The 55112-nt window shown below is 64.3% G+C and carries 56 protein-coding genes, 1 tRNA gene and 1 pseudogene (2 of these 58 cut by a window edge); 29 read left to right on the top strand and 29 right to left on the bottom strand.

Annotated features, from left to right (window positions below):
- Positions 1 to 648, top strand: the 3' portion of a protein-coding gene (locus M5C96_RS19745; protein ID WP_272564861.1) for a DUF4198 domain-containing protein. The gene continues 102 nt to the left of window position 1, outside the view; 648 of the gene's 750 nt are visible here — the last part of the coding sequence; its start codon lies off the left edge, out of view; the stop codon is at positions 646 to 648.
- Between the two features lie 250 nt (positions 649 to 898).
- Here the strand turns inward: M5C96_RS19745 and M5C96_RS19740 are convergent, their stop codons facing one another.
- Positions 899 to 1747 carry a ChbG/HpnK family deacetylase gene (locus M5C96_RS19740; RefSeq protein ID WP_272564860.1) on the bottom strand — a complete coding sequence of 283 codons (849 nt, stop codon included), beginning with the start codon at positions 1745 to 1747 and terminating at the stop codon, positions 899 to 901.
- A 30-nt stretch (positions 1748 to 1777) separates the two neighbouring features.
- Here M5C96_RS19740 and M5C96_RS19735 point away from each other — a divergent pair, with 30 nt between their 5' ends.
- A complete protein-coding gene (locus tag M5C96_RS19735; RefSeq protein ID WP_272564859.1) occupies positions 1778 to 2209 on the top strand; it encodes a GtrA family protein in 432 nt (143 codons plus the stop codon).
- Here M5C96_RS19735 and M5C96_RS19730 read toward each other — a convergent pair.
- The 9 genes from M5C96_RS19730 to M5C96_RS19690 all read right to left on the bottom strand — a co-directional run bounded on the left by M5C96_RS19730 (position 2169) and on the right by M5C96_RS19690 (position 13169).
- Positions 2169 to 3743 (bottom strand): ArnT family glycosyltransferase, encoded by a 1575-nt coding sequence (locus tag M5C96_RS19730; RefSeq protein WP_272564858.1) that lies wholly within the window; start codon positions 3741 to 3743, stop codon positions 2169 to 2171. The genes M5C96_RS19735 and M5C96_RS19730 overlap by 41 nt on opposite strands.
- Positions 3740 to 4816, bottom strand: a complete 1077-nt coding sequence (locus M5C96_RS19725) for a glycosyltransferase family 2 protein (RefSeq protein ID WP_272564857.1) — start codon at positions 4814 to 4816, stop codon at positions 3740 to 3742. The genes M5C96_RS19730 and M5C96_RS19725 overlap by 4 nt, the downstream gene beginning before the upstream one ends.
- Before the next feature lie 114 nt (positions 4817 to 4930).
- A complete protein-coding gene (locus tag M5C96_RS19720; RefSeq protein WP_272564856.1) occupies positions 4931 to 5728 on the bottom strand; it encodes an ABC transporter permease in 798 nt (265 codons plus the stop codon).
- The gene (locus tag M5C96_RS19715; RefSeq protein WP_272564855.1) at positions 5725 to 6396 is read right to left on the bottom strand and encodes an ABC transporter ATP-binding protein; all 672 of its coding nucleotides are present in this window, start codon (positions 6394 to 6396) and stop codon (positions 5725 to 5727) included. The genes M5C96_RS19720 and M5C96_RS19715 overlap by 4 nt, the downstream gene beginning before the upstream one ends.
- Positions 6393 to 6557: a hypothetical protein gene (locus tag M5C96_RS19710; protein WP_272564853.1), complete on the bottom strand. Its 165-nt coding sequence runs from the start codon at positions 6555 to 6557 to the stop codon at positions 6393 to 6395. The genes M5C96_RS19715 and M5C96_RS19710 overlap by 4 nt, the downstream gene beginning before the upstream one ends.
- A 39-nt stretch (positions 6558 to 6596) precedes the next feature.
- Positions 6597 to 9722 (bottom strand): efflux RND transporter permease subunit, encoded by a 3126-nt coding sequence (locus M5C96_RS19705; RefSeq protein ID WP_272564851.1) that lies wholly within the window; start codon positions 9720 to 9722, stop codon positions 6597 to 6599.
- Entirely contained in the window at positions 9722 to 10897 is a 1176-nt protein-coding gene (locus M5C96_RS19700) for an efflux RND transporter periplasmic adaptor subunit (RefSeq protein WP_272564849.1), read from the bottom strand. The genes M5C96_RS19705 and M5C96_RS19700 overlap by 1 nt, the downstream gene beginning before the upstream one ends.
- 7 nt (positions 10898 to 10904) lie before the next feature.
- Positions 10905 to 12293, bottom strand: coding sequence for an efflux transporter outer membrane subunit (locus M5C96_RS19695; RefSeq protein WP_272564847.1), 1389 nt, complete (start codon positions 12291 to 12293; stop codon positions 10905 to 10907).
- A 180-nt stretch (positions 12294 to 12473) separates the two neighbouring features.
- The gene (locus M5C96_RS19690; protein ID WP_272564846.1) at positions 12474 to 13169 is read right to left on the bottom strand and encodes a response regulator transcription factor; all 696 of its coding nucleotides are present in this window, start codon (positions 13167 to 13169) and stop codon (positions 12474 to 12476) included.
- Positions 13170 to 13195: 26 nt separating this feature from the next.
- Between M5C96_RS19690 and M5C96_RS19685 the strand changes: the two genes are divergently transcribed.
- The gene (locus M5C96_RS19685) at positions 13196 to 13885 is read left to right on the top strand and encodes a response regulator transcription factor (protein ID WP_272564844.1); all 690 of its coding nucleotides are present in this window, start codon (positions 13196 to 13198) and stop codon (positions 13883 to 13885) included.
- On the top strand, positions 13872 to 15230 hold the full coding sequence (locus M5C96_RS19680; protein WP_272564843.1) for a HAMP domain-containing sensor histidine kinase: 1359 nt from the start codon (positions 13872 to 13874) through the stop codon (positions 15228 to 15230). The genes M5C96_RS19685 and M5C96_RS19680 overlap by 14 nt, the downstream gene beginning before the upstream one ends.
- Positions 15231 to 15454: 224 nt before the next feature.
- On the opposite strand, the gene M5C96_RS19675 is transcribed toward M5C96_RS19680, so the two are convergent.
- The 3 genes from M5C96_RS19675 to M5C96_RS19665 all read right to left on the bottom strand — a co-directional run bounded on the left by M5C96_RS19675 (position 15455) and on the right by M5C96_RS19665 (position 18709).
- Positions 15455 to 16153 carry a phosphatase PAP2 family protein gene (locus tag M5C96_RS19675; protein ID WP_272564841.1) on the bottom strand — a complete coding sequence of 233 codons (699 nt, stop codon included), beginning with the start codon at positions 16151 to 16153 and terminating at the stop codon, positions 15455 to 15457.
- A 232-nt stretch (positions 16154 to 16385) separates the two neighbouring features.
- Positions 16386 to 18026, bottom strand: coding sequence for a phosphoethanolamine transferase (locus tag M5C96_RS19670; protein ID WP_272564838.1), 1641 nt, complete (start codon positions 18024 to 18026; stop codon positions 16386 to 16388).
- Positions 18023 to 18709: a phosphatase PAP2 family protein gene (locus tag M5C96_RS19665; RefSeq protein WP_272564836.1), complete on the bottom strand. Its 687-nt coding sequence runs from the start codon at positions 18707 to 18709 to the stop codon at positions 18023 to 18025. Before M5C96_RS19665 ends, M5C96_RS19670 begins: the two co-directional genes overlap by 4 nt.
- Before the next feature lie 61 nt (positions 18710 to 18770).
- Between M5C96_RS19665 and M5C96_RS19660 the strand changes: the two genes are divergently transcribed.
- Positions 18771 to 19457, top strand: a complete 687-nt coding sequence (locus M5C96_RS19660) for a response regulator transcription factor (RefSeq protein WP_272564835.1) — start codon at positions 18771 to 18773, stop codon at positions 19455 to 19457.
- Positions 19454 to 20800, top strand: coding sequence for a histidine kinase dimerization/phospho-acceptor domain-containing protein (locus M5C96_RS19655; RefSeq protein ID WP_272564834.1), 1347 nt, complete (start codon positions 19454 to 19456; stop codon positions 20798 to 20800). The genes M5C96_RS19660 and M5C96_RS19655 overlap by 4 nt, the downstream gene beginning before the upstream one ends.
- 51 nt (positions 20801 to 20851) lie before the next feature.
- On the opposite strand, the gene M5C96_RS19650 is transcribed toward M5C96_RS19655, so the two are convergent.
- A complete protein-coding gene (locus M5C96_RS19650) occupies positions 20852 to 21532 on the bottom strand; it encodes a hypothetical protein (RefSeq protein ID WP_272569786.1) in 681 nt (226 codons plus the stop codon).
- A gap of 201 nt (positions 21533 to 21733) precedes the next feature.
- Between M5C96_RS19650 and M5C96_RS19645 the strand changes: the two genes are divergently transcribed.
- The 5 genes and pseudogenes from M5C96_RS19645 (at position 21734) to M5C96_RS19625 (ending at position 25709) form a co-directional block, all read left to right on the top strand.
- Complete coding sequence (locus M5C96_RS19645; protein WP_272564833.1) at positions 21734 to 22063, top strand: hypothetical protein; 330 nt, start codon at positions 21734 to 21736, stop codon at positions 22061 to 22063.
- Between the two features lie 346 nt (positions 22064 to 22409).
- Positions 22410 to 23567 (top strand): TonB-dependent receptor, encoded by a 1158-nt coding sequence (locus tag M5C96_RS19640; RefSeq protein ID WP_272564832.1) that lies wholly within the window; start codon positions 22410 to 22412, stop codon positions 23565 to 23567.
- Positions 23564 to 24514, top strand: coding sequence for an IS5 family transposase (locus M5C96_RS19635; RefSeq protein WP_272563652.1), 951 nt, complete (start codon positions 23564 to 23566; stop codon positions 24512 to 24514). The genes M5C96_RS19640 and M5C96_RS19635 overlap by 4 nt, the downstream gene beginning before the upstream one ends.
- 48 nt (positions 24515 to 24562) lie before the next feature.
- A pseudogene (locus tag M5C96_RS19630) lies at positions 24563 to 25123 on the top strand (extracellular solute-binding protein); the annotation flags it as partial.
- Between the two features lie 67 nt (positions 25124 to 25190).
- A complete protein-coding gene (locus tag M5C96_RS19625) occupies positions 25191 to 25709 on the top strand; it encodes a Fur family transcriptional regulator (protein WP_272564831.1) in 519 nt (172 codons plus the stop codon).
- Positions 25710 to 26379: 670 nt separating this feature from the next.
- On the opposite strand, the gene M5C96_RS19620 is transcribed toward M5C96_RS19625, so the two are convergent.
- The 5 genes from M5C96_RS19620 to tnpA (M5C96_RS19600) all read right to left on the bottom strand — a co-directional run bounded on the left by M5C96_RS19620 (position 26380) and on the right by tnpA (M5C96_RS19600) (position 29604).
- A complete protein-coding gene (locus M5C96_RS19620) occupies positions 26380 to 26625 on the bottom strand; it encodes a hypothetical protein (RefSeq protein ID WP_272563685.1) in 246 nt (81 codons plus the stop codon).
- Between the two features lie 6 nt (positions 26626 to 26631).
- Entirely contained in the window at positions 26632 to 27213 is a 582-nt protein-coding gene (locus M5C96_RS19615; RefSeq protein ID WP_272563684.1) for a plasmid pRiA4b ORF-3 family protein, read from the bottom strand.
- Positions 27214 to 27215: 2 nt separating this feature from the next.
- Positions 27216 to 28781: an IS66 family transposase gene (gene tnpC, locus M5C96_RS19610; protein WP_272564826.1), complete on the bottom strand. Its 1566-nt coding sequence runs from the start codon at positions 28779 to 28781 to the stop codon at positions 27216 to 27218.
- Positions 28782 to 28858: 77 nt separating this feature from the next.
- Positions 28859 to 29206, bottom strand: coding sequence for an IS66 family insertion sequence element accessory protein TnpB (tnpB, locus tag M5C96_RS19605; protein WP_272563683.1), 348 nt, complete (start codon positions 29204 to 29206; stop codon positions 28859 to 28861).
- On the bottom strand, positions 29203 to 29604 hold the full coding sequence (gene tnpA, locus M5C96_RS19600) for an IS66-like element accessory protein TnpA (protein WP_272563682.1): 402 nt from the start codon (positions 29602 to 29604) through the stop codon (positions 29203 to 29205). Before tnpA (M5C96_RS19600) ends, tnpB (M5C96_RS19605) begins: the two co-directional genes overlap by 4 nt.
- 269 nt (positions 29605 to 29873) lie before the next feature.
- Here tnpA (M5C96_RS19600) and M5C96_RS19595 point away from each other — a divergent pair, with 269 nt between their 5' ends.
- Entirely contained in the window at positions 29874 to 30968 is a 1095-nt protein-coding gene (locus M5C96_RS19595) for an IS630 family transposase (RefSeq protein WP_272563777.1), read from the top strand.
- Here M5C96_RS19595 and M5C96_RS19590 read toward each other — a convergent pair.
- Positions 30965 to 31852 carry a LysR family transcriptional regulator gene (locus M5C96_RS19590; RefSeq protein WP_272564830.1) on the bottom strand — a complete coding sequence of 296 codons (888 nt, stop codon included), beginning with the start codon at positions 31850 to 31852 and terminating at the stop codon, positions 30965 to 30967. The genes M5C96_RS19595 and M5C96_RS19590 overlap by 4 nt on opposite strands.
- Before the next feature lie 207 nt (positions 31853 to 32059).
- On the opposite strand from M5C96_RS19590, the gene M5C96_RS19585 reads away from it, so the two are divergent.
- From M5C96_RS19585 to greB, 10 genes are all read left to right on the top strand, one after another.
- Positions 32060 to 32893 carry an SDR family oxidoreductase gene (locus tag M5C96_RS19585; RefSeq protein WP_272564829.1) on the top strand — a complete coding sequence of 278 codons (834 nt, stop codon included), beginning with the start codon at positions 32060 to 32062 and terminating at the stop codon, positions 32891 to 32893.
- A gap of 31 nt (positions 32894 to 32924) precedes the next feature.
- On the top strand, positions 32925 to 33821 hold the full coding sequence (locus tag M5C96_RS19580) for an MFS transporter (RefSeq protein ID WP_272564828.1): 897 nt from the start codon (positions 32925 to 32927) through the stop codon (positions 33819 to 33821).
- Positions 33818 to 34210 carry a nuclear transport factor 2 family protein gene (locus M5C96_RS19575; protein ID WP_272564827.1) on the top strand — a complete coding sequence of 131 codons (393 nt, stop codon included), beginning with the start codon at positions 33818 to 33820 and terminating at the stop codon, positions 34208 to 34210. The genes M5C96_RS19580 and M5C96_RS19575 overlap by 4 nt, the downstream gene beginning before the upstream one ends.
- A gap of 630 nt (positions 34211 to 34840) precedes the next feature.
- Complete coding sequence (tnpA, locus tag M5C96_RS19570; RefSeq protein ID WP_272563682.1) at positions 34841 to 35242, top strand: IS66-like element accessory protein TnpA; 402 nt, start codon at positions 34841 to 34843, stop codon at positions 35240 to 35242.
- Positions 35239 to 35586 carry an IS66 family insertion sequence element accessory protein TnpB gene (gene tnpB / locus M5C96_RS19565; protein WP_272563683.1) on the top strand — a complete coding sequence of 116 codons (348 nt, stop codon included), beginning with the start codon at positions 35239 to 35241 and terminating at the stop codon, positions 35584 to 35586. Before tnpA (M5C96_RS19570) ends, tnpB (M5C96_RS19565) begins: the two co-directional genes overlap by 4 nt.
- Positions 35587 to 35663: 77 nt before the next feature.
- Complete coding sequence (gene tnpC, locus M5C96_RS19560) at positions 35664 to 37229, top strand: IS66 family transposase (protein ID WP_272564826.1); 1566 nt, start codon at positions 35664 to 35666, stop codon at positions 37227 to 37229.
- Between the two features lie 2 nt (positions 37230 to 37231).
- Complete coding sequence (locus M5C96_RS19555; protein ID WP_272563684.1) at positions 37232 to 37813, top strand: plasmid pRiA4b ORF-3 family protein; 582 nt, start codon at positions 37232 to 37234, stop codon at positions 37811 to 37813.
- Between the two features lie 6 nt (positions 37814 to 37819).
- A complete protein-coding gene (locus M5C96_RS19550; protein WP_272564825.1) occupies positions 37820 to 37975 on the top strand; it encodes a hypothetical protein in 156 nt (51 codons plus the stop codon).
- A gap of 512 nt (positions 37976 to 38487) precedes the next feature.
- Positions 38488 to 38564: transfer RNA gene (locus M5C96_RS19545), tRNA-Arg, on the top strand.
- Positions 38565 to 38643: 79 nt separating this feature from the next.
- Positions 38644 to 39201 carry a transcription elongation factor GreB gene (gene greB, locus M5C96_RS19540; protein WP_272564824.1) on the top strand — a complete coding sequence of 186 codons (558 nt, stop codon included), beginning with the start codon at positions 38644 to 38646 and terminating at the stop codon, positions 39199 to 39201.
- A gap of 18 nt (positions 39202 to 39219) precedes the next feature.
- Here the strand turns inward: greB and M5C96_RS19535 are convergent, their stop codons facing one another.
- From M5C96_RS19535 to M5C96_RS19520, 4 genes are all read right to left on the bottom strand, one after another.
- Positions 39220 to 41490 (bottom strand): RelA/SpoT family protein, encoded by a 2271-nt coding sequence (locus tag M5C96_RS19535; RefSeq protein WP_272564823.1) that lies wholly within the window; start codon positions 41488 to 41490, stop codon positions 39220 to 39222.
- A gap of 95 nt (positions 41491 to 41585) precedes the next feature.
- Complete coding sequence (rpoZ, locus tag M5C96_RS19530) at positions 41586 to 41789, bottom strand: DNA-directed RNA polymerase subunit omega (protein WP_272564822.1); 204 nt, start codon at positions 41787 to 41789, stop codon at positions 41586 to 41588.
- Positions 41790 to 41807: 18 nt separating this feature from the next.
- On the bottom strand, positions 41808 to 42428 hold the full coding sequence (gmk, locus tag M5C96_RS19525; RefSeq protein ID WP_272564821.1) for a guanylate kinase: 621 nt from the start codon (positions 42426 to 42428) through the stop codon (positions 41808 to 41810).
- Between the two features lie 40 nt (positions 42429 to 42468).
- Entirely contained in the window at positions 42469 to 43362 is an 894-nt protein-coding gene (locus M5C96_RS19520; protein WP_272569785.1) for a YicC/YloC family endoribonuclease, read from the bottom strand.
- A gap of 90 nt (positions 43363 to 43452) precedes the next feature.
- Between M5C96_RS19520 and M5C96_RS19515 the strand changes: the two genes are divergently transcribed.
- From M5C96_RS19515 to hemW, 5 genes are all read left to right on the top strand, one after another.
- Entirely contained in the window at positions 43453 to 44469 is a 1017-nt protein-coding gene (locus tag M5C96_RS19515; RefSeq protein ID WP_272548837.1) for a serine/threonine protein kinase, read from the top strand.
- On the top strand, positions 44466 to 45368 hold the full coding sequence (locus M5C96_RS19510; RefSeq protein WP_272564820.1) for a PP2C family protein-serine/threonine phosphatase: 903 nt from the start codon (positions 44466 to 44468) through the stop codon (positions 45366 to 45368). The genes M5C96_RS19515 and M5C96_RS19510 overlap by 4 nt, the downstream gene beginning before the upstream one ends.
- 97 nt (positions 45369 to 45465) lie before the next feature.
- Positions 45466 to 46197, top strand: a complete 732-nt coding sequence (gene rph, locus M5C96_RS19505) for a ribonuclease PH (RefSeq protein WP_272564819.1) — start codon at positions 45466 to 45468, stop codon at positions 46195 to 46197.
- Between the two features lie 124 nt (positions 46198 to 46321).
- A complete protein-coding gene (rdgB, locus tag M5C96_RS19500; protein ID WP_272564818.1) occupies positions 46322 to 46921 on the top strand; it encodes an RdgB/HAM1 family non-canonical purine NTP pyrophosphatase in 600 nt (199 codons plus the stop codon).
- A gap of 30 nt (positions 46922 to 46951) precedes the next feature.
- A complete protein-coding gene (gene hemW / locus M5C96_RS19495) occupies positions 46952 to 48208 on the top strand; it encodes a radical SAM family heme chaperone HemW (protein ID WP_272564817.1) in 1257 nt (418 codons plus the stop codon).
- Positions 48209 to 48268: 60 nt separating this feature from the next.
- Here hemW and M5C96_RS19490 read toward each other — a convergent pair whose 3' ends face one another.
- The 5 genes from M5C96_RS19490 to M5C96_RS19470 all read right to left on the bottom strand — a co-directional run bounded on the left by M5C96_RS19490 (position 48269) and on the right by M5C96_RS19470 (position 53729).
- Positions 48269 to 48601, bottom strand: a complete 333-nt coding sequence (locus M5C96_RS19490) for an I78 family peptidase inhibitor (RefSeq protein WP_272564816.1) — start codon at positions 48599 to 48601, stop codon at positions 48269 to 48271.
- 126 nt (positions 48602 to 48727) lie between these two features.
- Entirely contained in the window at positions 48728 to 50194 is a 1467-nt protein-coding gene (locus M5C96_RS19485; protein ID WP_272564815.1) for an SPOR domain-containing protein, read from the bottom strand.
- Between the two features lie 51 nt (positions 50195 to 50245).
- Positions 50246 to 51547, bottom strand: coding sequence for an SAM-dependent methyltransferase (locus M5C96_RS19480; protein ID WP_272564814.1), 1302 nt, complete (start codon positions 51545 to 51547; stop codon positions 50246 to 50248).
- On the bottom strand, positions 51544 to 52338 hold the full coding sequence (locus M5C96_RS19475) for a DUF1365 domain-containing protein (RefSeq protein WP_272564813.1): 795 nt from the start codon (positions 52336 to 52338) through the stop codon (positions 51544 to 51546). The genes M5C96_RS19480 and M5C96_RS19475 overlap by 4 nt, the downstream gene beginning before the upstream one ends.
- Complete coding sequence (locus tag M5C96_RS19470) at positions 52335 to 53729, bottom strand: NAD(P)/FAD-dependent oxidoreductase (RefSeq protein WP_272564812.1); 1395 nt, start codon at positions 53727 to 53729, stop codon at positions 52335 to 52337. Before M5C96_RS19470 ends, M5C96_RS19475 begins: the two co-directional genes overlap by 4 nt.
- A gap of 233 nt (positions 53730 to 53962) precedes the next feature.
- On the opposite strand from M5C96_RS19470, the gene M5C96_RS19465 reads away from it, so the two are divergent.
- Complete coding sequence (locus M5C96_RS19465; RefSeq protein WP_272564811.1) at positions 53963 to 54505, top strand: sigma-70 family RNA polymerase sigma factor; 543 nt, start codon at positions 53963 to 53965, stop codon at positions 54503 to 54505.
- A protein-coding gene (locus tag M5C96_RS19460) for a ChrR family anti-sigma-E factor (protein WP_272564810.1) crosses the window boundary here: on the top strand, positions 54502 to 55112 show its 5' portion. The gene runs 49 nt beyond the window's last position; the window shows 611 of its 660 coding nt (coding positions 1-611); it begins with the start codon at positions 54502 to 54504; its stop codon lies off the right edge, out of view. The genes M5C96_RS19465 and M5C96_RS19460 overlap by 4 nt, the downstream gene beginning before the upstream one ends.

The raw sequence follows: 55112 nt of genomic DNA, 5'->3' as shown, positions 1-55112 counted from the left end.
GCGCAGCGGACGGGTCAGTGGGCCCTGGTGCTCGGCGAGGGGCCTGTGGACGACGAGTACCAGGCGCAGGCTGTCAAAAGCGTACAAGGCCGGGCAGCCGACGGCTCGTCCTTGACCGTTGCGCTCAAGCCCCAGTCTCGCAACGTACTGGTTGATGCGAGCCCGGATGTGGCCGCCGTAGCCCTGGCTTTTGAAGACGGGTATTGGAGCCGGGGAACTGACGGCAAATGGGTGTCGGGGCCACGTTCACAGGTGCCAGCGGCCAAGAAGTCGGGCTACTACATGATGTACACCACCACCGTACTGAGGCCCATAGCCGGTGGGCCCGCGCAGCCATTCGGACTGCCGCTGGAAATAGTGCCGCTGGCGGATCCTCTGTCCGTCAAGCGGGGCGAGCGGCTCGCGGTGCAAGTGTTGTTTGAGGGACGCCCACTGGTGGGCGCCATGGTGCGGGCGGACTATATTGGGGATACCCATGGAAAGGTACTCAAGACGGACGCGAATGGACGCGTACAAGTGCGCCTGGGAAGCAGCGGTTTGAACGTGATCAAGGCCAACCATACTCGTGAACGCACCGACCGCACTGAGGCTGACGAGGACGGCTTCTCTGCGACGCTGGCATTCACCTTGCCGCAGCCCAAGGATTGAGCTTTTTCCTCAGACGCACCAGTTTTGGGGCAGCCTACAAGGCTTGATTTGAACCCTACGGCATGCAAGAAGGGCGCCGTATCCCGTCAAGGCTGCAGGCAACGGGCTCGAAACCTCGGCATGGTTACCGTGGGCCCCGCAGGGCTGCGCCTGTGGGGTGCGATTCTGCTCGGGACGTCCATGGAAAGTGTGGAAACGAGGGATAGGTCGCCCTGTGCGTGGCGACTCCGGCATGGGTAGCGAAAGCCGGTCAGTCCGGCGCACGGCCGCGTGCCAGTATCCGCCTCATGGGCTGCAGGCAAACACCGGACTCCGCCAGGAGTCGCCCCATCTGCGGCCCATGCAGCACTTCGAATTCAATCCGACGTGCAGCTCCGATCGCGTCGAACGCATCGTGGCTGCGACTGGGATGGCACATGAGCAGGGTGGCGTCGCGACTGGTCGAGAGCCCAGCGGCCAACAGTGAAAAATAGCCAAGTGCATCTGCATCGAAGCCATAGACGCCCAAAAGCCCTGCGTTCTGCGAAAAACCGTGGGCGCGAGCCAGTGAGCGCATGCCTCGATGGCCCAGGCCTGCAATGACCTGTGCCTTGGCCCAACTGCGCCAGCCACCGTGGGATGCGGGATGCAAGCCCGCGGCCGCGGTGGTGGCCCGTAGCCACGGCCGCGGGCTTGAACACCCTCCATAGCGGGCGAGCAATTCGTCGACCAGTTCCCGGCGCACGCCGGGCAGCTGGTGCACATGCTGGTGGCCATCGACATACGCCGGCGGCCGCCCCACGGCGTCTTCGAACACACCGAGTTGCGCCCGGATCTCCGCGCGCACCGCACCCGTGTCGAGCTGGCCGAGGTAGCTGCGCACGATCCATTGCGGCAAATCCATGCGCGTCGCAGGCTGCAGTGTGAACTCGGTCAGGTCCAGGTGCAGGCCCACGTCAACGGCCCCTGCGTCGAGCCGGCGGGCCTGGCCGCTCCAGACGCTCCATGCGGGGGCGCCGACCATGCACCCGATGGCCTGCACGCGCTGCATGTCGATGAGTTGCAGCGCGGCATCGCCGATGCCGTCCGTCAGTCCAAAATCATCCACGCAGACGCACACGCGGCTATGCTCGGGCGCACGATGAGGACGATGCCCACCGATAGCCTGCTCAAGCGTGCGCTCGCCCGCCTCCATCGGGTCCATCACGTCCTGCTCTTCGTTGCGGTGGGCAGTTGCGCTGCAGCCTTGCACTGGAGCGTGGTGGTTGGCCTCGTGGAGTCGTTTGGATGGCAGCCCCTGGCGTCCAACCTGGCAGGCTGGATCGTCGCCATGGTCGTCTCCTTTGTTGGCCACTACCGGCTGACCTTTCGCGGCCACCGCGCTCCTCTCTTGCGATCCGCGCTTCGCTTCGTGCTCGTTTCGGGTCTCGGCTTCGCCATCAACCAGACCGCCTACGCACTGCTGCTTGCAGGGAATGCGAGGTGGTATTCGCTGAAGCTTGCGGCTGTTCTGATCGGCGTGGCCTTGATCACCTACGTGCTCAGCCGGCATTGGACATTCCTTCGCAGCGCAGGGAATTGACCGCCTGGGCCTGGCTGCGCTCGACGCGCCACAGCACCACCTCCTTCGCGCGGTAGACCACCTTGGCATGGGCCAGGAACGGCAGGCTATCGGCCCGGCCGGGTGGCCCCATCACCCAGCTGACGGGCGCCAAGCAGAGGGCGCTGGGCAGGCGTTCGGGCAGCAACAGGAGGTTCTTCGCTGCCTCCGGCGCGAAGCGTGATGCATCCGCCAGCTCCTTGCGCCAGTTGTCCGTGCGCGGGATGCCAGGGTCGTTCCAGGCGTCGACGACCACGGGCGGTTGCAGCAGGCGCGCATACAGCGCCACGTCATAGTGGTAGCGCTCGAGCATGAACACCGGCTCCCCAGCCGCATGCTCGCTGCGCAGTACCTGCGCGAGGGCGCGATTGGAATTGTCCGGGTTCAACGATAGATAGGCGATGGCCCCCAAAGACATAAGCGCGGCCACGATCGAAGCGCCATACCACCAGTGCACCATTGTTTTTCTGGGGGACTGCCCCGCATTGGCGAAGGCCTCGCACAGCAAGTACGCCAGTGGTGCCAGAGCCGGCAGGATGTAGCCCACGAGCTTGGAATGGGGAAGGGAGAAGAAGCCCACGATCAAAAACGCCCACACCCCCATCAAAAGCCGTATTGAATCGGCCCGCAAAGTGGCCAGGCGCGAGGGCATGAGTGTGCGGACGATCCAGGGGAGCCAAAGGCTGTGAAACAGCAGCAAGAGCGCTGGGTAAAACCACCATGGCTGGGCGTTGTTGAATTGGGTGCCGGTAAACCGCCGAAAATGCTGCTCCAGGAAGAAGTAGTCGAAAAACTCAGGGAATCGCATCTGCATCGCCACGAACCAGGGCGCGGCGATGGCCAGGAAAGCCGCCAGGCCCGGAAGCGACAGCATGCCCAGCAAGCCTCGCATGCGCCCCCTGAGCACCATCCAGACCACGATGACCATTCCCGGGAGAACCATGCCGATCAGTCCTTTGGACAGCACGCCCAGGGCCGCGAAAGCATAGGCAGCAACCAGCGCCAGGCGCCCATGCAGTCCGGCCTCTCGGCACAACACCGAATGAGCCGCCAGAAGGATCGTGGCCGTGATGCATCCGGCCACCAACATGTCCAGGTTGGCAAACTGGCCGCCGATGTAGAACAGCGGCTGCGCCAGGAGCACCATGGCGACGAGCCGCGCCTGGCGCCTGCCGGCCCAGCGCCAGACGAAGGCGAACATGCCGAAGCCGGCGAGCCACGCTCCCGCCAATGGGGCTGCGCGCGCCGACCACTCTCCCACGCCAAAGACCGACATCGCCGCTGCCGTGATCCAGTAGAACAGCGGCGGCTTGTGGAAGAAAGGCATGCCATCCAGCGTGGGCGTCGCCCAATCGCCGGAGCGCAGCATCTCCCATGCCACCCCTGCATAGCGCCCTTCGTCGGGCAGCATGAGCGGCCGAGCCCATGCGGTCAACGCAAGCAGGGCGAACAGGACAAGGCCTGCCGTCAGCAGTTCGCGGGGATGGGGACGGCTCTCGGGAATACTGTCGCTCATTTGCTGCTGGCCTTCAAACCACGGCCCAAACGGCTGCGCACCACGAACAGCGGGCGCGCCTTCACCTCTTCGAAGACACGGCCGACGTACTCGCCCACCAGCCCCAGGGAAACCATCTGTATTCCGGCGAAAAGCATCAGGCTCACGACGATGGTGGTCCAGCCACTCACCGCGTGGCCATTGAGCAGGTAGTCGATGCTCAGGTACACGCCATAGAGGAAGGCCAGAACGGCCAGGACGGTTCCGACGATGCTGACGGCACGCAACGGCCACTTGGTGAAGGCTGTGAGGCCGTCCATGGAGAGTCCGATGAGCTTGAGCAGATTGAACCGGCTGCTGCCATGCACGCGCGCGGCCGGCACATAGGGCACGGCGACGGCCTGGAAACCCACCCAGGCGTAGAGACCTTTCATGAAGCGGGTGCGTTCCGGCATCGCCAGCAAGGCGGCCACCGCAGCCCGATCCATGAGCCGGAAGTCGCCAGCACCTGGGGGAATCTCGAAGCCGCCACCCACATTCATCAAAGCATAGAACCAGCGCGCGCCAATGCGTTTGGTCAGGTGCTCGTCGTCGCGGTTGTGGCGCTGCGCATAAACCACGTCCGCGCCGGCCTGCCAATGGCGGATGAACTCCGCGATCAGCAGCGGGGGGTGCTGCAGGTCCGCATCCAGCATCACCACGACCTCGCCGTCAGCCTCCTGCAGCCCCGCCGTCAGCGCCGCTTCTTTGCCGAAGTTGCGTGACAGCTGAACGCACCGCACTCCCGGTACCCCGGTCCAGCGCTGCGCCGTGGCTAGCGTTTCATCGGTGCTTCCGTCATCGACCAGGATGATCTCCCAGGCACGGGTGTGCATCTCGAGAATGTCGACGAGTGTCGGGAGCAGCAATTCCAGGTTGCACCCCTCGTTGTGGCAAGGGACAACGCATGACAGGCTGGGCAGCTTGGAGCGGGGGGCCTCGTCGGTACCCAGAATGGGCTTGTCAGCAACGGATGGTTCAAGGGATTCCGCTGCATCCAGTACGCCGACAGGCACCGACATAGCCCTGTAATCCAACACGAGAGAATGGTGCATGAGTTCACTTTCTGACAATGGCAGCAGTGTTGGCGGGCTGCATTAAAGAGGGCTTAAGTGAATGTGTCAGAGACATTTCCGCTGCGGGCCACGACGTGGCCCCAGACACGGGGATTACCTGTCACGCAGGCGATCGAGCCGCAGGCGCTGGCGGTCATCGCTCACGCACAGGCTTGCCAGCCAGACGGCGCCTGCAGACGCCAGGCAACCCGCGCCGGTCAGCAGGAACAAAAGCAGGATCTGGTACTTCACTGACTCCAGCGGGTCCATCCCTGCCAGCAACTGGCCTGTCATGATCCCTGGCAGGGTGATGATTCCTGCGGCCGACATCTGGTTGATGAGCGGAATCAGGCCGCGGCGTATGGAGGTGAGCGCCAGGGGCATGAACGCCTCGCGCAGGCTGGCGCCCAGGCACAGGCGCGCCTCCACGGCAGCACGGCTGGCCCTGAGCCCGCCGTAGAACGTGTCCAGCGCCAGGCTGGCCGAGTTCAGCACCGTGCCGAGCACGATACCCATCAGCGGAATGGCGTAACGCGGGTCGTACCAGGGCGATGGCTGGATCGCGGTGAGCAGCGCCAGGCACACCGTAGCGGCGCTGGAAGCGCCCACCACCATCGCGCCGATGCGGTAGTTGGCCAGGCCGCGCAGGCGCTCTGATGGGCGTACGGCCACCTCGCGTGCCGCCGCGGCGATCATCAGCAGCACGATCAGCACGGTGGCTGGCGCGGAGCCGGAGCGGAACACCAGGCGCAGCAGCAGCCCCACCAGCAGCAGTTGCAGCACCATGCGTGCAGCCGCCCATAGCAGCTGCCTGTGGATCTGCAGGTGCAGGGCGAATGATGTGGCGGCGCTGGCCACCACCAGCAGGGCGGCAATGGCCAGGTCCGTGGCCTGTAGGTGGATAACGTTCATAGCGGGTGCACCTGGTGGTCGCGCACCTGCAGCCAGCGATTCCCCATGCGCTGCGCCTGCTCATGGGAGTGGGTGACCAGGGCCACGGCCAGCCCGTCACTGCGCATCCTGCTGGTGATCAGCCGTTCCACGGCCAGGGTGCTGGCGACATCCAGGGACGCAGTGGGTTCGTCCAGCAGCAGGCCCCGCGGCTGGCGCGAAAGCGAGCGCACCAGGGCCATGCGCTGGCGCTCGCCCGTGGACAGGCGGGTGATGTCCGCCGTGAGCATGGCGGGCTCGAGTCCCAGCTGCGCCAGCAGCAGTGCGAGGGCCTGCGTGGTCGCTGCGCCCATGTGCTCGCCCGCCGTCGCCGCCCACCAGGCAGGCTCGGCCGCCTGGTACACCACCTGCTGGCGCCACTCGGGCGCGGGCCAGGTGGAGCGCAATCGGCCATACAGCTCCACGTCGCCTTCGTGGGGGTCGAGGTCGGCGATCAGGCGCAGCAGCACGCTCTTGCCGCTGCCCGATGGGCCGGTGATGGCAACGCATTCGCCCGCATTCAAGTCCAGACTGTAGGGGCCGCCTTGGGGCGATTGCAATGCCATGGCGCGCAGGCACGACTTTGGCAGCACTTGCGCAGCGCCGGGGAGCAGAGGCGCGGAGATGGGCGGAAAGGTGTCGTTGGTCATGGGCCGGTGATGGCAACGCATTCGCCCGCATTCAAGTCCAGACTGTAGGGGCCGCCTTGGGGCGATTGCAATGCCATGGCGCGCAGGCACGACTTTGGCAGCACTTGCGCAGCGCCGGGGAGCAGAGGCGCGGAGATGGGCGGAAAGGTGTCGTTGGTCATGGGCAGGCTTAGGGGCATGGCAAGCAGGGGCGGGGCGGATCAGGACACGGCGGCAGGCAGGCGGGGCTGGCCATTCGGCTGATCCGGGTGGTGTCGGGACCGCCGGCGGGTCCATGCGTCGGACCGGCGCTGGAACCAGAGGTAGATGACCGGGGTCGTGTACAGCGTCAGGACCTGGGATACCGCCAGGCCACCGACGATGGCGATGCCGAGCGGCTGGCGCATCTCCGATCCGGCCCCGTGGCCGAAGGCCAGGGGCACGGCGCCCAGCAATGCCGCCAGCGTGGTCATCAGGATCGGGCGCAGGCGCAGCACGGAGGCACGGCGGATAGCCTCCAGCGGCGTCAGGCCCTGGTTGCGCTGGGCCTCGAGTGCGAAGTCCACGATCATGATGGCGTTCTTCTTGACGATGCCGATCAGCAGGATGATGCCGATCATGCCCAGGATGCCCAGGTCCAGGCCGCACAGCTTGAGGGCCAGCAAGGCTCCCAATGCGGCCGACGGCAGCGTGGAGATGATGGTCAGTGGGTGGATGGGGCTCTCGTACAGCACCCCCAGCACTACGTAGACCGTGAGGATCGCGGCCAGGATCAGCCAGGGCTGGGTGCGCAGCGAATCCTGGAACGCCTGGGCCGTGCCCTGGAAGGTGCCCGTCACTGTGTCCGGCATGCCGATGGCGGTGGAGGCTGCGTGGACAGCCGCCACGGCGTCTCCCAGCGCAGCGCCGGGCGCGAGGTTGAAGGACAGGGTGATCGACGGGAACAGGCCCTGGTGGTTGATCGTCACGGGGGCCACGCCCTGCTGAAGGGAGGCGAGCGTGCTCAGGGGAACCAGGTCGGGGCCGCTGGAGGAGCGCACGTACAGGTGCTTGAGGGTTTCCGCAGACAGCTGCCAGGCGGGATCGAGCTCGAGGATCACGCTGTACTGGTCGAGCTGGGTGAACAGCGTGGCGACCTGGCGCTGGCCGAAGGCGTCGTACAGCGCATCGTCGATGGCCTGGATCGACACCCCCAACTGGGAGGCGGTGTCGCGATCGATCTTGAGCGTGGTTTCGGCCGCCGAGGGCTGGCGGTCCGACCCCAGGTCCACCAGTTGCGGCAGCGATTTCAGCCGCGCCTGCAGCAGGCTGCTCCAGTGGTCGAGCTCGTTCACGTCGCCGGCCTGCAAGGTGTACTGGTACTGCGCCTTGGCGGCGCGGCCGCCGATCTGGATGTCCTGGATCATCTGCATCGACGTCTTGACGGCGGGCACCACCAGCGCGCGCGTCTTGAGCCGGGCCATGATCTGCGCCGCCGTGGCGCTGCGCTGGTCAAAAGGTTTGAGCGACACCATCATCTTGCCCTGACTGATGGTCGGGTTGGGGCCGATCCACCAGTAGACGGTCTGCACGTCGGGGTCCGTATGCAGCGCCTCGCTGACCTGCGAGATGCGCTGGCGCATGGCGTCGAACGAGATGTCCGGTGCGCCTTCGACCGTGGCGCTCAGCAGGCCCGTGTCCTGCATCGGGAAGAAGCCTTTGGGCACCCAGGCGTAGAGGGCCGCGGTGGCGACCATGGTCGCCACTGCCAGGGCCAGCACGGAGCGCTGGTGGCGAAGCGCCACATCCAATCCGCGCTCGTAGCCGCGCTCGATCCATTCGAAGGCGCGGCCGGCCCAGACGCTCAGGCTCTCGTTGGACGGATGGCCATTTCCGGGCAGGCGGGCGCACAGCATGGGTGCCAGCGTGAGCGAGACCACGCCCGAGACCAGGATGGCCGTGCTCAGCGTGATCGCGAACTCCCGAAACAGGCGTCCGACCATGCCACCCATGAGCAGCAGCGGGATGAACACGGCGATCAGCGACAGCGTCATGGAGACGATGGTGAAACCGACCTCGCGGGTTCCGTCCAGCGCGGCCTGCAGGGCGCTTTTGCCCTGCTCACGGTGGCGCGCGATGTTTTCCAGCACGACGATGGCGTCATCCACCACGAAGCCCACGGCGATGCTCAGGCCCATGATGGACAGATTGTCCAGCGTATACCCCATCAGGTACATCAGCGCGAAGGTGCCCAGCAGCGCCAGGGGGATGGTGATGCTGGCGATGAGAGTGCTGGTCAGGTTGCGCAGAAAGCCGAGGATCACCATCACCACCAGCGCGATGGACAGCAGCAGGGTGAACTTGACGTCCGCCACGGCGGCGGTGATGGTCTGCGTGCGCTCGCCCACCACCTGGAGCGCAACGTCGCGCGGCATGCTCGCCGTGAGCTGTGGCAGTTGCTGGCGGATGGTCTGCGCCGTGTCCACGATGTTGAAGCCCGGCTGCGGGTGGATGTCCACGATGACCGTGGGCTGGCCCTTGATGCCGGCGGCCTGGCGCACGTCCTCGGCCGCGTGCACCACGGTGCCCAGATCGCCAAGGCGGATCGGTGCGCCCGCCTTGTAGGCCACCACCAGCTGGTCGAACTGCTCGGCGCGCTGCAACTGGTCGGTGGTGTTCAGCGATACGGTCTTGTCCGTCCCGTTGATGCTGCCCTTGGGCGCACTCACTGTGCTCAACCCGACGATGGAGCGCACGTCGGCCAGGGTCAGCCCGCGCGCGGCCAGGGCGTCCGGATCGAGGCGTATCCGCACCGCCGGCCGCTGCTGGCCGTGGTAGTCGACCAGGCCGACGCCGGGGACCATGGACAGCTTCTGCGCCAGGAAATTGTCGGCATAGCGGTTGAGCTCGGTCAGCGTGCGCGTGGACGAGGTCAGCGCCAGCGACATCACGGTGGCCTGCGCCGGATTGACCTTGTTGTAGCTGGGCGGCGAGGTCATGGTCTTGGGCAAGGTCCGGTTGGCCCGCGCGATGGCGGACTCCACGTCCTGCGCCGCACCGTCGATGCTGCGGCTGAGGTCGAACTGCAGCGAGATCTGCGTCTTGCCCAGCGAGCTCGACGAGGTCATCGAGGTGACCTGCGGCACCTGCGACAAGGCCCGCTCCAGCGGCGTGGCCACCGACGTGGCCATGGTTTCCGCGCTGGCGCCAGGCAGGCTGGCAGAGATCGAGATGGAGGGGAACTCCACCTGCGGCAGCGAGGAGATCTGCAGGTTGAAGTAGGCGAGCACGCCCACCAGCAGCACGCTCAGGGCGAGCAGGGCCGTGGCGACGGGCCTGCGGATGAAGGGTTCGGAGATGCTGCTCATCATTGGCCTTTGGCGGGGGCGTAGGAAGCGGCCGTGGTGGCCATGACCTGGATACCGGGCGCGATGCGGTACTGGCCTTGCGTGACCACCGTATCGCCTGGCTGCAGGCCCTTGCGCACCCACTGCAGGCCCTGTGAAATGGGCCCCGCGTCGATCTGCCGGGTCTGGGCCATGTGCTGGCCTTCCACGACATACACGAAAGCGCCTTTGGGCCCCTGCTGCACTGCTTCCTGCGGAACCACGGTGGCCTGGGCCTGGGTGCTCAGCAGCATGCGCACGGAGACCAGTTGCCCCGGCCACAGCGCACGGTCGGCATTGGCAAAGCGGGCCTTGAGCTGCACTTGGCCGGCCGCCGGAGACACCTGGCTGTCGACGAATTCCAGTTCGCCGTCTGCCAGCACCTGGGAGCGGTCGCGCAGTAGCGCCTGGACCTTCAGGGCACGCGCCTGGGATTGCTGGGTCACGGCCGGCAACTGGTCCTGCGGCACGGAGAAGGCTACCCAGATCGGGTTCATCTGCGTGACCGTGGCGATGCCCACGGCATCGTTGGCATGCACGGTCGATCCCGCCGGCTGCAGGCGCTGGCCGACGCGGCCGTCGCTGGGCGAGGTGATGCGCGTGAAGCCCAGTTGCAGCTGGGCACTGTCCAGTGCCGCCTGTGCCGCCTGCACCACGGCCGCCTGGGTCGCCACCGTGGCGCGCAGGGTGTCCACCGCCTGGGTGGAGCCCGCACCGGCTGCGGCGAGTTCGATCGCCCGCTGCAGATCGATCTTGTTGCTGCTCAGGCGCGCGTCTTCCTGCGCCAGGACGGCACGGGTCTGGTTGACCTGCGCCTGCAACGGCCGGGGATCGACCTGCGCCAGCAGGTCGCCCTTGCGCACCATCTGCCCCTCCGTGAAGGCCACGCGCTCAAGCTGGCCGTCCACGCGCGATCGGACGTTCACCGCGTTGAGCGATGTCACCGTTCCAATGGCGTCGGTCCAGATGGGGAAATCCTGCTGCACCACGCTCGCCAGGGAGACCGGAACCGCTTCTCCCGCGGCTTTTGCGGGAGCTGCCTGCGGGGTCGAGGCGGTGGCATAGGCGAAGACGGCGGCCATTGCCGCGACCGTGGCCGCCGCAATGGCAATGCGACGCAGCGGATGTGCACGGGGTGCTTGGGTGTCGGTGGTCATGGTGTTCTCATTTCGAGGAAATCTGGGCCGGGGCGGGCTGCGCGGACTGGCCGCCGAAGGCGCGGTACAGGCCCACGGTGGCCTGCAGGCGCTGCAGGCGTGCCTGCAGCAGCGTGTCCTGCGCCTGGTAGAGGGTGCGCTCGTTGACGATCACGGCCAGCAGGTCGTAGGCGCCCCGGTCGTAACGGATGCGCGACAGGCGCAGGGCCTCCTGGGCGGACTCGACGGCGGCCTTGTCCAGCGTCTCGGTTTCCTGCAGGCGCTGCACGGCGATCAATTGCCCCTGTGCTTCCTGGAGCACCTGGAGGATGGACTGCCGGTAACTGGCCAGCAGTTCCTCGGCGTGGGCGCGGTCCACGCGCAGCTGGCCGTCGAGGCTGCCTCCGTTGAAGAGTGGTTGCAGCAAGGCCCCGGCCAAGCTCCACAGCGCCTGAGTGGGGTTGAGCAGTGCGCCGGCCTGGGCGGTGATCGACACCGACGGCAGGAAGGCGGCCCGCGCCGCGGCCACGTCGAAGCGGGCGGCCTTCAGGCGTGCCTCGGCCGCCAGCACCTCGGGGCGGCCGGCTACGGCCCGTGCCGGCGCAATGGCCTGGATCTGCGGAACGGCGATGTCCAGGAAGGGTTCGGCTCGGACCGTGAATTCCTGCGGCGTGGCGTTGACGAGCACGGCCAGTTGTCCGCGCAAGGTGTCACGCTGGAGCACCAACTGCGGCGTGGCCGCCAGAAAGGTCTGCAGCGTGTTGCGCTGCTGCGCCACGTCCAGTGCCGAGGCCGCGCCCAGGCTGGCCTGCTTTTCCACCAGCGACAGCAGTTGCTGCGCATCGCTGGCGATGCGGCGGGAAAGATCGATCCGCTCGTCCAGCGCAAGCAACTGCAGGTAATTGAGCGCGATGTTGGCAGCCAGCAACTGGCGTGCGGTCTCCACGTCGAGCTCGCTGGCCTGGGCGACAGATCCCGCGGAGTCGGCTTTGGCCGCATGCAGGCCCCAGATGTCCAGGTCCATCGTGCCGGTGATCGACAGCGACTGCTTGGGGCTGCTCGAGCTGCTGCCTCCGCTGGCATTCAGGCCCGCGGTGACGGTGGGGTAGCGGGCGGCGCCACTGATCTGCGCCATTCCCCGCGCCTGCTCCAGCCGGGCGAGGGCGATCTGCACGGACAGGCCCTGGTCCAGCCCCTGGGCGACCAGCGCATCGAGCTGGGTGCTGCCAAAGAAGCCCCACCAGTCCGCGGCCGACGACGCTGGTGCGGCCTCTTGCGTGCCGGACCAGTGCGCAGGCAGCGCGACGACGGGGGCAGGGTCGGCCGGCACCGTGGTGCAGGCCGCCAGTAGCAGGGAGCCCGCCAGGGCGGCCAGCGCCGTCCTGCGCAGCCGGTACCGAGTGTCGTGCAGATTCAAGGTCCATCCTCTCGTTGTCCGGGGTCGCCGGCGGAATGCCGGGCGGCCGATGGGGAGAAGATAGGAGGGAGTGGCTAACGCCGCTCTTCCCTGAAAATGACTTACTGTTTATGTTGGAGTGGGTTGGCCTGGCGGGCGGGCGATGGTCCAATGCGCAGACGCATCTTGCCGGCGCAGGTGTCAGCCCGGGGCCCTGCCGTCGGCAGGTGGACCCATGCGATACCCCGCCCCCCGAACCGAATGGATCAACATCTCTGCATGCCCACCGTCCACCTTTTTGCGCAGGCGATGCATGTGCCTGTCGATCAGATGATCCGGGGGCTCGAAGTCATAGTCCCAGGCGCTTTCCAGCAGCATCTGGCGGCTGATCACCTGTCCCGCATGCCGCATCAGCCTTTCGAGCAGCAGGAACTCGCTCGTGCTCAGGTCGACGCGCTGCCCCGCGCGGGCCACCACGCGGCTGGCCACATCCAGTTCCAGGTCGGCCATAGCCAGCCGCAGGCCCTCGGCAAGGGGCTCGGTGCGCGCCAGCAGGCGGTCCAGGCGCGCCAGCACCTCGATGAAGGCGTAGGGCTTGGTCAGGTAGTCGTCGCAGCCGGCCTGCAGCCCCTCGACCCGGTGCTGGACCGATCCCAGGGCGCTGAGCATCAGCACCGGCAGGTGCAGGCCAAGACCGCGCAGCACACGCACCACTGCCAGGCCGTCCATGCACGACAGCATGCGGTCCAGCACGATGGCATCGTAGATGCCTTCGCGCGCCATGGCCAGGCCCGTGGCCCCGTCGGCCGCATGGTCTGCCACGCGGCCGCTTTCGCGCAGCGCACGCACCAGGTAGGCGGCCGTGCGTCGGTCATCCTCGATGATCAGCACGCGCATGGTGGCCTCGGACCGCGGGGCAGGCGATGAGCCGGGTGCTGGTCATCGAGGACGACCCCGGAACTGCCTCTGCCATCGCCATGGCGTTGCACGATGCGGGCCATGCCACGGAGCATGTGGGAGATGGCCGCATGGGGCTGGTGCGCGCCCTTGCAGGGGACTTCGATGTGATCGTGCTGGACCGCATGCTGCCCGCGCTCGACGGGCTGGCGTTGCTGGCCGCACTGCGGCTTGCCTGCGGGCATGCGCCGGTGCTGATACTCAGCGCCTTGTCGGCCCTGGACGAACGGGTGCGCGGACTGCGCGCCGGCGGGGACGACTACCTGGCCAAGCCGTTCGAGGCGATGGAACTGGTGGCCCGGGTGGAGGCGCTGGTGCGCCGCACCCGCGCGGCGCCGGCCACCGGCCGCGAGACGCAGCTGTGTGTCGGCGACCTGCAGGTGGACCTGCTCACGCGCACAGTGCGCCGGGGCGCGCGCAGCATCGATCTCGTGCCGCGCGAACATGACCTGCTGGTGTATCTGATGAAGCATGCGGGCCAGATTGTGACGCGAACCATGCTGTTCGAGGCGGTGTGGAATTACCGCTACGAGGAGCGTACTAACGTCATCGAAGTGCATATCGGCCGGCTGCGGCGCAAGGTCGATGCACCGGGCGAGGTGCCCATGATCCAGACCGTACGGGGGGCCGGCTATGCCATTCATGCCCCTGTCTGACACCCTGCGGACCAGCCATTTCCGCACGGCGGCCTATTTTCTCGCGGTGTTCGCCCTGTCCAGCGCGGCCTTGCTGGGCTATGTCTACTGGCAGACCTCGTTCTACTTGGCACACGAGGTGGATCGTAGCCTGCAGGCCAATGTGCAGCGCTGGTCGCAGCTGCCGCCGGAGGCCTTGCTGCGTGAAGTGTCGGGGCGGCTGCGGCGCGACCCATCGCTTCGCGAACCCGCCGTTCTGATCGGCGGCGGCGAGCGCGTGGCCGGTGCCTTCGAACTGGTCGGACCGGTGCCGCGCTACGACGCCCCCTTCGATGCCGAACAATACGACGCCCATGGCAACAAGGTGCCCGTGCGTGCGTTGGCCAGCGTGCTGGGCTCCGGCCTGGTGCTGGTGATCGGCCGTGACGTGCATGACCTCGATGAGTTCGACGAGCGCATCCGCACCGCCATGGTTGGCGGCATCTTCATCGTGCTGGGCGTGGGGCTGGCGGGTGCGTTTGCACTGGGAGCCCGGGCCCGGCGGCGCCTGGACGGCATGGCCCATTCGCTGCAGAGCATCGTGGAGGGCCATCTGGGCGCGCGCCTGCCCGTGCGCAATTCCCGCGACGATCTGGACCGCATCGCCGCCCTGGTGAATGCCATGCTCGACGAGATCGAGCGGCTCATGGGAGAGGTCAAAGGCGTCACGGACGACGTGGCCCATGACCTGCGCACACCACTCACGCGCATGCTCGCCGGGCTTGACCGAGCGCAGGCCGGTGCGCTGTCGCGGGAAGAGCTGTCGGCGCTGGTGGACGATACGGCCGACGATGCGCGGCTGCTGCTGCGCATGTTCAAGGGGCTGCTGCGCATCTCGGAGATCGAGAACAGCGCACGGCGGGAGAACTTCGAGACGGTGGACCTCACAGTGATCGTGGGCGATGCGGTGGAGCTGTTTGAGCCGGCCGCGCAGGAGCTCGGCGTGGCGCTGCGCTTTGTCGGCTGCGCAGTGCCGGTCATCCTGCGCGGGGACCCGGACCTGCTGTTCGACGCCTTCGCCAATCTCATCGACAACGCCATCAAGTTCGCGCCGCCCGGGACCGACGTCACGGTGCAGGTGGCGCAGGAGGCGGGGCAGGTACAGGCCATGGTCACCGATGCAGGCCCCGGCATTCCTGAAGAGGAGCGGGGCGCCGTGCTGCGCCGTTTCTACCGCTCGGAAAAGAGCCGGCATACACCTGGCCATGGGCTCGGCCTGAGCCTGGTGGCCGCCATCGCACGCCTGCATGGCATGGCCTTGACCATCGGCGATGCCCAGCCCGGCTGCCGTATCACACTGACCCTTCCCCCGGCAACGCCGACGTGATGGGAAAAGGGCCCGGCGGCGGCAGCCGTGCAGCCCGCCGCCGCCCTTCTCAGCGTAGCAGGCGTGCAGATATGACTGGGCAAGCGGATCACCGTCATGTTTCCTGGGACACTCGTGTGAGCATCGCAGGTGGCGGTGTGGCACGGTAAGCCAAGAACACTGCAGCGCGCCTGCCCAGCCTGCACGCTCCAATGCCTTGTGCACGGAAGGGCATAGGCACCAAGTCACTCTGTGGCATCGGAATCCAGAAGGCTCTTCAAGGCCAGGCAGATCAAGATCCAGGCCGCTCCGGCAAGGGCCCCGGCAATGACATCCATCGGGTAGTGCACACCCAGGTAGACGCGGCTGAAGGCCACACTGACCGCGATCGACAAACCGAGCGCCACGCTGGCACTTCGCCATACCAGGCTGCGGGTAGACAAGCAGGTGGCATAGATCAGCCAGCCAGCCACCAGAGCAGCGGCAATAGCATGGCCGCTGGGGAAGCTGTAGCCGTGTGCGTGGATCATGGAGTCGAACTCTGGACGCGCGCGGTGGAAGAATGCCTTCAGCCCCAGATTGGCCAGCATGCCGCCGGGCACCACCGCGACGATCCACCTGACCTGCGGCCAGTGCCGTTGGTACGCGTGAAAACCCATGAAGCCCAGAATGAATGCGACCATGAAGAGGTCATGCGTCCTGGTGTATCCCAGCATGATCTGATCCATCAGAGGGCTGCGCCAGGTGAAGACCGTCGCTATCCACTGCGCCTCCATGGCAATGTATTCGCCTTCTATCGCCGCCTCTTGGGCCAGCCAGCAAAATGCGATCACTGACAGGATGGCTGCGAGCACTAGCGTAACACGCTGAAAGGCGGGCCCCTGAGGAAACTCCCCGAAGCGAGAAGCCGCGTGGTGGTGTGTGGTGGCGACCGGACTTTGCATGCACGTCTTTCTGGTGAGTCGGTGGTATCTTGTGCACGGCCTCCATAGCTTGTGCAGACCCCGTCAGCATGAAAGCCGGCGATTAAGACGCGCTTAAATTTCGTTCAGACAAGGGGATTTCGCGGCAAGCCCGCACAGGGCATGCCCTCCCGCCCGGCCCGGTTTGCGATGAACGCGGCCAAGCGTGCGAGCGGCAGTGAGTACGCCGCCACCTGCCGGCTTCCCACCGCGATCAACCGCCGTTGCTTCGGCAGCGGGCATAGGCATCCATGTCCGGCTGGTATGCACCGGTCTGCACTGCCATGAGACCGAGCACGGAATGGAAGTAATGGTCGTGCGAAAAAGGCAGGTCGCGGCCCTTGTGCAGGCACTCCGTTGACAGTGCCGAGACAGCCTTGAACCCGTCGGAAATCCACGTGATCCACGGGACATGCTTTTGGTGGTCTGGCGCAAAGGCATACGGCAGGCCATGCAGGTACACATTGTTCTCCCCTAGCGACTCGCCATGGTCGGACACGTACACCATGGCGGCATCCGCCAGAGACTGCCTCGCCTGTAGCCAGTCGATCACCGAGCCAAGGAATCGATCTGTGTAAACGATGGAGTTGTCGTAGGCATTGACCACACTTTCGCGGCTGCACTCCTGCAGAGCATTGGTCGTGCACTCCGCCGGGAACAGCTTGGATTCGGGCGGCGAACGCTTGTAGTAGGCCGGGCCGTGGCTACCCATCTGGTGCATCACGATCACCACGCCGCGCTCGCGGCGTTCTGGGTCGAGCGCCTGAATGCGCTCATCCAGCCCGTCCAGCATCACGTGGTCCAGGCACTGGCCCGAGGCGCACAGTTGGGCGTTTTCAGCGGAGACGGTGGAGACGCTGGGTATGCGATCGCATACCCCCTTGCAGCCCGACTGGTTGTCGATCCACAGTACGGCCAATCCAGCGCGCTGCAGTACGTCGAGCAGGTTTTCGTAATTGCTTTTGCGACCGCCGAATTCATCGCGTGTCAGATGCGAAAACATGCAGGGCACCGACTCTGCCGTGCTCGTGCCGCACGACCAGGCATTGGTGAAGCTGACGACGCCGTGGCTGGCCAAGCGAGGCGTGGTTTGGCGCTCGTAGCCATTCAGGCCGAAATTGGCGCTTCTTGCAGTCTCGCCCAGCACCAGCACCAACAGGCGTGGACGCTCCGTTGCAACCGTTGCAGGACGGCCCAGATGAGCGTCCTGCGCGATGGGTAGCAACGTTGACTCATCTCGCTCGAAAGACTTCAGAGCCACCCGCACCACCGAATACACGCTGGCGACGGGGTTGAGCAGGTAACGGACATCCTTGTGGTTGCGCATGGTCGCAGCCAGCGGCTGGAAACTCGCGAACACCGTCGCTACCAGAAACGCCAAGGCAGCCAGTGCCGCCAACGGATTGCGCCACAGTTGTCGCATGGTTGGCCCATAAATTACGGGCTGCCGCCAGACGAGCCAAGCCGGAAGCACGGCCAATGCCAGCGAACGCACGAGCAGTCGCCAGTTCATCAGCGCCCCGGCTTCGGCTACGTCGGTCTGCATGGCATTGAGCAGCATGCTCGGGTCCATGACAACACCGTAGCTGGCCATGAAATGGCCGGCCACCGCCGTGCTGACGAACAGCATGGTGATGGCGGGCTTGAGCGTCAACCGCCATGCCAGCAGGCAGAGGAAGGCGGCGAGGCAAGCCCAGATCATCAGGAACATGGCACCGGCAAATGCCACGTCCTGCGGGCTCTGCAACAACCCAAGACCCGAAAGACGGCTCCAGAGCGGGCCATTGCCGGTGGCAGCCATCCACAGGCTCGCTCCCGCCGCAAGCCACAGCGGTGAAACCGGCCGGCGGATCATGCTGGAGTCCCGTCGAAGCGGCCACGAAACCGCGAGAACAGGGGGTCGGTCAGCCATCCAGTCATCCAACAGATCCATCCCGTCCACAGCGTATGGCTCATGAAATGGGCGCCGCGGAACTGCTGCACCAGTCCGAGTGCAAGACCGCTTGCCAGGGCAATCAGCAGCCATATACGGGCAAGCCGGGGCAGGTCCCTGCGCAGCGCGAAGTAGCCGGCAACGAATGCGAACCCGGCAGACGCATGCCCTGCGGGAAAGCACCTGCCAGGGCCTCCATCAATGTCGGCCCAGCCGCTCCAGTGGGAAACATGCCTGGCAACGCCTCCGAACTCGGCCAGGTCCCACGGACAACTGGTGTGGCTGGTGGCCTTGACCAGAGAGACTACCCCTGTGGCAAGCAGGGTGACCGCCGCCAATTGCAGCCGCCGCTCGAACGGCAGTTTGGCGAATGGCCCCCAAGGCCACAGCGCTGAAGCGGAGAGCAAAACGACAAGACCCCAGGCTGCATGCTTGGCGTCATCGTGCAAAACGCTGGTCAGCAGCCAGCTGTTGCGAAATGGAAAACCTTGCGTATTGCCCATCAGCATGGCCATCGCCATGTCGAGTCCAGATGCATCCCAAACCAGAACCGCCATGAACGAAAGTAGCGCAATCCAAAGAAACTTGCCAGAAAAGTTTTGCATTTACTGAAGCTATCGAAACGCCCTTAATAGGTTCTTAAGCCCAGGAAACGCAAATGGAGAAATGCGAATACTTATCGTGGAAGATGACGAGGCGATATGCCGTGGCCTACGCCTTGCATTGAAGAACCTGGGGTGGACGTTTGATGTCGCGACCAGTGTCTCGCAGGCATGGGCGGCGCTGCGCACGGAGCCATTTGCTGTAGTCCTTCTGGACCTGGGCCTACCCGACGGCGATGGATCTGAAGTCATACGGCGATTGCGCAGCTCACCCGCCAAGGGACTGCCGTTGCTTACCACTCCCGTGTTAATCATGTCGGCGCGCGATGCGATCTCTTCACGTATCGAAGGGCTCGATCTCGGTGCTGACGACTTCCTCACCAAGCCGTTTTCGACAGATGAACTGGCAGCCAGGGTGCGCGCATTGCGTCGCAGGGCTATGGGGAGACATCAGGCGCTGCTGTACTGGCGAGATGCCGAGATCGACCCTGCCACCCGGCGCGTGCGCCAGGCCGGCCGGGAGGTGTACCTCTCTGCCCGCGAGTTCGGAATCTGGATGGCGCTTCTGGAGGCAAGGCCTCACGTCCTCTCCAAGCAGCAACTAGAAGGCAGTCTGTACAGCTGGGACAATGCTCTTAAGAGCAATGCCATTGAAGTCCATGTCCACAACATCCGCAAGAAGTTGGGCGAGGAATGCATACGCACCATGCGCGGCGTGGGCTACTTTGTTCCGGACGAGGCCATTGAATGATCATGCGCCCCTCTCTACAGCGCCAATTGCTGGGCTGGGTCCTCGGAATGCTGCTGGCGGTGTGGGTCGCGTTCGTCGCCGCAGGGTATCGAACGGGCCTGCATGAAGCAGATGAGCTGACCGATGGCCACCTGGCGGGAGTTGCGGCTCTGCTATTGGCCTATCCCAGCAATTCCTTTGCGCCCAAGCCCCATAGCTCCGATGTAGCGGATAGGCCCGAGCTCAGCACACATGACTACCAGCAGTCGCTGAGCGTCGTGATCTGGGAGGCGAGCGGGAAGCTACTCGCGCATACCGGTCAGGCCCCGTTGCCCACCTTTGACTATACCGAAGGCTTCAGCACCCTGCTCCTTGGCGATCCGGCCCGGGAATGGCGCGTCTTTTCCAGGTGGGATAACGCCAACCATGGACGCAAAATCATGGTCCTGCTGAGCCTTGCGGAACGTGACTCTCTCGCTCAAGACATCGCCGAACACGTCGCCACGCCAGGTCTCTGGTTACTACCAGTCATCGCGCTTGTGCTCGTCGTTGCGATACGCCGGGGCTTGAGGCCTTTGTACGAATTGAGCGGACGTGTTCACGCCCTGGACATCCACAATAACGTGCCTCTCGTCGCACCACCACACCTTGAGTTCCAGGTGATGGTCAACGCCATAAATACTCTGACCGAGCGCTACAACCTTGCTCTCCTGCGTGAGCGCGAGCTTGCCAATGAATTTGCTCATGAGCTTCGAACGCCTTTGGCGTCACTTCGCTTGCATGCCAACCTGCTGCGCGGACGGCTGAGCGAGGAGGAGAGGGAAGCTGCACTTGTACAGGTTGATACCGATGCCGCGCGCTCGGCCTCAGTCATCTCTGACCTGCTTTCCCTGGCCCGCGCCAGCCGTGCGCAGTTGGCAGAAGCGGCGCAGGATTTCGATCTGGCATCGCTTGCACGTCGCGTCACTTCAGAGTATGGCCAAACCGCGTACTCCACTGGGCATGAGCTGTCTCTTGGCGGAGTGGTCTCAGTTCCTATGCGAGGCCATCCCATTCTGGTGGAGTTAGCTTTGCGCAATCTTCTTGAAAATGCCCTTGCCCACACGCCCAAGGGAACATGGGTCGAGATCGTTGCTGCTGCACAGCCTGTGAGGCTTGAGGTACGGGACAATGGTCCGCAGACAGGAGCCAACCGGGCTCAGCCCGCCACCATTCTTGGGCTCGGCCTTGGACATCAAGTGGTGAAGCGTGTTGCCGCCGTCCACGGAGGATCTTTCGATATCGTCGACGAGCCTGCAGCTAGTCGTGTTTATCGTGTAACTCTCGAAAAATCCGTGAGTCCACTAGTTACGCCACGCTGTTGAAAGTTTCACCTTTCACGCCGACTTCATCTGGCCCTCAGAGCGCGTTGAAAGTTAGCTCAATCTAGCCGATTCTTTCCACCAACCTCGGACGATAAATGAAGCCGGAATGAACATCAGTGCGGCGCAGAACCAGGTGTACCAGCGCCCGTTAGGCAGGACGATTTGCAACAAATGTGAGTCTGTGCCATCTGATCCAGCTGAGGCGCGAGCAAACTCAGCCAGAGAGCCGAGCATCATCTGAATCGCAAGCAAAGACAGTAACAGAGCCGATAGCCGAAACGCCGCCAAGATACCGATGCGAGTGCTTAGCTTGAGTGAGGCGATGGCCAAGCACGGCACGCCCACCAACCCAAGCGTGGCTCCAACCAGAACATCCGAACTGTCGGCTCGTATCCAAAGAGAGCGCAGAAAAAGACCTGCTTCCAAAGTTTCACGTAGTCCGGCCAGCGCGCAGAAAGCAAGGACTATCAACGGAGCGGCTGGCTTCTCAAGCCAGTTGGCAACGAGCGTTTGAGTGCGTGATCGAATGGTGCTCTGTGCAACCAGCATGGTGCTGACCATCAACAGCACGCTAAATGCAAGCACAAACGTCAAACCTGCCGTCCAGCGAGAGTCGACTGAGGAGGATGCGAGCCAGAGACAGAGAGCTACGCCAGCAGCGCAGCCTGTCGTCGCCCCTCCAGCGACCCACGGCAGTAGATGCTCAGCTTTGGTAGAGCGGAGGCTGGCCACAAGCGATCCAAGTATGAGAATCAGTTCGGCTGATTCCCTTAAAACCACGGCGAATGCATCAAACACGGAAAAGCATGCCCAAGGCGCATTAGTTCATGAAGATGCGTCTCATTATCAGGCATCAATGTAAACTTCCAGGAGACACTGTCGGCTGGCTTTGTTGTCCGCCAGCGCGTCCCTCGTCACCCCATGCCTATTCCTATGACCGATCAGGATCTTTTGACCATCATTGACCGTGCCGTAGACGAGTTCAATGGGGACCTTGACGAGCTGGAGAGCGCGATTGGGATGCTCATGCTGGGCCGGCACTATGGATGGATAGTCATGCTTCTGATCCATAGCCCCGCCACAATTCGCAAGTACCTCAAGATTCTCGGCCTCAAGAGCTTGAGAGATGTCTTGCCAGAAGTCGGTGTCTTAGCTCACCGCTCAAATGCATGGCGTTTGGTCGATGGCACAAAGAACTTCTGGAAGGTTGTGCGAGGGCAGATCAGCGGTGTCCGCACGGCTCGCGTTGACAAAACTTCTTGAGTTACGCAACCAGGCGTATCCCCATTTCCTGTCAGGACACGGTCAAGTAGACCTTCAAACAACTACTGTCTTCTCGCTTTATGCATGCGGGTTGACTGACCCATCGCGCCCTGACTAAGCACAAGTCGAAGCTACATCCCGCGTTAAAGACCCTCACGCGCCTGTCACTTGCTCGTCTGTGGGGCGGCACTCTATCAAATAGTAGAACTTGACAGAACTACTTTTGCATTGATACATTTGATTGCGAATGAGAACAAGTCGCATTTTGATATTGCGTGATCCACGCCTCTACGTCTTCGAGATCTCGCGGGCGTCCTGATTCCTCTTCCTGCTCCCAAGGCACTCAATGCTTCAAATGAATCGAATCCAGTCTTTTGGTGTGGTTACTTCCCCGCGGCGTAACGTCATCTGCCGCGCAATTGAAATCGTTGCGGCTACAGCAACCCTGTCCATGCCTGCAGCCTCTGCGCTGGCTCAAGCCGCCTCGCTACCTATCGTGACCGTGAATAGCGAGGCAGAAGAGGGCTATGCCGCACCCCGTAGCTCAACTGCAACGAAGACTGACACGCCTTTGCGGGATACCCCTCAGTCGATTTCCGTAGTGACCAAAGATCAGATACGTGACCAAGCAGCCCAGAGCCTGGCTGAGGCGACGCTCTATGTGCCTGGCATTGGTTTTGCGCAAGGGGAAGGCAATCGCGAAACGCCCATTTTCCGTGGCATCAGTAGCACCGGGGACTTCTTCATCGACGGAGTTCGCGATGACGTCCAGTACTACCGAGATCTCTACAACATTGAGCGTGTGGAGGTCTTCAAAGGCCCTAACGCCATGATTTTTGGTCGAGGGGCCACGGGTGGTCTCATTAATCGTGTGGCGAAACAAGCCGGATGGACTCCTTCTTTGGGAGGCTCCGTAACACTTGGCTCGAATAGCAATCGCCGCCTCACGGCCGACATCAATCAGCCGATTAACGATCAGTTGGCATTCCGTGTGAACGCCTTGTACGAAAACTCTGACACTTATCGCGATGGCGTCTGGATCAAACGATCTGGCATCAACCCCACCTTGTCTTGGCGCGCGGGCTCTAAAACACTGGTGACCCTTGGATATGAGCATTTCAAGGACGATCGCATTGCCGATCGCGGCATCAGCAACTTCAAGGGCGTGCCTGTGGCGGTCGCACCCTCTACGTTCTTCGGAAATGCGGCTGGCAGTCCTACCGGAACAACGCTTAATGCCTTCAGCGCTTCGGTTGAACACGAATTCGAGAACGGCGTATCTCTTCGCAACCGCACCAGGATTACCGATCAGGACAAGTTCTATCAGAACGTCTTTCCAGGTGCAGTCAACGCGGCGGGCACATCAGTCGCGATCAGTGCATACAACAATACCACCAGCAGAAAGAGCATCTTCAATCAAACCGATTTCAGCTACAACATCAGTGCTGGCGATGGGCTTTGTTGCACAAATCGCGATGCTGATGCCCGTAGACTGACTGCGTGACAGAGACGAAGAACAGGCAGCGGAGCAAGTACCGCACGACGAACTGGAAGGCGTACAACGCGGCGCTGAAAGCGCGAGGCTCGTTGACGATGTGGCTAGATGAGGGCATGCAGTGGTTTGGCACGCCGACCGGCAGGCGTGGACGCAGCCGAACCTTCTCGGACGCAGCAATCCAGTTCTGCCTGAGCATCAAGTGCCTGTTCGGCCAGCCCTTGCGACAGGCGCTGGGCATGGTGCAGAGCCTGCTGCGGCTGGCAAAGCTGGACTGGCCGGTACCTGACTTCAGCACTGTTTGCCGGCGCCAAAAGACCTTGCAGGTCGAACTGAGCTACCAGCGAACCAACTCGCCGCTGCAGTTGCTGGTGGACAGCACCGGCATCAAGTTCCTGGGCGAAGGAGAGTGGAAACGCAAGAAGCATGGTGCTGAATACCGGCGCGAATGGCGCAAGGTCCATCTGGGCATCGACGCGCAGACGCTGGAAATACGCGCCATCGAGGTGACCAGCAACGCCATTGGGGATGCGCCGATGTTGCCCGGGTTGCTGGCTCAGATTCCCACTGACGAATCCATCGAAAGCGTCAGTGCCGATGGCGCCTACGACACGCGCGCCTGCCTGGACGCCATTGCCGAGCGGCACGCGATGGCGGTGATCCCGCCCCGCAAGAACGCCAGCCATTGGAAGAAGTCGAGTCCGGGCTCGGCGCATCGTAATGAGGCCATTCGGGCGTGCCAGCGCCTGGGTCGCGGCATTTGGAAGAAGTGGAGCGGCTACCACCGGCGCAGCCTTGTGGAGACGAAGATGCACTGCTTCAAGCGACTGGGCGAACGGGTGATCGCGCGCACGTTCGACCGCCAGGTTGTGGAGCTGCATGTCCGCGTGGCCTTGCTCAATCGGTTCAGTCAGATCGGCCGTCCTCACACCGTGTCGGTGACTGCTGTGGCATAGGTCCGTCTGGGGTTAGGGTCATGCCGTCTGCAATTCGATTTGTGCAACAGCGCCTCGGGTTCCCATCCATACAACCTGAGCCTGTTCAGTTCCGTCACGGAACATCTTGGTGAAGCGAGCGCAGAAGCATGGTTGAAAGGCGTTGTTGGCAACCTTGCCCGAGATCCAAAGGGCGGCGACACAGATCAGGTGAAGGCTGTTGCAGCGGGCGAGTGCCAAATCGCTGTGACTAATAGTTATTACGTCGCCCGGCTCATGCGTTCTGACAAGCCTGAAGACAAAGCGGTTGTGGACAAGATTGCGATCATGTTTCCCAATCAAGGCACTTGGGGAACGCACGTGAATATCGCGGGTGGAGGTGTTGCGAAGAACGCCAAGAACCGAGCCAATGCTGTCAAGTTCCTTGAGTACTTGGCCACGACAGAGGCTCAACAGTACTTTGCGAATGGCAACAACGAATGGCCTACAGCCAAGGGGGTGAAGATTGATAACCCCGCCTTGCAGTCGATGAGTCCAAACGGTTTCAAGTCGGAAACCATACACGTCACAGCGGTCGCAGCCAATCAGCAGAAAGTCCAGCAGATGCTGGACCGTGTCGGCTTCAAGTGACTTTCGGCGCGCATGAATGTATCAAGCGCGCAGGGCGGTCGGGGCTGACTCGCGAAGTGAATCTGCTGTGAGGAACACGCAGTTACATAGCGTATCCAGGTCGCAGGATCTGCTGATCAAGACTCCCGCTTCAGCTGCACCCGCCGAAGAGCCCGTACAAGGCGCATTCTTTGCCGCGAAGGTGCCAGTCCTGCAGCACTTTCGCGCTGCAGGACTGCGTCCAACCATAGCGCGCATAGGCATCTACCAAGCTATCGCGGCTGTCGGCAGGGACGGTATTACTGCAAACGATACCTTTCAAGTGATGCATCACCGAGGCACGCAGGTATCAACCAGTACGGTCTATCGGATCATTCGCGATTTCGTAGACCATGGATTGGTTTCTGAGACTCTTACCAGGAGCAGAAGGGCGCTCTACTTCGTCACGGCAGGGGATCGTGCGAAAAAGAAAGTAGTACGCCTGGAGTGCTCTAAGACAGGGCGTATCACGGCGATTGATGACGCTGATCTTTATGACCGCCTGATTGCAGCTGCGCGCGCTGCTGGTCTCAGCTTCGAGGGCCGCGACATCGTCATTCGCGCCTAAGCATTTTTGGCGAAATCGCCGTCTTTCATAGGTGAAGCGGTTGCTGGCAATGCTTCGAAAATTCCCGAATCTACTGAGCTAAGCAGGCCGCGCGTTTGGCGACGCTTTACATGAAGTTATGTAAAGTAATCATTTTCATCTTTCGAGACAGTGGTATCTGTAGCGCCTACGCATCATGGTGAATGCGAATACTACTCATTATATATAACATCCTGATGCACTGCGAGCGCTTAGCCAGGCACCCCTAGCTCCCGCCCGTTGTCGGCTTGGCGTATCCATCCGCCGCCCCTTTCCCCCTGCTCCTGGAGTTAATCTTGTCCAAATCGCGCGCCCAGCGACGCAGCAGCATGCTGCGCCCAAAAAACCTCTCCCTTTGACGCAATCTACGGTAACGGGCCTTGCATCCGACAAGGCACTACTGCCCCTGGGCGCTTTGATGCTCGCGGCCTCTGTAAGCAGTTGGGCGCAAACCGCGCCTGAAGCAACGATGGGCACTGTGACCGTTAAGGAAGCAGCCGAGATTCAGTCCAAGGACAAGCTCCAGACCAAGAAAACGAACATTGGTAAGAGCACCCAAGACATTCGGGATATCCCGCAGTCTCTGACCGTCATGACGGAACGTCGTAAGCGCCGTCTCAGCCCCCCTCTTGACGCGGGATCGACGGAAGAACTACAGCAGGTCGCTCTCGCCGTCGTTGACCTCGTCAACGAACGTGTCGTTTGACCAAGCCAGGCCGATGGCCTTGTTCAAGCGTTTGAGCAGGACGTTGAGGCTCTCACCGTCGCGACGCACGAGCATGGCCAGGCAGTTGCTGCCATCGGCGGCCGTGGCGACGCACTCGTGCGGTGGCAGCGCACCGATCGTGATGTCGCCGCCGTCCTCGATCAGGGCCTTGATGTAGTTCGTCCGAGACATCGTCGCTCAGACCTTGATCGCGGCGAGCCGGTCGTTGATCTCGATGCTGTCGAAGGCCAACGGGTCCCAGGTATCGGCACCGATCCATTCGACCAGGTTGTCGTGCTCGGGATCGTCAGGGTTCGCCATGGCCCGCACGAACTCCGCATAGCCCGGTGCGCCTCCGCAATCCTCCGGCGGCGTTGCACAGGCACCGCCGGCACAGAACGGGAGCACGAACTGCGGCATCGGTGCGATCTTCTTCTCGACCTTGATGCGGTGGTCCCAGTAGTCCCCGAAGTCGTAGACGTAGCTCAGCGTCGACCGGTTCAGGGCAGTGGTCAGTCGCGTGCTTTCGCTGGTGATCGAGCCAGGCTCGTCGTGCATCGGGTCTGGCGTGCCATAGCGCTCGCCGTCGCCAGCGATGAACTCGTGCAGATGCGAGTGGCCCCAGCCGAAGGCAGCCTGGACCACAAGATGCAGCTTGGCCAGGGTGATCGTCTCTGGCACCAGGACGCGGCGCCAGACCTTGGGCTTGGTGCCGCGCAATTCAATGTGCAGTTGCAGGATCGCCGCTGGTGCCTTGATCCGTTGGACCTTGCTCGCCATGCTCAAGCTGCTTGTCGTTGGTCTTCGGCGTGTCGGCCGATGTTCCACGGCAGCAACTCGTCGATGCGATTGATCGGATGGTCCGCAATGCGCCCGAGCACATCGCGCAGGTAAGCCTCGGGGTCGAGCCCGTTCAGCTTGGCCGTCTCCACCAGGCTGTAGATGGCCGCGGCGCGCTCGCCCCCAGCGTCCGAGCCCATGAACATGAAGTTCTTGCGGCCCAGGCTCACGCCGCGCAGCGCGCGCTCGGCGGCGTTGTTGTCGATCTCGATGCGACCGTCGTCACGGTAGCGCGTCAACGACCGGAGCCGTGTGAGCGTGTAGCCGATGGCGCGTGCGAGTTCCGACTTGGCACACACCTGCCCGAGCATCCCTCGCAACCAGGCGAACAGTTCCTCGAGCAACGGCCCGGCTCGCGCCTGCCGCTCCCGGCAGCGCTCATCCGGTGGGCGGCCGCGGATGTCGGATTCGATCGCATACAGCGCACCGATGCGCCGAAGGGCCTGTTCTGCAACCGAGCCCTGCGCCCGCCCCTGGCTCTCGTGCAGATCCCAGAATGGTCTGCGCGCATGCGCCCAGCACGAAGCCTCGATGACGTTGCCGTTTGCATAGAGCTTGGCGAAGCCGGCATACGCATCGGCCTGCAACACGCCCTTGAAGTTCTTCAGGTGCGCCTGAGGATGTTCACCCTTGCGGTCGGGCGAGTAACGCAACCACGCCGCGGGCGCGTCTGCACTCGCAGATGACCGATCGTCACGCACGTAGACCCAGAGCCGCCCGGTCTTGGTCTTGCCCCGCCCGGGCGAGAGCACCGCCACTGGCGTGTCGTCGGCGTGGAGCTTGGAGCCCGCCAGCACGTAGCGCCCGAGCGCTGCGACCAGTGGGTGCAAGAGCTTCTCGCTCTGGCCGACCCAGCCAGCCATCGTGGAGCGCTCGATCAGGACGCCCTCGCGTGCGTAGATCCGGCTCTGGCGGTACAGCGGTTGGTGGTCGCAATACTTGGCGACCAGCACGTGGGCCAGCAGCCCGGGGCCGGCCACGCCGCGTGCGATGGGCCGGCTGGGCGCTGGCGCCTGGAAGATCGATTCGCACGCCATGCAGGCGAGCTTGGGGCGCACGTGGCGGATCACCTTGAAGCGCGAGGGCACGTACTCCAGTTGTTCCGAGACGTCCTGGCCGATCTGCCGCAGCCGACCACCACATGCGCTGCAGCCGCAGGCCTGGCCGGCGGCATCGCGCCGCGCATCCGATGTCTCGGGCCGGTACACATGGTTCTCCCGCGGCAGGTGTGTGGGCAGGCTGCGGTCGAAGCCTTCGCTGTTGGCCGCTTGCGCCTTCGGTGTCTTGCCGACCGGTGCGAGTTCATGCAGCGGCAGACCTTCGATCAATGCGATCTGCGGATCGTCCAACTGCTCGCTGGAGGCGCCGAAGCGGGCGCGGACCTGGCGCAGCAACTGCACCTTGAGCTTGTCGACGAGCAGTTTGAGCAGGGCGACTTCCGCGTCACGGGCCTGCACGACACGCAGCAGCGAGTCGACGGTGTGGGGTGCGTTGGCGGTGTTCGGCACGCCATCTACTATGCCATCGGACCTACCCGGAATCGACCGCGACCAGCGCGTTCAGAAGACGAATTCTTGAGCCCAGTTCAAGCTGCGAGCGCAGGCTGATCTGTGCGCATCGGCATGCGCCAGTCGATGCCTTCGAGCAGCATCGAGAGCTGTGCCGGCGTGAGCGAGACCTTGCCGCCTTGCGCCTGCGGCCAGACGAATCGGCCGCGCTCCAGGCGCTTGGCCAGCAGAAGCAATCCCTGGCCATCGAACCACAGCACCTTGAGCATGTCGCCGCGCCGGCCGCGGAAGACGAAGACGTGACCGCAGAAGGGGTTGGCCGCCAGCGCCGTCTGCACCATCGCAGACAGGCCGTTGAAGCCCTTCCTCATGTCGGTGTGGCCGGCAACGATCCAGACGCGGGTGCTCGTGGGAAGGCCGATCACGCCAGCGCCTTGAGCGTCTGCAGGACATGGCGCACGCTGGCTTCGTCGACTGCACCGCGCAATCGCACCCTCGCCCCGCCGACATCGATCTCGATGGTCCCGCCAGGCTGACGAGGCGCCGCCGCCGTGGGTGAAGGGCATGGCGCAACCGGAGCAGCTTCGATGGTGACGGGCAGCAACATCGGCGAGGGCTGCGGCGGCGCTGGCGTCTGGGGCTGCTCTTGCGTGCTCAGGTGCATCCGGCGCCATGCGAACAGCAGGTTCGAGTTGATGCCGGCCTGCAGCGCGACGGCGGCCACTGACGCGCCGGGCACCAGGCTTCGTGCGACCAGCTCGCGCTTGAACATCGGGCTGTGCTCGCGCCGACGGCGCTTGCTCGGGGTGTCTTGATCGTTCATTGATGTGCATTAGCGGTTCTTCATGCACACCATCGCAGCGTACATGGACCACCGATCCTGCACATCAGCCCTCAGCAAAAACAGAGGGTACTGAGAAGACGCTTACGTTGGTAGGATCCATCCTGAGCTCTGTCTAGTGCATACAAAACTGCAAGCAAAGCTCAAGGTACTGCGGTGATTGCAGCTAGCCAGTGGCCATCTAGTGTCCTGTCCCGTTAATTCGCAGGCACGATAGCTGCATGGTTTCGGGCCATCCTTGAGGTGCCGCCATGCCCAATGCAACGACCCGAACAGAAATTGCGCTTAGTGAAGTGGAGCGCGCGGAACTGACGTCCATGGCGCGATCACGTTCGCTGCCAGCGGCGTTGTCGCTCAGGGCGCGCATCGTGCTGACTTGCGAAGGCACAGATAAAGCCAGCACCGCGGTTGCGCAGGCTCTGGGGATCAGTCGTAGCACTGTCACCAAGTGGCGCGGGCGCTATGCGCGCCATCGCATTGCAGGGCTTTACGACGAGTTGCGCCCGGGTCGCCCCCGCACGGTAGATGACGAGCGTGTTGCTGAGTTGATTACCAAGACGTTGCACACCAAGCCTGCTGATGGGGGTACCCACTGGAGCACCCGCACGCTGGCCGCCGATACGGGCATCAGCAAGAGCACGGTGGCGCGCTATCTGCAGACCTTCAACCTCAAGCCGCACCGGGCCGACAGCTTCAAGCTGTCGACCGATCCGCTGTTCATCGAGAAGCTGCGCGACGTTGTGGGGCTGTACCTGAACCCACCTGACAACGCGCTGGTGCTGTGCGTGGACGAGAAGAGCCAATGCCAAGCTTTGGAGCGTACGCAGCCGATGCTGCCAATGGGGTTTGGCTATGTCGAAGGTGTCACGCACGACTACGTGCGCCACGGCACCACCACCTTGTTCGCGGCCCTGAACGTGATGAATGGCCAAGTGATCGCGCAGTGCCGGCCCCGGCATCGTCATCAAGAGTTCCTTGCCTTCCTGCGCGCCATCGACAAGGCAGTGCCCGACGAACTGGATGTGCACTGCATAGCTGATAACTACGCCAGCCACAAGCATCCAAAGGTGCGCGCTTGGTTGGCCGAGCGGCCTCGCTGGCACATGCACTTCGTTCCGACCTATTCAAGCTGGCTCAATCAGGTCGAGCGCTTCTTCTCGATCATCACCACGCGGGCAATCCGCCGTGGCTCGTTCACCAGCGTGAAGGATCTGATCAACAAGATCGACACATTCATCGCGAATTACAACCAGTCCTGCCAGCCGTTTACTTGGACAGCTACAGCAGACTCCATCCTCGAAAAACTCGCCAGACTATGCGGGCGAATTAACGGGACAGGACACTAGTTGCTCGTGGCGCGGAGCGCCTCGATCACGAGACTGAGCGCAGGTGAGGCTCTGCGGCTGGCGTAGTACAGGTGATAGCCTGGATAAGTGATAGACCAATCTGAAAGCGCTCGAACTAACCTGCCGTTGGCAATCTGGTCTAAGATCATGTCTTCGGGAACCCAGCCAAGCCCGTGTCCCGTTGTCGCGGCTGACACGATCAAATCGCCGTTGCTGAATATCAGACGTCCTGAAACGTGGACGGTCATGCTGCGCCCACGACGCTGGAAGTCCCATGTCATCAGCCCGCCATGCGTGGGAAGTCGCATTCCGATGCAGTCGTGCTCTGTCAAATCCTGCGGTGAAGTCGGCATTCCCCTAGCTGCGAAGTAGGTCGGACTGCCGACAACAGCCATCTTCATGTCCGTTGCCAGGCGCACCGCAATCATGTCTTTTGCCACATCTCCACCTAGCCGCACACCGATGTCATAGCGGTCCGCGACGATATCAATGAACCGATTATCGCTACTGATCTCAATGCGAATGTCAGGATAGTTGCTTAGCCATGGTTCTAAGCGTGGCCAAATCACGCTGCGCACGGCGTGCTCGGTCGCGGAGATCCTCACGGTTCCTGCTGCCTTGCCACGGAGCTCACCAAGAACGGCAAGCTCGGTCTCGATGTCTGAGAAACGCGGCGCGACTGTGTCGTACAAGCGCTGCCCTGCTTCAGTCGGCGATACGCTGCGCGTCGTTCTGTTCAACAGCTTTAGATCGAGCTTGCGCTCAAGCGTACGAACAGTTTGGCTCAACGCCGATTGCGACACACCGATTTGTGCTGCCGCCCGCGTGAAGCTCTTTGCACGCACGACTGCAGCAAATGCGGCCAAATCGTCGAAACGCGCCATTAATAAGAACTCCTTATGGGTCTATCCATATCTAGCAGTCTAGTCGCAATCGCCACTTATCCCTAAAGTCCTTCTGAACTCCCGATCTCCACCAGCTACCAGACAACGGGGCAGCCAGGTGGCGGATTGACCTGCGGGTGAAAGACCTCGTTCTGCGCCGCGCCATCGGGAGCCTTTTATGTTCGACCCGTCCAGTAGGAGATTTACATGAGAAAAGACGTAGTGGTAGTGATCGGCGCCGGTGGTATCGGCATTGCAATTGCGCGCCGGCAAGGGTTTGGCAAGACGTTGTTGCTTGCTGATTTCAACGAGAAGACGCTCGAATCCGCAGCAGCCGAATTGCGCGGCGCAAGCTATGCAGTCGAAACCCACCCCGTCGACGTTTCCTCTCGCGAATCGGTGCAGGCATTGGCAAGGGCCGCGGCAGCGCTCGGGCCCGTGGTACAGGTCATCAACACGGCGGGCCTTTCACCGAACATGGCTCCCGTCGACCAGATTCTTAAAGTCGATCTGTACGGCACAGCCGTCGTGTTTGACGAGTTTGAACACGTTGTCGCCAGCGGCGGATCGGGTCTGGTCATCTCCAGCATGGCGGGCCACATGATGCCGGCTCTTCCACCGGAGCAAGACAGAGCGCTCGCCTATACCCCCACCGAAGAACTCCTGGATCTGCCATTCTTGCAGGGAGACGCTATCCCGAACACTCTGGTCGCCTACATGATGGCTAAGCGCGCCAATATGTTGCGCGTGCAGGCTGCCGCGATGACCTGGGGCGAGCGCGGCGCACGCGTCAATGCGCTGAGCCCGGGCATCATCGTGACGCCGCTGGCACGACATGAGCTTGAGTCGGAGATCGGCGATATTTATCGCGGCATGGTGGCTGAATCCCCCTCCAAGCGCATGGCGCCACCCGATGAGATTGCGATCGCAGCGTCGTTCCTGCTCGGCTCGGACGCCGGCTTCATCACCGGCGCCGACCTGCTGATCGATGGCGGTGTGATCGCCGCCATGCGTGCTGGCAAGTTGCCTACACCAGGTTGAGCCGAAAATCGAAACACACTAGTTGCTCACAATGAACACAGAGAGCCCTCGCCGCGAGAAGAGCTTGCTGCTGGCCGGCTACGCGATGATCGTGATTGGCAATTCGATCGTGATCACCGGTTTGCCTTCGATCCGCGATGGCCTTGGGTTCTCCGCTGCCGGCCTGTCGTGGGTGCAAAACTCCTACGCACTGGCCTTCGGCGGCTTCATGCTGCTGGGCGCACGCGCCGGTGACCTATTGGGCCGTTGCCTCGTCTTCATGATCGGGCTAGGCATCTTCACTGCTGCCTCGCTCGCCATCGGACTGGGGACGACACCTGCGTGGTTGATTGGCTCGCGTGCCATGCGTTCGGCAATGGGTTTTTTCTTCTACACAACCCAGTACCTGCAAGGCGTGCTTGGTATGCGGCCGCTGTGGGCGGGCATCGCGTTCTTCCCGTCGATGCTGGTAAATTTTCTCGGTGCGTTGGCGGCGCCACGAATAGCGCAGCGCTTCGGTCAGGGGACGGTGCTCAGCGGAGCGCCGTTGCTGTCGATCATCGGCATGGCGTGGCTGGGATTACTGAGCACAGACACGCCCTTCGTCACCGGCGTTGCCGTGCCGATGCTACTGGTGGGTGCTGGCATCGGCTCCGCCCTTGCGTCGCTGACGATCTCGGGCATCACGGGCGTGGCGCCCGAAGATGCAGGCTCGGCCTCGGGCTTGGTAGGCGTGGCGCATCAGCTCGGTGGCGCGCTCGGCCTGCCGGTGATGGTGGTTGTATATGCGTGTGCCACCGCACCGGCCGCAGCAACCTCCTTGGCCGAAGCCGTCCATCGCATCGCTGCTGCACTGGGCGCTGGTGCCGTGCTGCTGAGCATGGCGCTGCTTACAGTGCTGGTGTGCATCACCCGTCGACGGCCGATGGTTGAGCCAGTCCCGTCATGACCAACAATACTCAACCCAAAGAACACACAGCAGTTCTGCAACTGCTGCACGCCTACCACGAGGCAATGGTCGCGGCTCGCATCGACGTGCTGGACGATCTGCTCGAACCCGGCTTCACGCTCACGCATATCACCGGCTACGTTCAACCGCGCGCCGAGTGGCTGGGCGTCGTGCGCGACGGGCACTTCGACTACCACCACATCGACGTGAAGGTGTCGGCGCTGTCTCTCCATCTAGCAGGATCGACAGCCGAATTGCACGGCCGAGGCGTCTTTGACGCCACGATCAACGGCATGAAGCGTCCTTGGTCACTGCGGTTTAAGCTGCATTTGGTGCTGCACGATCGCAGCGTTTGGCGTATAGCTCACGCGACCTACGCCGCCCACTGATCAAGCCCCGGCGTGCATAGGGACAAGCAAACGCGATTCACACATTCTTTGAAGCGCTACGCAAGTTGCTGGGCGCCCAGGTCGATACACAGCACCTCGATTCAGCGGTCAAGGCCGGCTGTTCGGTTTTCCTCACAAGCGACAAGACGGACATTTGGTCCAAGCGCGACGCGATACAGGCGCTCGCCAACATCGGGGTCCTCCCCATGCCTTCTGAGCTGGTGAAGCTGCGGCAGCTGGCGCAGGCGAGGGCCAACCTTTGGCCGCCAATGGAATGATTTGCGCCCTGAACGCCATCTCCCCCGATCACAAAATATCCCCTTAAATTTGTCGAGTATTTCTTTTTTGCACGGAATAAATGAAATAGCGAAATGCAGGGGTGCGCTAAGTTGTTGATTTATATAGAGCAGCTTTCCGATTTTGCAGACGGAAATGCAAAACGGCGAAATAGGGTCATTTTTCGGCGAGTTTTGCTGGGGCGCGTTTCGAGGCCATTTCATCCTTCAAAAGCACTCTGGCATACCGTAAGCGTCTTCTCAGTACCCTCTGTTTTTGCTGAGGGCTGATGTGCAGGATCGGTGGTCCATGTACGCTGCGATGGTGTGCATGAAGAACCGCTAATGCACATCAATGAACGATCAAGACACCCCGAGCAAGCGCCGTCGGCGCGAGCACAGCCCGATGTTCAAGCGCGAGCTGGTCGCACGAAGCCTGGTGCCCGGCGCGTCAGTGGCCGCCGTCGCGCTGCAGGCCGGCATCAACTCGAACCTGCTGTTCGCATGGCGCCGGATGCACCTGAGCACGCAAGAGCAGCCCCAGACGCCAGCGCCGCCGCAGCCCTCGCCGATGTTGCTGCCCGTCACCATCGAAGCTGCTCCGGTTGCGCCATGCCCTTCACCCACGGCGGCGGCGCCTCGTCAGCCTGGCGGGACCATCGAGATCGATGTCGGCGGGGCGAGGGTGCGATTGCGCGGTGCAGTCGACGAAGCCAGCGTGCGCCATGTCCTGCAGACGCTCAAGGCGCTGGCGTGATCGGCCTTCCCACGAGCACCCGCGTCTGGATCGTTGCCGGCCACACCGACATGAGGAAGGGCTTCAACGGCCTGTCTGCGATGGTGCAGACGGCGCTGGCGGCCAACCCCTTCTGCGGTCACGTCTTCGTCTTCCGCGGCCGGCGCGGCGACATGCTCAAGGTGCTGTGGTTCGATGGCCAGGGATTGCTTCTGCTGGCCAAGCGCCTGGAGCGCGGCCGATTCGTCTGGCCGCAGGCGCAAGGCGGCAAGGTCTCGCTCACGCCGGCACAGCTCTCGATGCTGCTCGAAGGCATCGACTGGCGCATGCCGATGCGCACAGATCAGCCTGCGCTCGCAGCTTGAACTGGGCTCAAGAATTCGTCTTCTGAACGCGCTGGTCGCGGTCGATTCCGGGTAGGTCCGATGGCATAGTAGATGGCGTGCCGAACACCGCCAACGCACCCCACACCGTCGACTCGCTGCTGCGTGTCGTGCAGGCCCGTGACGCGGAAGTCGCCCTGCTCAAACTGCTCGTCGACAAGCTCAAGGTGCAGTTGCTGCGCCAGGTCCGCGCCCGCTTCGGCGCCTCCAGCGAGCAGTTGGACGATCCGCAGATCGCATTGATCGAAGGTCTGCCGCTGCATGAACTCGCACCGGTCGGCAAGACACCGAAGGCGCAAGCGGCCAACAGCGAAGGCTTCGACCGCAGCCTGCCCACACACCTGCCGCGGGAGAACCATGTGTACCGGCCCGAGACATCGGATGCGCGGCGCGATGCCGCCGGCCAGGCCTGCGGCTGCAGCGCATGTGGTGGTCGGCTGCGGCAGATCGGCCAGGACGTCTCGGAACAACTGGAGTACGTGCCCTCGCGCTTCAAGGTGATCCGCCACGTGCGCCCCAAGCTCGCCTGCATGGCGTGCGAATCGATCTTCCAGGCGCCAGCGCCCAGCCGGCCCATCGCACGCGGCGTGGCCGGCCCCGGGCTGCTGGCCCACGTGCTGGTCGCCAAGTATTGCGACCACCAACCGCTGTACCGCCAGAGCCGGATCTACGCACGCGAGGGCGTCCTGATCGAGCGCTCCACGATGGCTGGCTGGGTCGGCCAGAGCGAGAAGCTCTTGCACCCACTGGTCGCAGCGCTCGGGCGCTACGTGCTGGCGGGCTCCAAGCTCCACGCCGACGACACGCCAGTGGCGGTGCTCTCGCCCGGGCGGGGCAAGACCAAGACCGGGCGGCTCTGGGTCTACGTGCGTGACGATCGGTCATCTGCGAGTGCAGACGCGCCCGCGGCGTGGTTGCGTTACTCGCCCGACCGCAAGGGTGAACATCCTCAGGCGCACCTGAAGAACTTCAAGGGCGTGTTGCAGGCCGATGCGTATGCCGGCTTCGCCAAGCTCTATGCAAACGGCAACGTCATCGAGGCTTCGTGCTGGGCGCATGCGCGCAGACCATTCTGGGATCTGCACGAGAGCCAGGGGCGGGCGCAGGGCTCGGTTGCAGAACAGGCCCTTCGGCGCATCGGTGCGCTGTATGCGATCGAATCCGACATCCGCGGCCGCCCACCGGATGAGCGCTGCCGGGAGCGGCAGGCGCGAGCCGGGCCGTTGCTCGAGGAACTGTTCGCCTGGTTGCGAGGGATGCTCGGGCAGGTGTGTGCCAAGTCGGAACTCGCACGCGCCATCGGCTACACGCTCACACGGCTCCGGTCGTTGACGCGCTACCGTGACGACGGTCGCATCGAGATCGACAACAACGCCGCCGAGCGCGCGCTGCGCGGCGTGAGCCTGGGCCGCAAGAACTTCATGTTCATGGGCTCGGACGCTGGGGGCGAGCGCGCCGCGGCCATCTACAGCCTGGTGGAGACGGCCAAGCTGAACGGGCTCGACCCCGAGGCTTACCTGCGCGATGTGCTCGGGCGCATTGCGGACCATCCGATCAATCGCATCGACGAGTTGCTGCCGTGGAACATCGGCCGACACGCCGAAGACCAACGACAAGCAGCTTGAGCATGGCGAGCAAGGTCCAACGGATCAAGGCACCAGCGGCGATCCTGCAACTGCACATTGAATTGCGCGGCACCAAGCCCAAGGTCTGGCGCCGCGTCCTGGTGCCAGAGACGATCACCCTGGCCAAGCTGCATCTTGTGGTCCAGGCTGCCTTCGGCTGGGGCCACTCGCATCTGCACGAGTTCATCGCTGGCGACGGCGAGCGCTATGGCACGCCAGACCCGATGCACGACGAGCCTGGCTCGATCACCAGCGAAAGCACGCGACTGACCACTGCCCTGAACCGGTCGACGCTGAGCTACGTCTACGACTTCGGGGACTACTGGGACCACCGCATCAAGGTCGAGAAGAAGATCGCACCGATGCCGCAGTTCGTGCTCCCGTTCTGTGCCGGCGGTGCCTGTGCAACGCCGCCGGAGGATTGCGGAGGCGCACCGGGCTATGCGGAGTTCGTGCGGGCCATGGCGAACCCTGACGATCCCGAGCACGACAACCTGGTCGAATGGATCGGTGCCGATACCTGGGACCCGTTGGCCTTCGACAGCATCGAGATCAACGACCGGCTCGCCGCGATCAAGGTCTGAGCGACGATGTCTCGGACGAACTACATCAAGGCCCTGATCGAGGACGGCGGCGACATCACGATCGGTGCGCTGCCACCGCACGAGTGCGTCGCCACGGCCGCCGATGGCAGCAACTGCCTGGCCATGCTCGTGCGTCGCGACGGTGAGAGCGACCTGCTGTAGTTCTTCCGTCGATCCCGCGTCAAGAGGGGGGCTGAGACGGCGCTTACCAAGGGAAAGGTCATCAAACTACCTAAATTGCGCCTCCGGATAGCGTCTATCCGTTGCCAGTTTGCAGCCAGTGGCGCCCCGGACACCATGGATTTCGCCGGATGTCGCTGGACGATGAGTTCAATAAAATCAACAACTTAGCGAGCTTGAGGTCCGACTGAATCCGAGCAAGTCCAGGGGTTCTGGCCTCATAATCCTTTGGTCGCGGGTTCAAGTCCCTCACGCCCTACCAGTTCAACGGGCTTGATTGCTGTTCATGGCAATTCCTCGCTTGCCTGTTCAGGCGCATTGCGCGCACATGAGAGTTGAGATGCCTGCGTTTTCTGCAAAAGAAGCCAAGCAGCTTCAAAAGATGGGTTAGAATTTAAGTCTTGCTTGATTGCGAAATTCCTCACATAGTTCGCGTAAAAATCAAAACAAGAAATGGATGACGGCGTTGAAAAGATGCTATAATTCAAAGCTTAGCGGCTGTAGCTCAGCTGGATAGAGTACTTGGCTACGAACCAAGGGGTCGTGGGTTCGATTCCTGCCAGCCGCACCAAACGGTAAGCCCTAGAACAGTGATGTTCTAGGGCTTTTTCCGTTGGGGATTCGAATGCTCTCTGCATCAAAATGCACCCATGAGCAAGGCATTCACCAAAGAATCGGATCAGTCCGATGACGAAGATTTTTCCCCTGCACCGCTTCCTGCGGGTAGCAAGAACTACATCACCCCTTCCGGCTACGCCAGGCTGCGCGATGAACTGCTGGATCTCATCGACAACGAGCGGCCCAAGATCGTTGAAGTGGTTCATTGGGCTGCAAGCAATGGGGACCGTTCGGAGAACGGGGACTACTTGTATGGCAAGAAACGCCTGCGCGAAATTGATCGCAGGATTCGGTTCCTGACCAAACGACTCGAAATTGCCGAGGTGGTCGATCCCGCCATTCACGCCGGAAGTGATCAAGTGTTCTTTGGTGCCACGGTCCACTATGCGGACGATGAAGGCGTCGAGCGCACCATCACGATCCTGGGAATCGATGAAGTCGAGATGGGCCTGGCACAAGTGAGTTGGGTGTCGCCGGTGGCTCGGGCCTTACTGAAGGCCCGCGAAGGGGATCAGGTTCAGTTGGCCACGCCTGGTGGCACACGGACGCTGGAGGTTTTGCACGTCCGCTATCCCCAACCGGTGGCATAGGGGGCTAGTGTGCCGGCCTTACCCCTGCGGCAGCACGCGGAAAGCGCGAAGCACTGCGGGCGTTCGGCGCAAATTGCGCAAGGAGGCCTCGACGTGTGACTGGTCTCGTGCGGCGATGACAAAACGCAAATCGGTTGTGTCCATGGCGGCTTCATCGTCCATGTCGACGTGAACGATGTCCGCTTCGGAGCTCGCCAGTTCGGCGGCGATACGTGCCAGGACGCCCTTGCCGTTGGCCACGGTCACGACGATCCCGGTTTCGAACATGCGCGTTGGCTCATCGGCCCAGTCCACGGCGATAAAACGTTCGCTGTCCTTGTGCTGAAGCTTTTTTGCCGCGCTGCATTGGGCGTTATGAACCACCAGCCCTTCACCGCGCCCCAGGTAGCCGACGATGGGGTCTCCTGGCACAGGCCGGCAGCAGTTCGCGTACTGAACGGATGCGTTTTCGCTGCCGTCCAAAGTCACGCCACCTTGCGACAGGGTTTCGTGGGATGAATACCTTTCACGGGTCAGCAACAGGGCATCGGGTCGGTGTCCATGTTCCGTCATCAGCACCATGAGGCGTTTCGCCACGATGCCCGCAATGCGTTTGCCCAGACCGATGTCGGTCATGAGTTCATTGCGTGTTCGATTGCCTGTGAAGCGGAGCAGCTTGTCCCACAGTGCCTGGTTCTCCGACTCGGTCGGCAGGCGTTCCAGCCCCTCGGCCCTCAGGGCCTGGGTCAAAAGCTTTTCGCCCAGTCCCGCTGATTCGGTATGTGCCAGCGTTTTGAGGTAGTGGCGAATCTTCGAGCGTGCGCGGCCCGTGCGCACGAAGCCCAGCCAGGCGGGATTGGGCGTGGACACCGGCGCCGTGATGATCTCCACCACATCGCCGTTCTTGAGTTCGGTCCGCAGGGGGACCTGCTCGTTGTTGATCTTGGCGGCCGTGGTGCGGTCACCCACATTGCTGTGGATGGCATAGGCGAAATCGACCACCGTGGCGCCCCGTGGCAGTGCCATGATCTGGCTCTTTGGGGTGAAGACATAGACCGCATCGGGGAACAGGTCCACCTTCACATGGTCCCAGAACTCCGCGGCATCCCGCGTTTCGTTCTGAATGTCGAGCAGCGACTGGAGCCACTTGGTGCCAAGGCGCTCCGCGGCCGATCCGTCGGCGTCCTGTGCTTTGTACAACCAATGGGCGGCCACGCCGGCTTCCGCCACCACGTGCATTTCCTCGGTGCGCATCTGAAATTCGATGTTGACTCCGGAAGGTCCAACCAAGGTGGTGTGCAGCGACTGGTAGCCGTTGAGCTTGGCGATGGCAATGTGGTCCTTGAATCGCCCAGGAACAGGCTTGTACATCTGATGCAGCACGCCCAATGCCGTGTAGCAATCGACCACGGTCGGCACGATCACGCGAAAGCCGTAGATGTCGGTCACCTGGGCAAAGCTCAGGTGCTTGGTGTCCATCTTCTGGTAGATGGCATAGAGCGTTTTCTCGCGGCCTGCGAGGCGGGCTTTCATGCCCAACTTCGAAAACGCGGTGTCGACCTCGGTTTGAACCCGCTGCACGATATCGCGCCGGCGGTTGCGCGATTTGTTCACCGCCTTGGACAGGGTCGCGTAGCGCCAGGGATGGAGATGCCGGAATGACAGATCCTGCAGCTCCCGGTAGGTCTGGTTCAGCCCAAGCCGGTGGGCGATGGGGGCATAGATCTCGAGGGTTTCGGAAGAAATGCGGCCCCATTTGCTGCGCGGCATGTCCGAGAGCGTGCGCATGTTGTGCGTGCGGTCGGCCAGCTTGATCAGAATGACCCGTACATCGCGGGCCATTGCCAACAGCATCTTGCGGAAGGACTCGGCCTGGTTCTCTTCGCGGGTGTTGAACTGCAGCTTGTCGAGCTTGGTGAGGCCATCCACCAATTCGGCCACCGGCAGGCCAAAGCGATCGATGAGATCGGACTTGGTGACGCCGCAATCTTCCATGGCGTCGTGCAGCAGTGCCGCCATCAGCGCCTGGCCATCCAGCTTCCAGGTGGCGCACTGGGCTGCCACTGCGATGGGGTGGGTGATGTAGGGCTCGCCGCTGTTGCGCAACTGCCCCAGGTGGGCTTCGTCGGCAAAGCGGTAGGCCTGCCTCACCTGTTCGATGCTGGCTGCGTCGAGGTAGCCGAGGTTCTCGGTGAGGGCCGCAAAACTGGCCGCTGCTGCGTTGGCGGCTGCTGCGGACGTGCCGCCCGCCGCCCCGCTTTCGCCGGGGCGCGGGTCTTGGGCAGATGGTTTATTCAAGACCGCATTCATCCCTTTAATGTAGCTTGCTGGGGAGATCGGGGTTTTTGGCCAAAAAAAGCACCGCAAAGCGGTGCTATTGGGCTGCAGCAGCAGACCTGGGCGCGTCAGCCCGGAACCTTTTTCAGCATCTCCAGACCGACCTTGCCTTCGGCGATTTCGCGCAAGGCGGTCACCGCAGGTTTGTTGCGGCTTTCGATCTTTGGGGCATGGCCTTGGCTCAGCATGCGTGCGCGGTACGTGGCTGCCAGCACGAGTTGAAAGCGGTTGGGGATGTGCTCGAGACAGTCTTCAACGGTAATGCGGGCCATGCGTCTTCTCCAGAAGGATCAGGTGATATTGAGGGATTCGAACGTGTCGGCCCGTGCACGGCGTTGCGCCGCATACTTCAGCCGCTGAGCGTGGACGATGGTTTTCAGGTCGAAAAGCGCACGCTCAAAGAGTTCGTTGATTATAACGAAGTCGAATTTGTATGCCTGTTCCATTTCCTGGGCGGCATTCTTCAGCCGGATCTCGATCACGTCCGGAGCGTCTTCCCCGCGGCGTTCCAGGCGGGATCTCAGTTCTTCCCAACTGGGGGGGAGAATGAAGATGAGGACGGCATTCGCAAAGGCCTGTTTGACCTGGATCGCGCCCTGGAAGTCGATTTCCAGGACCACATCGGCGCCTTGCGCGATGCGCTCCTCGATGGCCTTGCGGGATGTGCCATAGCGGCGGCCGTGCACGTGGGCCCACTCCACGAAGCCGTCGGAGGCGACCATGGCGTCGAATTCCTGCTCCGAGGTGAAGAAGTATTCGCGGCCGTGCTTTTCCTGCCCACGCGGTGCCCGGGTGGTGTGCGAGACCGAAGGCTGCACATGGGAGTCCAGCTCCAGCAAAGCCTTGACCAGGCTCGATTTGCCCGCGCCGCTGGGCGCTGCCACTACGAATAGATTTCCAGGGTAGTCCATGCGGGATAGGTGCTGGCTGCTATCAAAAAAGGATTATCACTCACTCGATGTTCTGGACCTGCTCGCGCATCTGCTCGATCAGGACCTTCATGTCCACGCTGATGCGCGTGAGTTCCATCGCGGCGGACTTGGAGCCGAGCGTGTTGGCTTCGCGGTGCAGTTCCTGGATGAGAAAGTCCAGGCGTTTGCCCACTTCGCCGCCTTTCTTGAGCAGGCGCTCGATCTCGTCCAGGTGCGAATCCAGCCGGGTGATCTCTTCCGCGACGTCGATGCGGATGGCGAAGGCGGTGGCCTCGGTCAGGGCGCGGTCCTGGGCGGCTTCGGGCAGCGTGGCGTTGTCGGCCAGGGCCATGGCCTCCTTCCAGCGTTCCATGAAACGCTGGCGCTGCTGCTCCACCAGCTTGGGAACCAGCGGCGTGGCCTGGTGGGCCAGGGCACGCAGTTGTTCGAGCCGGTCCTGCAGCATGGCCGACAGGCGCTTGCCTTCGCGTTCCCGGGCTTGGACGAGGTCTTTCAGTGCTTTTTGGGCCAGGGCGGGGACGGCATCGCTCCAGTCGTCCTGGGCGGAGCCGGCATTCGCGCACAGGCGCAGGGCGTCGGCGACGCTCAAGGGGGCCGCGTCGGGCAGCCAGGCACGAACGGCGTCCTGCGCGGAGTTCAGCCGCTGCAGCAGGCGGGGCGCCGGGTCGGGCAGGGTGGTGGTGTCTTCGTTCTCGATGGAGGCGCGGACTTCGACCTTGCCCCGCTTGAGGCGGGCGGTGAGCAGGCTGCGCAGCACCGGCTCCTGGGCGCGCAACTCGTCGGGCAGGCGGAACGACAGATCCAGGAAACGGCTGTTGACGGACCGGATCTCCAGCCCCAGGCGGCGGGTGCGGCCATCGGTTTCGCCCCCTCCCGCGGATGCACTTTGCTGTGCGCTGGCGTATCCGGTCATGCTGTAAACTGCCATTGGACTTTTCGGTGGTTGCTTGCGATCCGGCGATTATCCGGGTTCCGATTCGTGCCCGAGGTTTCTTCGCAAAATATGTCAAAAATCAAGCCGGCCCCCCTGCCGCCCGACACCACGATTGGTGGCTACCGCGTGGTGCGCCGGCTCTCCTCCGGCGGCTTCGGCGTGGTGTATCTGGCCATCGATCCCGACGGCCAGCAGGTCGCCATCAAGGAATATCTGCCGTCTTCCCTGGCCACCCGCGGCCCGGGCGAGTTGCTGCCCAAAGTGCCTCCCGAAAAGCTGTCGCTGTACCGCCTGGGCCTCAAGAGTTTCTTCGAGGAAGGCCGGGCCCTGGCGCAGATCTCGCACGCCTCGGTGGTGAGCGTGCTCAATTTCTTTCGGGAAAACGAAACCGTCTACATGGTGATGAACTACCTGGAAGGGGCCACCCTGCAGGACTTCATCATCACCGCGCGCGACCTCAAGACGCAGAAGGTGTTCCGCGAGTCCACGATCCGCTCGCTGTTCGACGAGGTGCTGCGCGGCCTGCGCATCGTGCACCAGCACAAGATGCTGCACCTCGATATCAAGCCGGCCAACATCTTCATCACCGACGACAACAAGGCGGTGATGATCGACTTCGGCGCGGCGCGCGAGGTGCTTTCGAAGGAGGGCAACTTCATCCGCCCGATGTACACGCCCGGCTTCGCGGCGCCCGAGATGTACCGCCGCGATTCGTCGATGGGCCCCTGGACCGACATCTACGCGATCGGCGCCTGCATCTACGCCTGCATGCAGGGATTCCCGCCCAACGAGGCGCCGCAGCGCTCCGACAAGGACCGCCTGTCGCTGGCGCTGACCAAGCTGCGCGGCGTTTACTCCGACAACCTGATCGAGGTGGTCGAATGGTGCATGGCGCTCGACCCGCTGTCGCGGCCCCAGTCGGTGTTCGCCTTGCAAAAGGAACTGAGCCGCGAGGGCGAGCGGCGCTACACCAAGCTGTCCGTGGGCGAGAAGATGCGCCTGCAGCTTGATACGCTGGTGTCCGATACCAAGAAGAATGTGCAGAAGGTGGGCGAGGCCACGCGAATGGGGGCGAAGCCGAAATGAAATTCTCCGTCTTCCAGGTCAGCCGTCGTGGTGGCCGCGAAACCAATGAAGACCGCATGGGCTACTGCTACACGCGGGAGTCCAGCCTGTTCGTGCTGGCGGACGGCATGGGCGGCCACCCGGAGGGCGAAGTGGCGGCGCAACTGGCGCTGCAGACGGTGTCCGCCGCGTTCCAGCGCCACGCCAAGCCCACGCTGGAAGACGTACACGGATTTCTGGCCGACGCGCTGCTGGCCGCACACCACCAGATCCTTCGCTACGCGGCCGACCGCGGCATGCTGGACACGCCCCGCACCACGCTGGTCGTGGCGGTGGTGCAGGAAGGGTCCGCCAGCTGGATCCACTGCGGCGACTCGCGCCTGTACATGGTGCGCGGGGGCGAGCTGTTCACGCGCACGCGCGACCACTCGTACCTGGAACTGCGCAACATGCCGCTGCAGGGCATCGAACGGGTGAACCGCAATGTGCTGTTCACCTGCCTGGGATCGCCGACCAAGCCCATCTACGACATCACCGGCCCGGTGGCCCTGGAGCAGGGCGACCGCATCCTGCTGTGCTCCGACGGCCTGTGGGGCACGCTGGACGACGAGACCATCGCCCGCCAGCTGAGCCGCCTGCCGGTCTCGCAGTCGGTGCCCGACATGGTCGAAGACGCACTGCGCAAGGCCGGCGACACCAGCGACAACGTGACCGTGGTGGCGCTGGAGTGGGAGACGCCGGACGCGTTCGAATCCACCCAGGGCATTTCGACCGACAGCATCAGCGACGACGGGTTTTCCTCCACGATCCAGGCCGGTCCACTCGATATGGTGGACGACGACCTGGACGACGAGGCCATCGAACGTTCCATCGCCGAGATCAACGAGGCCATCCGCCGCTCGGCGGCCCGCAAGGCCTGAACGCTCGCTCCGCCCGGCGCTCGGCCGGACGCAGTGCCTGCCGGATGACCGTTTCGTTTTCGCCGCCCTGTTTTCGTTTTCTACCGGACCCCATTCCATGACCTCTTTCACCCGTCCGGGCGGCCGTGCCGCCGACCAGTTGCGCCCGGTGCGCATCACCCGCCGCTACACCATGCACGCCGAAGGCTCGGTGCTCATCGAGTTCGGCAACACCAAGGTGCTGTGCACCGCGTCGGTGGAAGAGCGCGTGCCGCCCCACAAGCGCGGCAGCGGCGAGGGCTGGGTGACGGCCGAGTACGGCATGCTGCCCCGGTCCACCCACACCCGCAGCGACCGTGAGGCGGCCCGCGGCAAGCAGAATGGCCGCACGCAGGAGATCCAGCGCCTGATCGGCCGCAGCCTGCGGGCCGTGTTCGATCTCCAGCGCCTGGGCGAGCGCACCCTGCAGCTCGACTGCGACGTGATCCAGGCCGATGGCGGCACGCGCACGGCGGCCATCACGGGTGCCTGGGTCGCGGCGCAGGATGCGGTGGCCCATCTGATCGCGCGCGGCAAGCTGGCCGAATCGCCGATCACGGCCCCGCTGGCGGCCATTTCGGTCGGCATCGTGGAAGGCACGCCGCTGCTCGATCTGGAGTACGTGGAAGACGTGGCCTGCGACACCGACATGAACGTGGTGATGACCGGCGCCGGCCACTTCGTGGAGGTGCAGGGCACGGCCGAAGGCGTGGCGTTCACCCGCCAGGAGATGGACCGCCTGCTGTCGCTGGCCGAAAAGGGCGTGGCCGAACTGGTGGCGCTGCAGCAGCAGGCGCTGCGCAACGGATAGCGATAGCGAATGCGGCCTTGGCTGTGCCTGGCCGGCTCCCCCTTTGCACCGATGGAAATCGCATTTGCTATTGAATTTGTAGCGGTATGCCCTAGATGAATATGCGCTGGAAGCCATTTTGACCATGAAACTCGTACTCGCATCCAACAACCAGGGCAAGCTGGCCGAACTGCAGACGCTGCTGGCGCCGCTCGGCGTGGTGCTCGTGCGCCAGGCGGACCTGGGCGTCGGCGAGGCGGCCGAGCCCTTTCGGACCTTCGTGGAGAACGCGCTGGCCAAGGCACGCTTTGCCGCCCAGCACACCGGACTGCCGGCGCTGGCCGATGACGCCGGCCTGTGCGTCGATGCCTTCGACGGATTGCCGGGCGTGGACACGGCCTATTACGCGACCCGATTCGGCTACGACAAGGGCGACGCGAACAACGTGCGCGCGCTGCTGGAGCAGATGCAAGGCATCGACCAGCGCCGCGCGGCGATGGTGAGCACCCTCGTGGCGGTGCGCACGCCCGAGGACCCGGAGCCGCTCATCGCCGTGGGCCGGGTCGTGGGCGAGATCGCGCGCGAGCCGCGTGGCAGCCAGGGCTTCGGGTTCGATCCGATCATGGTCGTGCCCGAGTTCGGCAAGACCTTCGCCGAGCTGCCGACGGAGGTGAAGAACGCCCATAGCCACCGGGGCCGTTCGGCGCAGCAGATGCTGGCGCTGATGCGCGAGCGCTGGTTCTGAGGCGCTCGCGCCTTTCGGAGATTCCTGGCCGTGTCCCTTTCCATTCCCATCGTTCCCGAGTCCTCGGCGGAGGCCGCGCCGGCGCCCGTGCGCGACGTGCAGCACTCCATGCGGCCCGGCGTGCTGCAGCTGGGCAGCCTGCCGCCGCTGTCGCTGTACGTGCACCTGCCCTGGTGCCTGAAAAAATGCCCCTACTGCGATTTCAACTCGCATGAGTACCGCGAGGGTGGCGGTGCGCAGGCCTTGCCCGAGCAGCGCTACCTGGACGCCTTGATGGCCGACCTGGAGGCGGCGCTGCCGCTGATCTGGGGCCGGACGGTGCACAGCATCTTCATCGGCGGTGGCACGCCCAGCCTGTTCTCGCCCGCCGCCATCGACCAGTTGATCGGCGGCCTGCGCGCGCGGCTGCGCCTGGAGGCGGACTGCGAGATCACGATGGAGGCCAATCCCGGCACGTTCGAGAAGGACCGCTTCCGGGCGTACCGCGCGGCCGGGGTGACGCGGCTGTCGATCGGCGTGCAGAGCTTCGACGACCGTTTCCTGAAGGCGCTGGGGCGGGTGCACGACGGTGCCCAGGCCATGGCCGCGGTGGAAGAGGCTGCGCAATCGTTCGAGACCTTCAACCTCGACATCATGTACGCCCTGCCGGGCCAGACGCTCGCCGATCTGGAGCAGGACATGCGCACCGCGCTGGCGCTGGGGCCGCCGCACATTTCGATCTACCACCTGACCATCGAGCCCAACACGGTGTTCGCCAAGTTCCCGCCCGTGGTGCCCGAGGACGACCAGGCCTACGCCATGCTGGACCGCATCACCGAGATGACGGCGCAGGCCGGGCTGCAGCGCTATGAAATCTCGGCCTATGCACGCGAGGGCCACGGCTGCTTCCACAACACCAACTACTGGCAGTTCGGCGACTACCTGGGCATCGGCGCGGGCGCGCACAGCAAGATCAGCTTCGCGCACCGCGTGGTGCGGCAGGTGCGCTTTCGGGACCCCGGACGGTACATGGACCACGCGCTGGCAGGCCATGCGGTGGCGCAGGACGACGAGGTGCGCCGGGCGGACCTGCCGTTCGAATACATGCTCAACGCGTTGCGCCTGCGCGAGGGGTTTGCGCTGCAGGACTTCATGGCGCGCACGGGCCTGCCGTTGACCGCGATTGCCAAGGCGCTGGACGAGGCCGAGCGCAAGGGCCTGATCGAGCGCGACATGGCGCGCGTGCGCCCGACCGAGCGGGGCTTCGATTTCCTGAGCGACCTGCAGGCGCTCTTTCTGGCCGACTGACGGGCGAGCGCTCCGGCGCCTGGACCGCCACCACCGGCCGAGCCCACCGGGTTCAGGTCGTCAGCCGCAGCGCGCCGCGACGATGCGGCCGTTGGCGTCCACCTGTAGGTTCAGGCGGGTGGCGTCGAATTCCTTGGTCACGATCTGGTCGGGGCGCAGTACGCGGGCCATCTGCGCGCCGGAGCGCACCCGGGCGTATTCCACCACCTTGGCCGTGCTGTTCTGGCCCACCACCACCTGTGCGGGCGGGCCGCTGCAGATGCCGCCCACGGGCGCGCCCGTGCTGCTGGTGGTGCCTGGCGTGGCGCTGCCCCAGGGGGCGTTGGTGGAGCAGCCGGCGGCCAGCAGGGCGGCGGCGGTGAGGGCGAGGGCCGTCAGGGAGCGTTGGGACATGTTGGAAAGCGATGTCGTTGGTGAATGAAAGGAGCACACCTTAGCGCAGGGTGCTGGCGGCAGGGTCACTAGTGGTAACGCGGCAGCGGTCCCCGTGGCGTCCCCGCGGCCAGGGGGGCCGAAGGGTCAATTCCGCGCCGGCGCAGGGAGCGCCGCCGCGGAAGCATCCAGGCCCAGGTCGCGCACCTTGGCCGCCGCCGCGTTGGCTTGCGACGCGGAGGCGAACGGCCCCACCCGCACGCGCAGCAGCTTCTGCCCGCCCGAGGTGGTGACGGGCTGCGACGTGGCCGGCAGGCCAGCCTCCCGCAGCCGGGCATGGGCGCGGCGCGCATTGGCGGGTTCGGCAAAGAGGCCGACGTTGATGTACAGGCGCCGGTCGGGCGCGGCGGTCGCGCTGGATGCACTCGCAGCTGGGGTGGAGGTTTTGTCCGAGGCCGTCGCCGTCCGAGCCGCGGCGGGCTTGGGCGCGGAGGCGCGCGGTCTGGTCGGTTCGGCAGCCGCACGGCTGGCGGGTGCGGCTTTCGAGGCCGCCGTGGCCAGGGCCGACGCTGGTGCTGACGCGGCTGTCGCCTGCGCTGGCATGGCGGTCGGGACGGAGGCCGCGGATGGAGCGGGCCGGGCGGCGGGCGACTGCACGGGGGAGGACGCGCTGAGCACCGTGGCCCGCGTGGGTTCTGCCGAGACCTGGGAGGCGACGGCGGATGCCGGAGCCGCTATGGACGGGGCCGCTGCGGAGGAGGCCGCTGGCGCGCGCGGAGTGGCTTGCGGGGCTGGTGCTTTCGCCGGCAGCGAAGCCGCAGGGACGGGCGCGGCGGGCGCACTGGTCCCGGCTGCGGGGGGGGCGGTGGGAGCGGGGCCAGGGAGCGGGGCGGTGGCCGGCGCTTCGGCCTGCACGGCACCGCTGTCCCTGTTCGATGCCGCTGGCCTGGCGGCAGGTGCCACCCCGATGGCGGTCGCTGGCACGGCCGATGCGGCGGGCATGGGTGCTGCCGCAGGGGGGCTGCCGGTGGCAGGGCCTGCCAAAGAAGCCCCGGCAGGCAGCAGCAGGTACAGCGCCAGCGCGGCCATCGCCAGCGCCACGTTGGCCGCGGCGATCCACCCCAGCCGGCGCCGGGTCGCTGCGCGGCGGGCGAGCCATTCGCCCGCCTGGGGCAAGGTGGCCGAGGCCGATAGCGCCTTGGTGATGCGCTTGCGCACCTCTGCGTGGAAGATGGCGTCGCCGTAGAGCCCGGGCACCACCGTGGCGGCCAGCAGGAGAGCGAGCAGCACGCCCGACAGCACCGGCAGCGGCCACTGCACCACGTACTGGCCCAGCGCGAACACCAGCAACGCCACGCCTTCGAGGGCCGCCACATAGACGAGGGCGGCCCCCCAGAGCTGGCGGAACACCAGCCAGTTCAGCGTGCACAGGGCCGCGGCCCAGTTCCAGCGCGGCAGCGGGCGGCCCGCGGTGTCGAGCCGCTCGAAGGCGGGCAGGTAGTAGTCGGCATTGACCGGGCCGATCGCGGCGCGGTAGAGCGTTCCCATCGTGGTGTCGTCGGAGCGGCGGGGAACGAGGGCGGCATGGGCCGAATAAGCCGTGTGGGCAAGCATGGCGAGATTCTGGCACGCACCCCGCCGTGTGGGGCGCTGGGGGAGTGCGGTTTACCCGGGGCGGTGCGGTGTGTCGGGCGTGTCCGGGGCGGCCGGCGGGGCATGGACGATGGTGTACAGGCCCACGTCCACCCGGCCGGTGCTGAAGCCGGCTTCGCAATAGCACAGGTAGTACTCCCACAGCCGACGGAACGGCGCATCGAAGCCCAGCGGCTCGATCGTGGGCCAGGTGCTCAGGAAGCGGTGGCGCCATTCGGCCAGGGTGGTCGCATAGCTGGGGCCGAAGGTTTCCGCGGCCTGCAGCGCCAGGCCCGCGTTCGCCAGCGCTTGCCGCAGCCGCGAGGGCGAGGGCAGCATGCCGCCCGGAAAGATGTAGCGCTGGATGAAGTCGGTGGTGCTGCGGTACTGCTCGAACTGTGCGTCCGCGATGGTGATGACCTGTACCACCGCCCGGCCGCCGGGGCGCAGCCGCTCTTTGAGCGTTTGGAAATAGGCCGGCCAGTAGCGCTCGCCCACGGCCTCCAGCATTTCGATGGAGACGATGTGGTCGAACTGGCCTTCGACGTCGCGGTAGTCCTGCAGCCGCAGGTCGATGTGCTCGGTGAGCGCCTCTTCGTGCACGCGCTGGCGGGCGTGGCGCAGTTGCTCGGACGACAGGGTGAGGCCGGTCACCGATGCGCCGGTGTCGCGGGCCAGGGCAATGGCCAGGGCGCCCCAGCCGCAGCCGATCTCCAGCACGCGTTCGCCGGCCCGGGGCGCCAGCAGGGTGGCGATGCGGGCCAGCTTGGCCTGCTGGGCCTGCTCCAGCGATTCCTGGCCCGTGCCGTAGATGGCGCTGGAATAGAGCATGTCCGGGTCCAGCCACTGGGCATAGAAATCGTTGCCCATGTCGTAGTGGAACGAGATGTTCTGGCGGCTGCCCCGGCGGGTGTTGGCGCGGCGCAGGTGGAACAGCCGCGCCAGCAGCCGCGCCGGCAGGCTGGCCTGTAGCGCACGGCCCCAGCCGGCCTCGTTGCGCACGCCCAGTTCCAGCAGGGCGGCCAGGTCGGGGCTGGACCATTCACCCTGACGGTAGCTCTCCGCCAGGCCCAGGTCGCCGCCCACGGCCAGGCGCCACAGCGGGCGCCAGCGGTGTAGCACGAGGGTGCCGTGGGGCCCGGGCTCGGTGCCGCGGCCTTCGGCGCGTTCGCCGCCGGGCAGCTCCACGGTCAGGGTGCCGCAGCGCACGTTGGTCAGCAGGCGGCGCAGCACGCGCTGCAGGGGCCGCGACCGCCAGGTGGCCCGGCGGGGCATCGACGCGACCGCATGCGTGCCGTCCGTCGGAAGTCCGGTGGAGGGGGTGGGGAGGGTCATAGGTCTTTGGTTTTGATGATGGTCACGGGCAGGGCCGGCGCGGGCGGCTTGGTGTGCAGCGGCACCCTTTTGATCCAGAGCTTCAGTGCTTCCCAGTGGATGGCGCCCATCACTTTCAGCGTGAGCAGCGGGTGGGTGAGGAAGGTGCGGGCGAGGGCGCGGTCGTCGAGCGGCCGGCGGCGCGCGTGGAAGCGCGCGACCAGCACGGGTCCGTTCGCATCGCTGGCCGTGATGCTCACGCCCAAGTGGTCGCGCTGCGCCGCAGGCAGGGCGATGTCGAAGGCATAGCGCATCGATAGCCCCAGAAAGGGCGACACATGGAATTCCTTGTCGCACGACTGCCGGATGCGGGTGGCGTGCTGCTCGGCTTCGGGGACGGCAATGAGATAGCTGTGGCGCTCGCCGAAGGTGTTGTTCACCTCGTAGAGCAGGGCCTGGAGCGCGCCGTCGGGCCGGTGGCAGAAGTACACGGTCAGCGGGTTGAAGGCGTAGCCCAGGATGCGGGGCATGGTCAGCAGCTGGATGCGGCCGCCGGGCGCCAGCCCCGCCCGGGACAGTTGCTGCTCCACATGCTGGCGCATCGGCAGGCCCTCGGCGCCGCCGTAGTCCTTCTCGTGCAGGCTGAACAGGTTGAAGCGGTTGACGGAGAACAACCGCAGGCGTCGGTCGAGCCCTGCCAGTTCGTCCAGATCGATCAGCAGCGAAAAGACGCGGTACTGCAGCCGGTGCCGCGCCGGGCTGAGCCGCTGGTGCATCACGCGGCCGGTATAGAGCGCGGACTGGCCCTTCACCGCGCGGCTCCCAGGCGTGCCGCTGCGTGCGCAGAGGCCACGGGCAGGTGGATGCGGCCGGATTCGTCGTTCACGCTCCAGGGCCGGCGCACGCCGCCCAGGGCCTCCGCCACGGCGAGGCCGGCCTGCAGCCCGTCTTCGTGGAACCCGGAGCCGAAGTAGGCGCCGCAGAACCAGGTGCGCCGCTGGCCCTGCAGCGACCAGAGCGATCGCTGGGCCTGCATGGCGGCGCCGTTGAAGATCGGGTGCTCGTAGGTCTGCGTGTGCAGCAGGTGGCGGGGGGGCGGCTCCTGCGTGGGGTTGAGCGTGAGGAACAGCGGGGTGGCGTCCGGAATGTGCTGCAGGCGGTTCATCCAGTAGGTCACGCTCAGGGCCTCGCTGCGTTCGCGCTCGGCGGCGTAGTTCCAGCTGGACCACACCGCGCGGCGCCGGGGCATGAGGGCCGGGTCGTTGTGCAGCACGGCCCGGTTGCGGCTGTAGCCGAAGGCGCCGAGCAGCTCGGTCTCTGCCTGGCTCGCATCCGGCAGCAGGCGCAGGGCCTGGTCGGCATGGGTGGCGATGACCACTTGGTCGAAACGCCGCGATTCCTGCGCATCGCCCGTGCGCACGTAGGCACCCTCGGCGGTGCGTCGCACTTCGATGGCCGCGCTGTCCAGGCGCAGCCCCTGCCCGAGAACCTCCGTGATCTTCTGCACGTAGCGCTGGCTGCCGCCTTGCACGGTGCGCCAGGCCGGACGGTGCCCGAGGTTCAGCAGGTGGTGGTTTTCGCAAAAGCGCACGAACGCCTGGACGGGGTACTCGCCAATGCGCGCCGCGGGCGTGGACCAGATGGCGGCGGCCATGGGATAGAGGTGGTCCTCGCGGAACGCCCGGCCATAGCCATGCTGGTCTAGATAGGCATCGAGCGAGAGGTCGCCCAGTTGGCGGACATCGGTGGGCGCCCGGCGGTAAAAGCGAACCAGATCACGCAGCATCGACCAGAAACGGGGGCTCAGCAGATTGCGGCGCTGGGCGAAGACGCCGCCGAAGCCGGTGCCGCTGTATTCGAGTGCGCCGCCGTCCAGGCTCACGCCGAAGGACATGTCGGTGGCCAGCGTGGCCACCTGCAGGTGCGCGAACAGCGCCGTCAAGTTGGGATAGGCCGATTCGTTGTAGACGATGAACCCGGTGTCCACGGCGATGTCGCCCTCCGGCCCGGGCACGTGGACGGTGTGGCTGTGGCCGCCGGGCCGCTGGTCGGCCTCGAACAGCGTGACCTGGTGGCGTTGGGCGAGCAGCCACGCTGCCGACAGGCCGGAAATGCCGCTGCCGATCACGGCCACGTCCAGCGGCCGCCCCGTCGGGGCGGCCTTGGCGGGCGATGCGGGCGCAGGCGCCGCGTGGATTGTCATTTCGTCCATCCTCGAAGTCTCCTCGCGGAGTATTGTGTCGGTATACGCAGTGACCACGCGTTTGGATTCCACCAGATGGGCGTGATCTAATCCGCCGGGTGTTGCGTATGAGCAGCATGACCACCGTCCGCCAGCCCGCAGAGCGGCCTTCCAGGCCTCGAAAATCCTGGCCTCCTTATTTGTCGATCGTGACCCAGCCACCCACCCATGGAGCCCATCCGACGGGAGACGCGTTGAGCGCCCTGGTCCAGGCGGTGGCCGCCCAGGGTGACCGGCAGGCGTTCGCGGCGCTGTTCAAGCACTTCGCCCCGCGCGTGAAGGCCTACCTCATGCGCCTCGGGACCCCAGAGAGCGTGGCGGAGGACCTGGCTCAGGAGGCGCTGGTCAGCGTCTGGCGCAAGGCGCACCTGTTCGACCCGGCGCATGCCGGAGTCTCCACCTGGGTGTTCACGATTGCGCGCAACCTGCGGGTGGACCACTTCCGGCGCCGATCCAACTTGGCGCTGGAACAGGACGAAGGCCAGGGCGAGCAGCTGCCCGACACGGCGCCTGCGCCCGAAGAACACTGCTACGCCGCGAAACAGGAGCGCGACGTGCGGCATGCCCTGCAGCAGCTGGCGCCCGAGCAGGCTCAGGTGCTGCGGCTGTCTTTCTTCGAAGAGCATCCCCACGCCCGGATCGCGCAGGATCTGGGCATTCCGCTGGGCACCGTGAAATCGCGGGTCCGCCTGGCGATGAACCATTTGCGCCGCTTGCTCGGCCACCTTGAGCCATGACGATCCAACACCATCCTGCCGACAACGTGCTGCTGGCCCAGGCCGCCGGGCACCTGCCCGCGGTTGCCTCGCTGCTGATCCAGGCGCATGTGGCCATGTGCGCGCAATGCCGCGAGCGCTTGTGCATACTCGAAATGGTGGGCGGTGCCATGCTGGACGGCATCGCCCCGGCCACGTTGCAGCCCGATGCCCTGGCGCGCACCCTGGCCGCCATCGACGGCGCTGCACATCGCCCTGTCCCTGGCCGGCGGTCATCGACACGCCCGGCGTCTTGGCCGGAAGGCGCCTTCTGGCCCGATGCGCTCGATGCTTGCCAGGTCTCCCCCTGGCGCTGGCTGGGCCCCGGTATGCGCTGGAGCCGCGTGACCCTGCCGGACGATGCCCAGGCCAACGTGCTGCTCCTGCGCATCGGTGCGGGCAAGCGTTTACCCCAGCACACGCACAGCGAGGTGGAATGGACCCAGGTGCTGCATGGCGCCTTCCACGATGGGCGCGCGCGGTTCGGCCCGGGAGATTTCGACGGCGCCGATGGGCAGGTGCACCATCAGCCGGTGGTGGAGCCGGGCGGCGAATGTATCTGCCTGGCGGGCATCGAGGGCCGGGTGGT

This window comes from Acidovorax sp. GBBC 1281, from assembly GCF_028473645.1.
In the GTDB taxonomy this organism is placed as follows: Bacteria; Pseudomonadota; Gammaproteobacteria; order Burkholderiales; family Burkholderiaceae_C; genus Paracidovorax.
The sequence above is the reverse complement of the archived record's forward strand: the minus strand, read 5'-3'. Positions and strand labels throughout refer to the sequence as shown.

What these genes read in the sequence shown, in the direction of transcription:
- M5C96_RS19735 (WP_272564859.1), top strand. Translation starts at nt 1,778, where the DNA reads ATGCCCACCGATAGCCTGCTCAAGCGTGCGCTCGCCCGCCTCCATCGG.
- M5C96_RS19730 (WP_272564858.1), bottom strand. Translation starts at nt 3,743, where the DNA reads ATGAGCGACAGTATTCCCGAGAGCCGTCCCCATCCCCGCGAACTGCTG.
- M5C96_RS19725 (WP_272564857.1), bottom strand. Translation starts at nt 4,816, where the DNA reads ATGCACCATTCTCTCGTGTTGGATTACAGGGCTATGTCGGTGCCTGTC.
- M5C96_RS19720 (WP_272564856.1), bottom strand. Translation starts at nt 5,728, where the DNA reads ATGAACGTTATCCACCTACAGGCCACGGACCTGGCCATTGCCGCCCTG.
- M5C96_RS19715 (WP_272564855.1), bottom strand. Translation starts at nt 6,396, where the DNA reads ATGACCAACGACACCTTTCCGCCCATCTCCGCGCCTCTGCTCCCCGGC.
- M5C96_RS19710 (WP_272564853.1), bottom strand. Translation starts at nt 6,557, where the DNA reads ATGACCAACGACACCTTTCCGCCCATCTCCGCGCCTCTGCTCCCCGGC.
- M5C96_RS19705 (WP_272564851.1), bottom strand. Translation starts at nt 9,722, where the DNA reads ATGAGCAGCATCTCCGAACCCTTCATCCGCAGGCCCGTCGCCACGGCC.
- M5C96_RS19700 (WP_272564849.1), bottom strand. Translation starts at nt 10,897, where the DNA reads ATGACCACCGACACCCAAGCACCCCGTGCACATCCGCTGCGTCGCATT.
- M5C96_RS19690 (WP_272564846.1), bottom strand. Translation starts at nt 13,169, where the DNA reads ATGCGCGTGCTGATCATCGAGGATGACCGACGCACGGCCGCCTACCTG.
- M5C96_RS19685 (WP_272564844.1), top strand. Translation starts at nt 13,196, where the DNA reads ATGAGCCGGGTGCTGGTCATCGAGGACGACCCCGGAACTGCCTCTGCC.
- M5C96_RS19680 (WP_272564843.1), top strand. Translation starts at nt 13,872, where the DNA reads ATGCCCCTGTCTGACACCCTGCGGACCAGCCATTTCCGCACGGCGGCC.
- M5C96_RS19675 (WP_272564841.1), bottom strand. Translation starts at nt 16,153, where the DNA reads ATGCAAAGTCCGGTCGCCACCACACACCACCACGCGGCTTCTCGCTTC.
- M5C96_RS19670 (WP_272564838.1), bottom strand. Translation starts at nt 18,026, where the DNA reads ATGATCCGCCGGCCGGTTTCACCGCTGTGGCTTGCGGCGGGAGCGAGC.
- M5C96_RS19665 (WP_272564836.1), bottom strand. Translation starts at nt 18,709, where the DNA reads ATGCAAAACTTTTCTGGCAAGTTTCTTTGGATTGCGCTACTTTCGTTC.
- M5C96_RS19660 (WP_272564835.1), top strand. Translation starts at nt 18,771, where the DNA reads ATGCGAATACTTATCGTGGAAGATGACGAGGCGATATGCCGTGGCCTA.
- M5C96_RS19655 (WP_272564834.1), top strand. Translation starts at nt 19,454, where the DNA reads ATGATCATGCGCCCCTCTCTACAGCGCCAATTGCTGGGCTGGGTCCTC.
- M5C96_RS19645 (WP_272564833.1), top strand. Translation starts at nt 21,734, where the DNA reads ATGACCGATCAGGATCTTTTGACCATCATTGACCGTGCCGTAGACGAG.
- M5C96_RS19640 (WP_272564832.1), top strand. Translation starts at nt 22,410, where the DNA reads ATGCTTCAAATGAATCGAATCCAGTCTTTTGGTGTGGTTACTTCCCCG.
- M5C96_RS19620 (WP_272563685.1), bottom strand. Translation starts at nt 26,625, where the DNA reads ATGTCTCGGACGAACTACATCAAGGCCCTGATCGAGGACGGCGGCGAC.
- M5C96_RS19615 (WP_272563684.1), bottom strand. Translation starts at nt 27,213, where the DNA reads ATGGCGAGCAAGGTCCAACGGATCAAGGCACCAGCGGCGATCCTGCAA.
- tnpA (WP_272563682.1), bottom strand. Translation starts at nt 29,604, where the DNA reads ATGAACGATCAAGACACCCCGAGCAAGCGCCGTCGGCGCGAGCACAGC.
- M5C96_RS19595 (WP_272563777.1), top strand. Translation starts at nt 29,874, where the DNA reads ATGCCCAATGCAACGACCCGAACAGAAATTGCGCTTAGTGAAGTGGAG.
- M5C96_RS19590 (WP_272564830.1), bottom strand. Translation starts at nt 31,852, where the DNA reads ATGGCGCGTTTCGACGATTTGGCCGCATTTGCTGCAGTCGTGCGTGCA.
- M5C96_RS19585 (WP_272564829.1), top strand. Translation starts at nt 32,060, where the DNA reads ATGAGAAAAGACGTAGTGGTAGTGATCGGCGCCGGTGGTATCGGCATT.
- M5C96_RS19580 (WP_272564828.1), top strand. Translation starts at nt 32,925, where the DNA reads ATGAACACAGAGAGCCCTCGCCGCGAGAAGAGCTTGCTGCTGGCCGGC.
- M5C96_RS19575 (WP_272564827.1), top strand. Translation starts at nt 33,818, where the DNA reads ATGACCAACAATACTCAACCCAAAGAACACACAGCAGTTCTGCAACTG.
- tnpA (WP_272563682.1), top strand. Translation starts at nt 34,841, where the DNA reads ATGAACGATCAAGACACCCCGAGCAAGCGCCGTCGGCGCGAGCACAGC.
- M5C96_RS19555 (WP_272563684.1), top strand. Translation starts at nt 37,232, where the DNA reads ATGGCGAGCAAGGTCCAACGGATCAAGGCACCAGCGGCGATCCTGCAA.
- M5C96_RS19550 (WP_272564825.1), top strand. Translation starts at nt 37,820, where the DNA reads ATGTCTCGGACGAACTACATCAAGGCCCTGATCGAGGACGGCGGCGAC.
- greB (WP_272564824.1), top strand. Translation starts at nt 38,644, where the DNA reads ATGAGCAAGGCATTCACCAAAGAATCGGATCAGTCCGATGACGAAGAT.
- M5C96_RS19535 (WP_272564823.1), bottom strand. Translation starts at nt 41,490, where the DNA reads ATGAATGCGGTCTTGAATAAACCATCTGCCCAAGACCCGCGCCCCGGC.
- rpoZ (WP_272564822.1), bottom strand. Translation starts at nt 41,789, where the DNA reads ATGGCCCGCATTACCGTTGAAGACTGTCTCGAGCACATCCCCAACCGC.
- gmk (WP_272564821.1), bottom strand. Translation starts at nt 42,428, where the DNA reads ATGGACTACCCTGGAAATCTATTCGTAGTGGCAGCGCCCAGCGGCGCG.
- M5C96_RS19520 (WP_272569785.1), bottom strand. Translation starts at nt 43,362, where the DNA reads ATGACCGGATACGCCAGCGCACAGCAAAGTGCATCCGCGGGAGGGGGC.
- M5C96_RS19515 (WP_272548837.1), top strand. Translation starts at nt 43,453, where the DNA reads ATGTCAAAAATCAAGCCGGCCCCCCTGCCGCCCGACACCACGATTGGT.
- M5C96_RS19510 (WP_272564820.1), top strand. Translation starts at nt 44,466, where the DNA reads ATGAAATTCTCCGTCTTCCAGGTCAGCCGTCGTGGTGGCCGCGAAACC.
- rph (WP_272564819.1), top strand. Translation starts at nt 45,466, where the DNA reads ATGACCTCTTTCACCCGTCCGGGCGGCCGTGCCGCCGACCAGTTGCGC.
- rdgB (WP_272564818.1), top strand. Translation starts at nt 46,322, where the DNA reads ATGAAACTCGTACTCGCATCCAACAACCAGGGCAAGCTGGCCGAACTG.
- M5C96_RS19490 (WP_272564816.1), bottom strand. Translation starts at nt 48,601, where the DNA reads ATGTCCCAACGCTCCCTGACGGCCCTCGCCCTCACCGCCGCCGCCCTG.
- M5C96_RS19485 (WP_272564815.1), bottom strand. Translation starts at nt 50,194, where the DNA reads ATGCTTGCCCACACGGCTTATTCGGCCCATGCCGCCCTCGTTCCCCGC.
- M5C96_RS19480 (WP_272564814.1), bottom strand. Translation starts at nt 51,547, where the DNA reads ATGACCCTCCCCACCCCCTCCACCGGACTTCCGACGGACGGCACGCAT.
- M5C96_RS19470 (WP_272564812.1), bottom strand. Translation starts at nt 53,729, where the DNA reads ATGACAATCCACGCGGCGCCTGCGCCCGCATCGCCCGCCAAGGCCGCC.